Here is a 54,883-nt window from a genome sequence, read left to right on the forward strand (position 1 = left end):
CGCCGTACGGGAGTTGAGGATGCGCCCCGCCGCGTAGACGCCGAGCAGCCTGCGTACCCGGACCTCGCCGGAGACCGTGTCGACGCCGACCTCGGCGAAGTGCGCGCCGAAGGAGTGGCGGGAGTAGTCGCTGTCCGCGTCGGCCTCGCCCGCCGTGTCCGCCGTGGCACCGACGCCCTCCGGAGGCAGCTGCTGCCCTTGCTGTCCCGCCAGGCGCGAGGCCAGTCGCGTACAGGCCTCGTGGACGGCCCAGCCCCAGGAGGCCGTCCCGGAGGAACCGCCCGCCAGCGACGCGGCCGGAAGGTCGCTGTTGCCGATGTCGGTGCGCACGGAGTCCAGGGGGACGCCGAGCGCGTCGGCTGCGACCTGGGCCAGCACGGTGCGGGCGCCCTGGCCGATGTCGGTGGCATTGACGCGGACCACGAAGCTGCCGTCCGGGTAGGCGTGGGCGGCGGCCCGGGACGGCGCGACGACCACCGGGTACGTCGCGGAGGCGACCCCGCTGCCGATCAGTACGGGCCCCTCGGAGCGCGAGCGCGGGCGTGGGTCGCGCTCGGACCAGCCGAAGCGGCGGGCGCCCTCGCGCAGGCACTCGGCGAGGTGGCGGCTGCTGAAGGGCTTGGAGCTGTCGGGCTCCGTGCTGGTGTCGTTGCGCAGCCGCAGCTCGACGGGGTCGATGCCGAGGGTCACGGCGAGTTCGTCCATCGCCGACTCCAGGGCGTACATGCCGGGCGCCTCACCGGGTGCCCGCATCCAGGACGGACTCGGCACGTCGAGCGGGACCACGCGGTGGGTGGTGCGGGCGTGCGGCGAGGGATACATGATGCGCGTGGCGGCGGCGGCCGTCTCGACGAACTCCTTGACGCGCGAGGTGTGCGTGGCCACCTCGTGGATCACGGAGGTCAGCGTGCCGTCCTCCTTGGCCCCGAGGCGCACCCGGTGGAGCGTCGGTGCGCGGTGGCCCACCACGGCCGCCAGCTGGCGGCGCGGCAGGACGAGTTTGACGGGCCTTTCGGTCACGCGGGCGGCCATGGCTGCGAGCACCACGTGTGGCCGGGGCGTGCCCTTGGCGCCGAAGCCGCCGCCGACGTGCTCCGAGACGACCGTGACCTGTTCCCTGGGCAGCTCGAAAAGCCCGGCCAGGACGTTGCGGACCGTGGTGGCGCCCTGGCTGCTGTCGTGCACGGTCAGGTGCCCGTCCTGCCAGTGGGCGGTGGCCGCGTGCGGCTCCATGGGGTGGTTGTGCAGCGGAGGCACCCGGTAGGCGACATCGACACGGGCGGGCGCGGAGGCGTACGCCCCCTCCGCGTTGCCGCGCACGTGCTCGCCCGATGTGCCGTCCCTGTCCTCAGGTACGTAGGCGTCGGGGTGATCGGCTTTCAGCGTGACGTCGTGCGCTTCCTCGGCGTAACCGACCTTGACGGCCGCGGCTGCCTCGCGTGCTGCCTCCAGAGTGTCGGCGACAACGAGCGCGACGTACCAGCCCCGGTGCGGAACACGCGCGTCCTGCAGCACGGCGAGCGTCGCGTCGTCCGGTTCGGCCAGGCGCGGCGCGTTCAGATGGGTGATGACTTCGACGACGCCGGGCACCTCAAGGGCCGCTGTGGCGTCGACGGAGGTGACCGTGCCGCGCGCCACCGTGGCGGGGACCGGCCAGGCGTAGGCGCACCCCTCGGGGGTGTGCTCGGCGGCGTAGCGGGCGGTCCCGGTCACCTTCTGGGGGCCCTCCCTGCGCGCGGCGGGAGATCCGAGGGCACTGGCGGTGTCCGGCATGGGGGTTCTCCCTGGAGGGGGGCTTGAGTTTCAGGAGGCGGGGGACGAGCCGGCGAGGCGCCGCAGTACGTCACACGCGAGATTGCGGGCCAGACGCACCTTGAACGCGTTGTCCCGCAGCGGCTCGGCCGCGGAGAGCTCGGCGTCCACGGCCCGCAGGAACGCCTCGTCGCTCGCCGTGGAGCCCAGCAGGGCCCGTTCGGCTTCCCGGGCGCGCCAGGGCCGGTGGGCCAGGCCGCCGAACGCGATGCGCACCTGGCGTACGACGGAGTCCTCGACGTCCAGGACCACGGCCACCGAGGCAAGCGCGAAGGCGTACGAGGCGCGGTCGCGGGCCTTGCGGTAGGCGGAAGGCAGCCCTGCGGCCGCGGGCGGGAGCAGTACGCCGGTGATGAGCTCCCCGGGGGTGATCTCGGTGTCCAGATCAGGGCGGTCGCCGGGCAGCCGGTGGAACTCGGCCACGGGCAGGGTGCGCCGGCCCCGCACACCGTGCAGCTCCACCTGGGCGTCGAGCGCGGCGAGCGCGACCGCCATGTCGGAGGGGTGCGTGGCGATGCAGAGCCGTGAGTGGCCCAGGATCGCGTGGTCGCGGTGGGCGCCGTCGCGCGCGCCGCACCCGCTGCCGGGCTCACGCTTGTTGCAGGGCTTGGCCAGATCCTGGAAGTAGGGGCAGCGGGTGCGCTGGAGCAGGTTGCCGCCGGTCGTGGCCACATTGCGCAGCTGCCCCGACGCCCCCGCGAGCAGCGCCTGGGCAAGAACGGGGTAGCGGTCGCGCACCAGGGGATGGGCGGCGAGATCGCTGTTGCGCACCGTCGCTCCGGCCCGGACGGACCCGTCGGGCAGCTCCTCCACGGCGTCAAGCGGCAGCCTGCTGACGTCGATCAGCGTGCCGGGGCGTTCCACGCCCAGCTTCATCAGGTCGACGAGATTGGTGCCGCCGCCCAGATAGCGGGATGCCGGTCGGCCCGCGTGGGCCGCGGTCGCCTCTTCGACGCTGTAGGCGCGTACGTACCGGAAGGGCTTCACCGGGTCACGTCCTCGACGGCCTCGACGATGTGGGGGTACGCGCCGCAGCGGCACAGGTTGCCGCTGAGCCGCTCACGGATCTCGTCCCTGGTCAGCTCCACGGGGGCGCCGGTGGCGGCGCCCGGATCCGTCACGTGCGACGCGTTGCCCGCCGCGGCCTCCGCAAGGGCGCCGACGGTCGAACAGATCTGGCCCGGGGTGCAGTAGCCGCACTGGAAGGCGTCGCGCTCCAGGAAGGCCCGCTGCACGGGGTGCAGGTCCTCGCCGTCGGCGGCGTGCAGCCCTTCGACGGTGGTGATGTCGCACCCCTCGTGGGCGACGGCGAGCAGCAGACAGCTGTTCGCGCGGCGCCCGTCGACCAGGACGGTGCAGGCACCGCACTGGCCGTGATCACAGCCCTTCTTGGCGCCGGTGAGACCCAGCTGTTCACGCAGGACGTCGAGGAGCGTCGAACGGTGGTCGACGGTCGGGCGGCACGGTGTGCCGTTCACCGTCAGAGGCACTTCCGAGCGGAACACATCGGTTCCCATGGCGCTCTGCTCCCTCGTCGACGCGTGGTCTGCGGTGTCACCGCGTCACCAGCCTGAGTCAGGACACACGTTCCGGCACGCCGGGCGCGTGCGGGCGGAGCATCGGCTCACCCCCGGGGCGAGGGCGTCACGGCTTGCGGGCGAGGCCGCCGTGTTCGCCGATGGGTACCGGGACGGGGGAGTCGGTGTCCGGGCGCCAGAAGGGGACCGAGACGACGCCGGGCTCCAGGAGCTCCAGGCCGTCGAAGAACGCGGTGATCTGGTCGACGGGGCGCAGGAAGTACGGCACGGCGCCGGTTTCGTTGTAGGCGTCCTGGGCCTGCTCGTAGTCGGCGTCGGTGCCCCGTGAACCGTCGTTGATGGAGAGGTAGCTGCCGGAGGGCAGGCCTTCCATCAGTCGGGTGACGATGGCGCGCGCCCGGTCGTAGTCGGCGACGTGACCAAGGATGTTGCTCAGGATCAGGGCGGTGGGGCGGGTGAGGTCGAGCGTCTCCGCCGCGGCCGCCAGGATGCGGTCGGAGTCGGACAGATCGGCGTCGACGTACGCGGTCGCTCCCTCGGGGGTGGAGGTGAGCAGGGCGCGGGCGTGCGCGAGGACCATCGGGTCGTGGTCGACGTACACGATCCTGGTGCGGGGATCGAGCCGCTGGGCTACCTCGTGGGTGTTGTCCACGGTCGGCAGGCCGGTGCCGATGTCCAGGAACTGCCCGATGCCCGCCCCGGTGACCAGGTGGGTGATGTTGCGGCGCAGGAAGGCGCGGCTGCTGCGGGCGACCGTGACGATGCCGGGGAAGACGGCGCTGTAGGCGTCTCCCGCTTGCTCGTCGACGGGGTAGTTGTCCTTCCCGCCCAACCAGTAGTTCCAGATCCGGGCCGAGTGCGGCACCGATGTGTCGATCTCCTGATGCGCCGCGGAACCGGGCGTCGTCATGGGGTCGGTCATGGTCAGGGCCTGTCTTTCCACCGATGTGTGAACCGTTCAACGCACAACCTACGTCTCAACAGTTCGGACGCTTACACCAGTTCACTGTTCGGCGGGTCGAATCGTCGATGCCCGGCAGCGCCGGGGCCGAGGGTATGGCGGGACGGCGCGCGCTCCGAGAGGATGCCCCCTTCTCGTGAGGTGTCCGACGGCTCCTGTGGAGCGTGTGCGGCCGGGAGAAAGGGAAACGCGATGGGAACACACGCGGCGGCGAGACGGCGCAGACCGATCGTGCTCGCGGCGCTCGGCACCACACTGCTCGCGGCCCTGCTGTCCATCCCGAGCGCCGGGGGAGCGCCGCAGTCGGGCGACGCCTGCGGCAGCGTGGGCACTGAGCTGCCGCGCGGCGACTGCGGGCCGTTCTGGCAGGTCGTCGCCGAGGACTTCAGCGGCGACCGGGTGCCCCTCGGTGCGTTCAGCGACTGCGACCACCACACCGACACGTCCGCCGCGTACTGCGAAGGACTCAAAGGCTCCTACCGCGACAACTGGTGGGCCTACCCGACCGGTTGGCGCGACACGGCCAACGATCGCGGCCGTGACGTCGTGGGCGTCTACCACCCGGAGGACACGGTGAGCGTCGGTCCTGCGGAAAACGGCGACGGCCGGATGCGTATCCGGATGTGGCGGCCCGACGACGGCGGTCCTATCCACGCTGCAGCTGTCGTACCGCGTGCCGTCATGCAGATGAAGTACGGCAAGTACAGCGCCCGCATCAAGGTGACCAAGCCTGCCCCCGGATACAAGTCGGCCTGGCTGCACTACGGCGGCGGCTGCGAGATGGACCACCCCGAGGGCAACTGGGCCGGATCCCTCACCGCCTTCCACCATCCGTGCGGCGGCGGCGGACAGGGCACGTTCCGCGGTGCCGACGAGTGGACCGAATGGCACACGGTGTCGACCGAATGGACACCCGGGCGCGTGCGCTTCTTCGTGGACGGCCGGGAGACGGGAGAGGACACCCGGGGCGTGCCCGACCAGCCGCTGTCCTGGGTGCTGCAGAACGAGAGTGCTCTCGAAGGCCCGGGAGCGGCGCCCGGCAGCAGTGCGCAGTTGGAGATCACCTGGGTCGCCGCGTACGCGTACGACTGGAAGTAGGGCCTGAGGAGACCCGAGCAGTCCCGTGAGGCGTGGGCAGCCGCCTCGCGTGGCCGCTGATGGTGATGTTTCAGCGGAAGCAGTTCGGCAAACCGTGCAAATATGATGCAAATCGGCTACACGGTGATGGCTGAGCAGGCGGGCCCCCGTGCCCTCGTCGACGATCTGGCCGCGACGATGTGAGCCCGTAGATACCTGCCCGCACATCGGGTACCCGTGATCACACGTCAGGTATCCGCGACCCCACTGGAGAACAGCGTGAACGACACACCCGACCCGGCGGCCCTCATCGCGCAGTCCGACTCGCCCGACCTCGTGCAAGTGGTACTCGGCGAGTGCTCGGCGGCCGACGCGGACGCCGTCTTCGGCGTGCTGCGGACCCACTTCGCCTCCGACCGCGGCGAGGACGCGCCGCACCGCACGGAGCAGGTACGGCCCGCCGTCTGGACCGGCGGCTTCCTCGCCACCGGCAACCCGGGTCCCGTCCGGGGCGTACTCCTCGCGGGGCCGGTCACCGCCGATCTGCAAGGCAGCCCGGTGGCGGTGGACCGGCTGCGTGCCACGCTCGATTCGGCGTTCGTCGTCTCGGACACCGGCACCGCCTCCGGTGACCAGGAGGTACAGGTGCAGTTGCGCCTGACGGGCGCGGAGCACGGGGAGCCGCCGCTCCCGGGGCACTGACCCGGGGCACTGAGGGGCGGGCCCCTGTCAGCCCTCGGTGGCCGGCTGTCAGCCCTCGGTGGCCGGGTCGGACGGGCCGTACCAGACCGTCGTGGCGTTGCAGAACTCGCGGATGCCGTGTCCGGCCAGCTCCCGCCCGTAGCCCGAGCGCTTGACGCCGCCGAAGGGCAGGCCGGGGTGGGATGCGGTCATGCCGTTGAAGAAGACGCCGCCCGCCTGGAGGTCCCGTACGCAGCGTTCGATGTCGGCGTCGTCGCGCGTCCACACGTTCGAGCTGAGCCCGAACGGCGAGTCGTTGGCCAGAGTGACGGCCTCGTCCAGGTCCGCCACGCGATACAGCGTGGCCACCGGGCCGAACGCCTCCTCCTTGTGGATGCGCATCTGCGGGGTCACGTCGGCCAGGACGGTGGGGGAGTAGTACCAGCCCCGCTCCTGCTCCTTGGGGCGCTGCCCGCCGCACAGCGCGGTGGCCCCGTGGGCCAGCGCGTCGTCGACGAGCTCCTCCAGATCGCTGCGGCCCTGCTCGGTGGAGAGCGGGCCGACGTCGGTGTCCTCGCTCGCCGGGTCCCCGACGGTCAGCTCCCGCATGCCCGCGACGAAGCGGTCACGGAAGGCGTCATAGACGTCGGCGTGCACGATGAAGCGCTTGGCGGCGATGCAGGACTGGCCGTTGTTCTGCACCCGGGCGGTCACCGCGGTCGCGGCGGCACGCTCGATGTCGGCGCTCGGAAGCACGAGGTAGGGGTCGCTGCCGCCCAGCTCCAGGACGGTCTTCTTGATCTCGTCTCCGGCGGTGGACGCCACCGAGCGGCCTGCGGGTTCGCTGCCGGTGAGGGTCGCCGCGACCACCCGCTCGTCGCGCAGGATGCCCTCGACGGCGCCCGAGCCGATCAGGAGCGTCTGGAAGCAGCCGTCGGGGAACCCGGCGCGGCGGAAGAGGTCCTCCAGGTAGAGGGCGGTCTGGGGCACGTTCGACGCGTGCTTGAGCAGACCTACGTTGCCCGCCATGAGGGCGGGGGCCGCGAACCGTACGACCTGCCAGAGCGGGAAGTTCCACGGCATCACGGCGAGCACGACGCCCAGCGGGCGGTAACGGACGATCGCCCGGGTCGCCCCGGAATCCTCCACGTCGGCCTGCGCGGGGTGTTCGTCCGCGAGCAGCTCCTCGGCACGCCCGGCATACCAGCGCATGGCCTTGACGCACTTGGCCGCTTCGGCCCTGGCCGCCTTGATGGGCTTGCCCATCTCCGTGGTCATGGTCCGGGCGATGGCCGCGTTGTCCTCCTCAAGGAGGTCGGCGGCCCGGTTCATGAGCCGGGCCCGCTCCGCGAAGGCGCTGGTGCGGTACTGCCCGAACGTGGTGTGGGCGACCGCCAGGCGGCGCTCGACCTCCGTGTCGTCGAGCGACTCGAAGGTCTTGAGCGTCTCACCGGTGGCGGGATCGACCGTGGAGATGGGCATGCCGTTCCTCCTTGGAACGCGGAACGCCTAGCGCGACTCGGGAGGCCCCTCATGAGGCTCTTGCCAGGAATCCGCGCGCGGCTGGGGCTCCTGTGGCGGGTCGGGGCGGCGGGCGGCCTGTCGCCGTCCGAAGTAGAAGAGGCCGAGCAGTACGGCGACGATCACCACGCCGATGATCAGCATCAGCGACGAGGTTCCGCTTGCGGCGAGGAGCATGTATTGCCTCCTATAGGGCCAGAAGCCAATGACTCCGGGCGTTGCGGCCCCCGGGATTCACCCTAGAGCGACATGCGCGGGGAAGCATGTGCGGCGACCTGACGAGTGCCCGGAGATGCGGAGCGCACACTTCCGCGGCTGGTCGGATTCCTCAGCTGGCCGGATCCCTCGGACGTAGCCCTTCAGAGGATCTCCAGAGGCTCCTTGCGGACCGGCGCGGGGAACGCGGCGTCCAGAGCCTTGAGGTCATCGGCGGTGAGATCGAGGTCGAGGGCGGCGTGGTTCTCCTCCACGTGCGCCGCGGTGGAGGCCTTGGGAATGGCGATCACGTCGTCGTGACGCAGCACCCAGGCGAGCGCCACCTGAAGAGGGGTGCAGCCGTGCGCCGACGCCACGGACTCCAGGGCCTGATGGCCGAGCAGCCGCCCCTGCTCCAGCGGGGAGTAGGCCATCAAGGGCACCGAGCGTTCGCGGCACCAGGGGAACAGGTCGTACTCGGGGCCGCGGCGGGTGAGGTTGTAGAGCACCTGGTCCGTCTGCGGGAGGGCGCCTCGGGGGAGTTCCGCCAGGTCGTCGACATCGAGGTTGCTCACGCCCCAGGCGCCGACGCTGCCGCTGCTCACCAGACCTTCGAGAGCTTCTACGGTCTCGGCGAGCGGCACACCGCCCCGCCAGTGCAGCAGATACAGGTCGATGCGGTCGGTGCCAAGGCGGCGCAGGCTCGCATGGCAGGCGTCGACGGTGCCGCGGGCGTCGGCGTTCGACGGCAACACCTTGCTCACCAGGAACACGTCGTCGCGGTGCCCGCGGATCGCCTCGCCGACCAGCTCCTCCGATGCGCCGCTCCCGTACATCTCCGCCGTGTCGATCAGCGTCATGCCGAGGTCCAGGCCCCTGCGCAGGGAGGCGAGCTCCTCGGTGCGGCGCGAAGGATCGTCGCCCATGCGCCAGGTGCCCTGGCCCAGGGCGGGCACGCTCACTCCGGAGGGGAACGTCACTGTCTTCGCCGCTGCCATCGCGTATCCCTTCTCGTATGCCGTCAGGCTCTTATGCCGTCACGCCAAGGACATCACACGTGATCACCACCAGTACGCGGGATAGCGCGGTGCGCCGGGCCGCGCGTACGAGGAGGCCCAGCCCACCAGGACGATCACGACGACCGCACCGGCGAGCAGGGGCACGAAGGTGGCGGGCCGGGGGTGGTGCAGGACGATGACGACGGCGGTGGCGCAGGCCGGTGAGTGCGGGGTACGCGCCACGGTCATCACGGCCAGGCCGATGCCCGCGGCGAGCGCCGCCGCCCAGGCTGCGTCGCCCAAGATGCCGAAGGTCGCGTAACCGATGCCGGCGCACAGCAGATGGCCCGCGATCACGCTGCGCGGCTGGGCCAGCGGCAGCCGGGGAACGCTGTGCACGATCGCGGCGGACGCCGCCAGCGGGGGTATCAGGACCGGCTCGTGCACGACGGACCCGACGGCGACCAGCGCGAGGAGCACGGCGGTGACGGCACCGATGGTGTGCAGGGCGGTGCCCGCGGGCGGCGGGGCGGGGGCGCGGCCCACGAGGCGGGGCAGGATGCGGGGACGAGGGGTGGGGGTGAGTGGGCGCGGCTGGGCAGGCGCGGGCGGCGCCTCGGTGATTTCGTCGGTGCTCAAGAGAAGGACGTTCCGGACTTCAGCCGGCGGGGAGACCCGGACGGCGGGGTGACAGGGCAGGAGTCGCCGCGGCCGCCCGTACGGTCGGCAGGGGGCGCGGGCAGCGTCGGCGGCCCGGGGTCGGGGCGTCCGCGTACTCACCCGAGATCCTACGAAGCCCTGTCGCGCGTCCCGCGACCAGGTCCGGCGATCACCGCCCTGACCAGTGTCGATGGAGTCACGTCCCCTGCCTTCCGCCTCGAGCCCGTCCCTCCCCTGCTCCCTGCCTCCCTAGCGCGCGTGCGTCGCCCGGACCGGCTCCGCAGGTTCGGCTTCGGGGTGGGGCTCGTTCGAGTGTGTGGTCGTTCCGACCCCGCGCAGCAGGACGACGGAGAAGAGGCCCGCCGCCGCCATGACGACGGCCGCGCCGATCGCGGCGAACCCCATCCCGTGGGTGAAGGCATCGCGCGCGGCCGTCAGCACGGTGTCCGCCGTGCCGGAGGGCAGCCGCGCGGCAACTGTCGTCGCGCCGCCCAGGGTTTCGCGTACGGCGTCGGCGTGCGGAACCCCTGCCGGGAGGGCGTCGGCCATGTCGCGGCTGTAGACCGCCGCGCCGATGGAGCCGAGGATCGCCATGCCCAGGGCCCCGCCCAGCTCCTGGCCCGACTCGAGGACGGCCGCGGCCGAGCCCGCACGCTCCGGCGGGGCGGCTCCGAGGGCGAGTTCATTGGCGAGCGCCATGGCGGCGACCAGGCCACCCGCGTAGACGGAGGCGGCGGCCAGCGTGACCCAGAGGGCCGAGTCGGTGTGCACCTGGGTCAACCAGACAAAGCCGCCTCGCGGTCCTCGGGTACGCCGAGGGCGTCGCGCTGGCCATCGAGCTGGAGTCGCAGGCGCGGCAGGACACCGGTATGACTCCCGAGGAGTGGATGGCGTCCAACGAGCCGCGCATGGACGCCATCCAGACCGCGGGGGCGTATCCGGTCCTGTCCACGCTCTTCGGCGACGACGACTTCGGTCTGGAGCTCGGCACGCTCTTCGAGTTCGGGCTCGAGCGGTTCCTGGACGGGGTCCAGGCCCTCATCGAGAGGCCCCCGACAGGGTCCTAGGCCTGTCCTGGATCTACCGCACCAGGCAGGGCCGCTTGTTGTCGAACTGCCAGTCGGGGATGAGGTAGCGCATGGCGGTGGCGTCGTCGCGGGCGCCCAGTGCCTTCTTTTGGTAGAGGTCGTGGGCCGCCAGCAGACGGTCCATGTCGAGCTCGATGCCGAGGCCGGGGGCGTCGGGTACGGCGATCTCCCCGTCGACGATGCGAGGCGGGGCGGTGGTGAGGCGCTCCAGACCCTCCTGCCAGATCCAGTGGGTGTCCAGGGCGTTGTAGTCGCCCGGGGCCGCGGCCCCGCAGTGGGTGACCATGGCCAGGGAGATGTCGAAGTGGTTGTTGGAGTGGCATCCCCAGGTGAGCCCCATCGCGTTGCACAGCTGCGCCACGCGCACGGAGCCCTGCATCGTCCAGAAGTGCGGGTCCGCCAGGGGGATGGAGACCGACTGCAGGGCCAGGGCGTGGGTCAGCTGCCGCCAGTCGGTGGCGACCATGTTGGTGGCGGTCGGCAGTCCCGTGGCCCGGCGGAACTCGGCGAGGACCTCGCGGCCCGAGTAGCCGTCCTCGGCACCGCAGGGGTCCTCGGCGTAGGCGAGCGTGCCGTTCAGGGGTGCGCACAGCTCGATCGCCTCGCGCAGCGACCATGCGCCGTTGGGGTCGAGGGTGATCCGGGCCTGGGGGAAGCGGTCCTTCAGGGCGCGTACGGCAGCGACCTCTTCGGCGCCCTCCAGGACCCCGCCCTTGAGCTTGAAGTCCCGGAAGCCGTAGCGGTCGTAGGCGGCTTCGGCCTGCCGGACGATCGCATCGGGGGACAGGGCCTGCTCATGCCGGACGCGGTGCCAGTCGACGGGCGATTCGGGCTCGCGGACGTACTCAAGATCGGTGCGGTCGGGGTCGCCCACGTAGAAGAGGTAGCCGAGTACGCGGACGGAGTCACGCTGCTGTCCGTCACCGAGCAGCGCCGCGACCGGCACCTCCAAGTGCTGGCCCAGGAGGTCGAGCAGCGCGGACTCGACGGCGGTGACGGCGTGGACCGCGGTGCGCAGGTCGAAGGTCTGCGCGCCCCGCCCACCGGCGTCACGGTCGGCGAAACGGTCGCCGATCTCGCGCAGGACGCGCTTGTAGTCACCGACGCGGGCGCCGACGACGAGGGACTCGGCGTCCCGCAGGGTCTGGGTGATCTTCTCGCCGCCCGGCACTTCGCCCAGGCCCGTGCGGCCTTCGGAGTCCTTCAGGACCACGATGTTGCGGGTGAAGTAAGGGCCGTGCGCGCCGGAGAGGTTCAGCTCCATGCAGTCCCGTCCTGCGACCGGGTAGACGCTGAACGCGGTGACGATCGGCTGCCTGTTCATGATGGAAAGTCCTCAGGTAGGGGTACGGGGAGGGCTGAGCTGTGGTCGGGCGGTTCAGAGGCTGAGGACGTCCAAGGTCCACTCCACCGCGAGGACGCCGCCGAGGCCGAGGATCGCGAGGACCGTCGTATAGGTGGTGCGGACCTTGATCGCTTCGATGACCGAGAGGTTGAAGTACTCCTTGAACAGCCAGAATCCTGGATCGTTGACGTGGGAGAAGGCGATCGAACCGCAGGAGACGGCGAGCACGAGCATCTCGGGATGTACGCCGCTGCCCGCCAGGAGCGGCAGCACCACGCCGGAGGCGGTGACGACCGCGACCGTGGCGGAGCCGAGGGCTATGCGCAGGATCACCGCGATGAGCCACGCGAGGATGAGCGGCGAGATGGACCAGCCGTGGGTGGTGTCCTTGATGTGGTCGGAGATGCCCCCTTCGACCAGGACGTTCTTGAACGCGCCGCCCGCTCCGATCACGAGCAGGATCATGGCCATTGCTTGAGCCGCCGACGTGCAGGAAGCGCTGACGTCGGCCAGGCTGCGGCCGATGCGCGGCCCGAACGCCCAGATGGCCAGCAGGAGGGTGAGGAGCAGCGCGATCGGTGCCGAGCCGATGAAGGTGATGAAGTGGAGGAACGGACTCTCGCCGGAGGCTGCCATCTCGGTCACCGAGGCACCGGCGATCAGCACGACGGGGAAGAGCGCCACGGTCAGGGCCCAGCCGAGGCCTGGCATCTCCTCGTCGGTGAACTCGCGCTCGCTGACCAGGCCCTTGGGGATGGAGGGGTTCATCGCCTTGATGAACGGAAGCCGCGGCCACACGAGCGCGATCAGCGCACCGGCGGGTATCGCGATGAACAGGCCGTAGACCAGCGTCAGTCCGACGGAGGCGTGGAACGTCGCGGCCACGGCTGTGGGGCCGGGATGCGGCGGCAGGAAGCTGTGCATCGTGGAGAGCGTGATGGACATCGGAAGCCCGATCCACAGCAGCTTCGCCCCCGTGACGCGTACGAGGGTGAACGCGATGGGCGCGATGATGATGAAGGCGACCTCGTAGAACATGGTCACGCCGATGAGCATGGACGTGACCACCATGGCCACCTGGACCCACCGCGGTCCGAACGCGTCGAGCATCTTGTTGGCGATGCGTTGCGCGGCACCGGAGTCCCCCATGACGCGGCCGACCATCGCGCCGAGCCCGATGACCAGCATCGTGTCGCCGATCTGGCCGCCGATGCCCTCCGAGAGGACGTCCGGGATCGTGGCCACCGGGATCCCCTGCACCAGCGCGACACCGACCGCCACGAACAGGAGGGCGGCGAAGCCGTTCAGTTTCAACCGGGTCATGAGGAACAGCAGGATCAAGACGCTGACCCCGACTACGACGAGCGGCATTTCAGTTCCCCTTTGAACTGCGGACGGGGCGGTGAGGAAGGTGAGGCGGATCAGGCCCTGTGCCGTACGGCCGAGACCAGATCAAGACCGGCGTCGAGGACCTTCTCCAGGTCGGCGAGGTCGTCCGGACTCAGGTCGGTGAGGGGCGCGCGCACCGGGCCGACGGGGAGCCCGCGCAGCCGTGCGGCGGCCTTGACCAGCGAGACGGCGTACCCCGGCGCCCGGTCGCGCAGCTCGACCAGCGGGACGTAGAACTCCCGCAGCAGCCGGTCCATCGCCGTGTCGTTCCCCTCCCGCATCGCGCTGAAGAAGGCGTCGGCGATCTCGGGGGCGAAGGCGTGGACGGCGGACGAGTAGGCCGGGACACCGACGGTGGCGTAGGCGCGGGCCTGGATCTCCGCGGTGGCGGCGCCGTTGAAGAAGAGGAAGCCGTCGGGGGCGGCGAGGGTGAGGCGCTGCAGCTGGTCGAGGTCGCTGTGCCCGTCCTTGAGGCCGATGACGCCGGGTATCCCGGCGATCCTGCGCACGGCCCCTGCGTTGAACGTGACCTGCCCGCGCTGGTAGGCGATGAGGGGCAGCCGGGTGCCTTCGGAGATGCGGCGCAGCTGTTCCACCAGGCCGTCCTGCGACGCCTCGACCAGGTAGTGGGGCATCACCAACAGGGCGTCCGCGCCCTCCTCCTCGGCGATCCGGGCGAACCGCAGCGACTGTGCCCAGCCGTATCCGGTGCCCGCGACCACCGGCAGACGGCCGTCGGCGACCTCGACCGTGACCCGGATGACCGCGCGGTACTCCTCCTCGTCGAGCGAGAAGAACTCGCCGGTTCCGCATGCGGGGAACACGGCGCCGGGCTGGGTGGTCAACTGGGCGGTCAGATAGGAACGGTAGGACTCCAGGTCCAGGCTGCCGTCGCTGCCCATGCTCGTGAGCGGGAAGGAGAGAACGCCGCGCGCCATGCCCTCCCGCAGGCGCCGGGCAACATCCCGGGGCTTTGTATCGGGCTTCGCGCCGGGCCTGTTCGCGCCGGGCTTGTTCGTGCTGTGCTGGTTCATGAAACTCATCTCTATATGCAGATGGCGTCCACGTATGAGAATGGAGGCTAGAGTCATGAACGATCGGGGTCAATGGCCAGGCGCCGCAGATCTACGATGGGCGGATGGCGGAGAGGCGGATGGCGGACAGCGGAACGGACCGCGGGTCCGGCCCGGGTGTTCGCGGGGTGAAGTCGGCGCTGCGCACCGTCGCGCTCCTCGAACTGCTCGCCGAACGCGCCGACCGGCCGGCCCGCCTCGACGAGCTCGCCGAGGAGCTGGATGTGCCGCGCAGCAGCATGTACCAGCTGCTGCGGACCCTGATCGACTGCGGCTGGGTGCGCACCGACACCACCGGATCGCTCTACGGCATCGGTATCCGCACGCTGCTCACCGGCACGAGCTATCTCGACAGCGACGAGCGGGTGCGCGCCATCCGCCCGTATCTGGACGAGGCCTCGGACGCCCTGGGGGAGACGATCCACCTGGCACGGCTCGACGGACCGCACGTCGTGTATCTCGCGACCCGCGAGTCCCACGAGTACCTGCGCACCATCAGCAGGGTCGGCCGCCGCGTCCCTGCGCACGCCGGAGCCCTCGGAAAGGCGCTCCTCGCCGAGCGCCCGGACGGTGAACTCCCGCTCCCCGAGGGTTCGTTGACCGCCTTCACGCAGAGCACGCACACCGATCACGCCGCCTTGCTCGCCGACCTCGGGCGGGTGCGTGAGCGCGGCTACGCCATCGACCGCGAGGAGACGGTGAGCGGCATCGCCGGCTTCGGGTTCGCCCTGCGGTACGACGCGCCGGCCGTCGATGCCATCAGCTGCTCGGTACCCGTGGTCCGGCTCACCGATGTGCATCAGGGGCGCGTCGTGTCCGTCATGCGGGAGATCCAGGGAAAGATCGAGAGCCTTCTGTCGCCCGTCTCGGGCGCTCCCGACTGGCGCTGACGGCGCGGTGCAGTGCAGTGCAGTGCAGTGCGGTGCGGGAACTGTGCAGCGCGACACGGCGCCGCTCCCCCACTTGATAGGTAAGTCGTGACTTGCCTATGGTGGATGTCATGGCGGAGGATGTTTTCAAGGCACTCGCCGATCCCACCCGTCGGCACATCCTCGATGAGCTGGTGGAACGGGACGGTCAGACCCTGTTCGAGATATGCGCCCGGCTGACGAACAAGCACGGCCTGGGACTGTCCCGTCAGGCGATCAGCCAGCACCTGGCCGTACTGGAATCCGCGGGCCTGGTCCATTCGCGTCGTCAGGGCCGCTACAAGTTCCACGACCTGAACACCGAACCCCTTGAGGTCATCGTGACCCGATGGCTCAAGCCCGATGCACCGGAGAGCACCCCATGAGGATCCACCTGACCAGCGTCTTCGTCGATGACCAGGAAAAGGCCGCGCGCTTCTACACCGATGTCCTCGGCTTCGTGAAGAAGCACGACGTCGCGGTCAGCGAGGAAGGGGACCGGTGGCTGACCGTTGTCTCGCCGGAAGACCCCGACGGGACCGAACTGCTCCTCGAGCCCTCCGGCCACCCCGCTGTGCGGCCGTACAAGACGGCGCTGGTCGAGGACGGCATCCCGGCCACAGCCTTCGCCGTGGACGACGTCGCGGCGGAGTTCAAGCGGCTGCGTGAGCTCGGGGTGTTCTTCACCCAGGAGCCGCTGGACATGGGCCCGGTCACCACCGCGGTCCTCGACGACACCTGCGGCAACCTGATCCAGATCGAGCAGCACGGCAAGTAGGGGCCGCGCTGCATCACCCGGAGCCGAAAAAGTCAGTGGCGCGCCCACTCCTCACGGGCGACCATGGCGCGCATGAGCGACGAACCCGAACGGTGGAGCCGGGCAACCACCTACCCCGACATGTGGGCCGACCCGGACGACGACCCCCGCAACAGCGACGGAGTCAGTCCGGACGGCGAGCTGGCCACGCTGGAAGACTTCCTGACGAACTACCGCATGACCCTGCGGATGAAGTGCGACGGCCTGGATGCCGAGCAACTGGCCCGGCGGTCGGTTCCGCCGTCGACGATGTCGCTGCTCGGCCTGCTCCGCCACCTCGCCGAGGTGGAGCGGGACTGGCGCAACTGGATCAGCGACGGAGACCCGCTCCCGAAGCTGTACGGCAAGCGCGACGCGGACTTCGACGGAGCTGTGGGCGAGCAGGTCCAAGTCGACGCCGCATACGCCGATCTGGCGCGCGAGCAGGCGGCGACGGACGCCGCACTGGCCCGGCACCCGGATCTGGGCGAGCGCCTGGGGGAGGACGGATTCGCCGTCCGGGAACTGATGGTGCACAGGATCGAGGAGTACGCCCGGCACTGCGGGCAGGCCGACCTGTTGCGCGAGTGCATCGACGGCAGGGTGGGCCAGTGACGGATACGCCCTTCCCGTAACCCTCCTGGCATGCCGGTTCGCTACCGACGAGTGTGTGCATTGTGCGAAGATCCGGTGACCCGTAGTGGGTGGTGTCGGCAACGGCCACACGGCCAGGCGGACTTACTGGGTGGGGAAGGCGGGAGCTGGCGGTGGCGTCACAGCCGTGGACTTCAGGCATGCGTTCTGCCGCCGAGAGCGACACCGTAGCGGACCGGCAGGTGTCGCAGCCGTCCGTGCTTCTTGTCGAGGACGATCCCGGCGATGCCCTCCTGGTCGAGGAGCTCGTCGCCGACAGCGCATTGAAGATGCGTCTGCAGTGGGTGCGTTCCATGTCCGAGGCGCGTGCGGCGCTGGCCTTCGAGATGCCGGACTGCGTGCTGCTCGACCTGCATCTGCCGGATGCCCGAGGTCTTGAAGCCGTCTCCATGATCCAGTCCCATGCCGAACAGGTCGCCGTCGTCGTGCTCACGGGCCTCGCGGAGGAGGAGACCGGCCTCGCCGCCGTGGCCGCGGGGGCCCAGGACTACCTCGTCAAGGGCCGTGTCGAACCGGAGCTGTTCGGCAGGGCCGTGCGCTACGCGATCCAGCGCAAGCAGGCCGAGCAGGCGGCCGTCGCCCTGCAGGCCAGCCAGATGCAGGCACAGGAGAACGCCAGGCTGGAGCGGGGACTGCTGCCGAGGCCACTGCTGAGGAGCGCGGGCGTCGACGTCGTGGCCCGCTACCGGCCCGGCCGCTCCCGAGCCCTCCTCGGCGGCGACTTCTACGACATCGTGCAGAGCGCGGACGGCACCGTGCACGCGCTCATAGGGGACGTCTCCGGTCACGGGCCCGACGAGGCGGCCCTCGGCGTGGCACTGCGCATCGCCTGGCGCACGCTGGTGCTCAGCGGCGTCACCGGCCCCGAACAGGTGGTTCGGCTCGAGGAGATCATGCTGGCGGAGCGGGTGAAGCCGTACGTCTTCGCCACGCTGACGAGTCTCTCCGTCCCGGCGGGGGCGCAGCACGTGCGGGTGACGCGCGCCGGCCATCCCGGGATGCTGCTGCGCACCGGCGAGGGCGCCGTCGAGTGGGTGGAGGTGGCCGGCGGACCGGCCCTGGGTGTCGCGCCGGGCGTTCTGCTCTGGCCGGTCGAGGAATTTCCGCTTCCCGCGGGCGCGGCACTGGTGCTGTTCACCGACGGTCTCTTCGAAGGCCATGTCGGCAACGGCCGAGAGCGGTTGGGCGAAGTGGGACTGCTCGGCCTCGCAAGGGAGTTGACCGCGCTGGCACCCGAGGCATTCGTCGACACGCTGATCCAGCGGGCCGAGGACCTCGCCGAGGCACAGGGCGGTCTGGCCGACGACGTGGCCGTGGTGCACCTGCACTGGCACAAGAACAGCATCGGGGAGCAACGTCGTGGCTGAGACGACGAGCAGGGCATGGATCGGCCGTCGTCTGACGGTGCGGGGCTGGTTCCAGCTGGTGCTTGCTCTGATGGTGCTCCTGGTGGTGGCCGGCACCGTGGTCGGCGCCCGCCTGCTGGGACAGACCGCGGACGTGACCGACCAGTTGGTCGATCGCCTCCAGCCTGCCCGAACGCAGGCGTACCGTCTGCAGACCGCTTTGGTGAACCAGGAGACCGGCATCCGTGGCTACGCCATCACCGCCGACCGCCAGTTCCTGGATCCCTACGCCCAGGGCCAGCGGGACGAGGCCCGAGCTGCCGCTCAGCTGCGCGACCTCATCGGAGACCGGCCCCGGCTGATGGCGGACCTCGACGCGGTCCAGCGGGAGGCGGCGGACTGGCGGCGCGCGTACGCCGAACCGCTGGTTTCCCAGGTCACGCCCGGTGAGCCACGCGCGGTCGCCGAGACGAACGCGGAGCGCGGCAAGGAGGTCTTCGACCGGATCCGCACGGTGTGGTCCGCCCAGAACGCCGATCTGGCCAGGGCGGTCGAGGACGGCAAGGACGAGTTGGACAGCAGCCGCTCGGTGCGGACCGTGATCCTCGGTGCCATGGTGGCGGTCTTCGTGCTCGCCGGGGTCGCCCTGGCGTTGCTGGTGCGCACACTGGTGGCTCGTCCCCTGGAGGCTCTGCGTGTCTCGTCGCGCCAGGTGGCGCGCGGCGATTTCGACCACGTCATCACGGTCGACGGTCCTGCGGACCTCAGGGCGGTGGCAGCGGACGTAGAGGGTATGCGGCAGCAGATCGTGGAGGAACTGGAAGCCTCACGCCGCCAGCGGGACGAGCTGACCCAGCAGGCGGCCGAACTGGACTCCCAGGCCGTGGAACTCCGGCGCTCCAACGCCGAACTGGAGCAGTTCGCCTACGTCGCCTCCCACGATCTGCAGGAGCCCCTGCGCAAGGTCGCTTCTTTCTGTCAGCTCCTGGAGAAGCGGTACGGAGACGCGCTCGACGACCGGGCCAAGCAGTACATCGACTTCGCGGTCGACGGCGCCAAGCGCATGCAGGTCCTCATCAACGACCTGCTCACCTTCTCCCGCGTCGGGCGCCTCAACGACGCCCGGGTGCCCGTCGACCTCGAACAGTGCCTCACCAAAGCGCTGGCCAACTTGGACGCCTCCGTCCGGGACTCCGGCGCGCTCGTCGAACGCCCCGGGAAGCTGCCCGAGATCATCGGCGACCCGACGCTCCTCACGATGCTGTGGCAGAACCTCGTCGGCAACGCCGTCAAGTTCCACCACCCCGAACGCACCCCGCGGATCCGGATCACCTGCGAGGAGGACGAGAGCGCCGGTGCCTGGAAGCTCTGCGTCACCGACAACGGCATCGGTATTCCGGAGGAGTTCGCGGAGAAGGTCTTCGTGATCTTCCAGCGGCTGCACGGCCGCGACGCCTACGGGGGCACCGGCATCGGCCTTGCACTGTGCAAGAAGATCGTCGAACATCACGGCGGCCACATCTGGATCGACAGCGGCTATGCCGGAGGAACGCGGATCTGCTTCACCCTGCCGTCCGGCACCGAGAGCGGCACCGACGCGAACACTGACGCCGACACAGCGAAGGACACCGCGAAGGACACCGCGAAGGACGCCGCACCCCGCACCGAGGAGAAGGCCCTGACATGACCACCCCTGCTGCCACGCCGATCGATGTGCTCCTCGTGGAGGACGATCCGGGCGACGAGCTGATGACGCGCGAGGCGTTCGAGGACAACAAGATCCGCAACAAGCTGCATGTGGCCCGGGACGGTGAGCAGGCGCTCGACTTCCTCTATCAGCGCGGTGAGTACGTCGGGGTACCGCGTCCCGACCTCATCCTGCTCGATCTCAACCTCCCCAAGTACGACGGGCGCCAGGTCCTGGAAAAGATCAAGACGGACCCGGACCTGAAGGACATCCCGGTGGTGGTGCTCACCACGTCGGCGGCGGAGGAGGACATCCTGCGCAGCTACAAACTGCACGCGAACGCCTACGTCACCAAGCCGGTCGACCTCGACCAGTTCATCGCCGCGGTACGCCAGATCGACGACTTCTTCGTGCAGGTGGTACGCCTGCCACGCCGCCCCGGATGAGGGTCCACGCCACGTCCTCGGAGCCACGTCCTCGGAATCCACGTAGCCACGGCGGGACGGGCGGGACTAGATTCCTCGCTCGTGACTGAGACTCCTTCCTACCTGAGTTCGACGGCGGATGCCTACGATGCCGTCGCCGTCCTCTATGACGAATTGTTCCGCGACGCTCTCGACGCCCGTCCGCTGGATCGTGCGCTGCTCGCCGCGTTCGCCGAGCTCGTGCTGACCAACGGCGCCGGACCCGTGGCCGAGTTGGGATGCGGTCCTGGGCAGGTGACGGCGCACCTGCGGGATCTGGGCCTGAATGTCTCCGGTGTCGACCTGTCGCCGGCGATGATCGATATCGCCCGCGAGAACTACCCGGACCTGAGGTTCGATGTCGGTTCCATGGACGCCCTGGACCTGGCCGACGGCGGGGTGAACGGCATCGTGTCGTGGTATTCGATCATCCACACGCCGCCCCGGGACCTGCCCGCGTACTTCACCGAGTTCCGGCGGGTACTCGCACCCGGCGGTCACCTCCTGTTCGGCTTTTTCGAGTCGGAGGAGGAGCCGGTCACGCCGTTCGACCACAAAGTGGCGACCGCGTACCGGTGGCCGATCGACGCCCTCGCGGGAATGGCCCGTGACGCCGGATTCGCCGAAGTCGGCCGGATGCTGTGTGAGCCGCAAGAGGGCGAGCGGCAGTTCCGTCAGGGCTGTCTGCTGATGCGCGCGGGCCAGTGACCCAGGCGGACGCGTGGCGATCACGCGTGGCAATCACGCTTGGCAATCACGCGTGGCGATGGCGTGGCGATAATGAACTCGCCCGCGCCGTGCGCTGAAACTATTCTCACCGGAGCGGGATCGCGTGGTCCCGTAGGCTGCGGCGCCGTGGCAGAGCGGTCCATTGCGATCGGCGTGGGGGAAGCCCCTCCCACGCCGACTGACGGGAGCGGGGCGGGCCTTGCCCTTCCCTGTCCGCGGGTTCGAATCCCGTCGGCGCCGCAGCCGACCCGAAGTTTCAGCCCGCCGCTGTCCGTCGTCCTTCGTCCGCAGTCCGTCGCCCTACGCCCGCCTCCGCTGACTGGAGCCCGCATGAGCACCCCAGCCCCCGCCGCTCCGGTGTTCGTCGGGCCCGAACAGACCGCGGCCGTCGGGCGAGGGCGGATCAGCGTCCTGTGGTCGCTCGGCGACCGTACGCGGGATCTGGACGCCGACGTCGTCCGGCTGGCCCCGGGCGCGAGCATCGGCGAGCACGCGGAGGACGACTTCGGCGTCCTGCTCACCGTACTGACCGGCACCGGTGAACTCCGCACCCAGGACGCGACCTGGGTGCTGACGCCCGGCGCCCTCGCCTGGCTTCCCGCCGGGATCACCCGCCGCGTGGACGCGGGGGAGGCGGGGCTCGTGTACACGACGGCCCACCGCCGCCACCCGGCCATCGGTACTGGTATTGGTACCGGTACGGGTAGCGCCGGTGGCTTCGACGCGGGAGAGCCGGTGTGTCTGCTCGGCCGGGTCTGCCCCGAGTGCGGCCGTCTCGCCGCCGAACGCGATGCCCTCTACTGCGCCCGCTGCGGAACACCGTTGGCAGGCTGACGGGCCCTCCTCCAACGGTTCTCGGCAACGTAAGACAGGAGCCCCTCACGATGTCCGAAACGAACGCGGGTCACCCCGGTGCGCAGGACGTCCTGTCCGGTGACCACCGCTCCGCGCACCTCCTCGCCGAGAACGTGCACTGCGTGCTCGGGGACCGGACGGTGCTGCGCGACGTCTCGCTGAAGGTGTCCCGGGGCGAGCGGGTGGGCCTGATCGGCGAGAACGGCCGGGGCAAGTCGACGTTGCTGCGCGCCATCGCTGGTGAAGTGCCGCTGCAGCGGGGTCAGGTCGTACGGGCGGTCGCGGGCCAGGTGGGGTTCCTGCCGCAGGAACCCGGCTTCCCGGCCGGCGCGACCATCGAGGACGTGCTCGCGCGGGCGACCGCCGAGTTCGGCGACATGGCCGAACGGATGCGCGCGGCCGAGAAGTTGATGTCATCCGACAAGGGCGACCTGAGCGAGGTGCTCAGTGAGTACGGGCGACTCCAGGACGAGTTCGCCCGACGCGGCGGCTGGGAACTCGACGCCCGCGTCGGCGAGGTCCTTGACGTCTTCGGTCTCGGCGCCCTGGACCGGCTACGGCCCACCGAGACGCTGTCGGGCGGTGAGCGATCCCGCCTGGCGCTCGTCGAACTCGTCCTCGCCGAACCGGCCGGGCTGCTCCTCGACGAGCCGACGAACCACCTCGACGACCGCGCGGTGGACTGGCTCGTCCCGTGGCTGGCCAAGTACCAGGGGCCGTGCCTCATCGCCTCGCACGACCGGGTACTGCTTGACACCGCTGTCACCGCCATCGTCGATCTGGACGGCTCCCGCGGCACCACCGTGCGCTACGGCGGCGGCTACCGCGACTACCTCGATGAACGCGCCGCGGCACAAGCACGCTGGTGGCAGCAGTACCGGGACTGGCGCCAGGAGCTTGCGGAGACCCGTCGACGGCTCGACAAGGCGGGCAGGTCCGGCCGTACCTTCGGCGGGATGCGCGACAGCGACAAGCTGTCCTACAACCTCGCCGGAGGCGCTGCCCAGGCTGCCGCCGCCCGCGCGACCCGCGCGGCTCGACAGCAACTGGGGCGGCTCCTTGACGAGGAAGTGCAATGCCCGCCCCAGCCACTGGCCTTCCACCCGCCGGAGAGCGAGAGTGCCGAGCTGCCCGACGGAGTGCTGCTCCGGGCCGAAGGCCTGGTCGTCGGCGATGTCGTGCGTGGCGCGGACCTGGAGCTCGCTCCCGGCTCGCTGCACGTGATCACCGGACCGAACGGCGCGGGCAAGTCCACGCTCCTCTCCGTCCTGGCGGGCCTTCGGGCCCCCGACGCGGGGACGGTCGTACATGAACCAGGTCTGCGCATCGGGTACTTGCCGCAGGAGAGCGACTTCTCCCAGGAGCGGCGCGGCGTACTGGACACCTTCGCCGCGCACCGCGCCGCTTACGTCGACGACGCCGCGAGGGAACTGACCCGGTTCGGCCTGTTCGGGATCGCGGACTTCGCTGTTCCGGTGAACCGGCTGTCCGTCGGCCAGCTGCGAAGGTTCGAACTCGCGCTGCTGTTCTCACGGCGCCCGAACCTCCTGCTGCTCGACGAGCCAAGCAACCACCTCAGTCTCGCTCTCGTCGAGCAACTGCAGGAAGCCGTCGAGCAGTTCACAGGACCGGTGGTGATGGTCACCCACGACCGGGCCTTGCGCGAACACCATCGCGAGAGCCTGCTGGAGCTGGCCGAAGGACGGCTGGTCCGGCCGGTCTAGTTGTCCACGTCCCCGTACGCCGTGCCGACCTTGAGCCCGTCGACCCAGTTGATGACGCGCTTGTCCTTGACCTCGGAGCCGTAGGAGCCGAACCGGGTGTCGTTGCCCAGGTCGTCCCAGGTGCGACCGGAGAACTCGGCGACCTTGGTGCCGTTGTAGAAGGCCGTCACCCACCCGTCGGAGGCGTCCGACGAGGTGTGGATGCCGAGCACGATGCGCTTGTACGTACTGGTCGTGACGGGTGTCGACCACTTGAGGGTCCACTTCTCGCCGACCTCGATGTGGAACAGCTTGAGCACGCCGCCCTCGACCTTCATCAACACCGGGTAGTTCTGCTGGTGTTGGTCGTTGGTGCCGTACGACTTCCACTGGAAGATCGTGCCCGCGTCCGGGGTGTTGGTGGACGTGTCCCAGCCGATCCAGTACGTCGAGTTGTTCTTGAACGTGTATCGCGAACCGCCGACGCTGATCCCGTGCGCCTCGCAGCGCTGGAGGCCGAGCGGCTTGTTGAACTTGAAGACCTGGCCACGGCCGTCGCCGTTGTCCTGTGCGGAGACGCTGCCCGGCGAGTCGCAGAGGGTCGAGGAGAACACTCCCGTCCCTCCAGAGGCGTCCCCGTCCCAGATGACGGAGGCGTCGGCGGGGGCGGCGGTGAGCAGGACCAGGGAAGAGGCGGCGGCCGTGAGCGCGCCGTTTCGCTTGCGCATGGGGGGGGGCTCCTTGCGAGTGGGGGGAAGGGGCTCGCGTGGCTGTGTGCCATCAGTACGACAGGTGGAGAGTAAACGGTTTCTAGCATGGCTGTGGCTGAACACTCAATAGAGAAGCGCCACTTGAGTGTCGTGACATAGAAACCGGTATCTGTCGCAAGTCGGCATCACTCTGGCGGCACCGGAGCACGCGGGAGCGGAACTCGGCCTGCGCCTCTACTCAATGCTGGTCACGGCCGGGTGGCCGTCATCCGAGTACGAGCGGGAGTCTCGCGGCCAGGCCTCCCCGCTGGTCCAGATCGCTCTGTTCCACATCCGTGGGGGCGCGCCGGCCGGTGCCGATGAGCAGCGCGTCCGTATCGGAGAACGACGCGGGGAACGCGGCGCCGGCGATCTCCTCCAGCATCTCGCGGCTCCGGGCGAGGCACTCCGAGGGCGGTCCGGCCACGTGGGGGAGGTGCGCGATCAGGTCGAGGTGGTGCAGGGTCCATTCCATGACGTACGTCATGAGGTAGTCGCCCGCGGTGAGGACCTCGTCGCGGGTGCTCACCCGGGCGCCGGGGTCGGCGAGTTCGGCGGCGCGGCCCGCGGCGGAGCCGACGTCGTCGAGGTGGAACTTGAGCAGCCAGGGCTCCTCGTACGCGGCGGCGAGGCGGACGGTCAGCGCGTCGAGCGGGTCCTCGCCGGTCGGCGGCGTTGTGGTGACGTCCCAGTAGGTCGACGCGGTGCGGGTCGGCTCCGTGTCGGCGGGGGTCACGAGGGTGATCAGGACGTCCTGGGCGTCGATGACGAGATGGCACGCCAGGTCCCGTACGAGCCAGCCGGTGCAGCCGGAGGGCCGTGCGAAGTCCTCGTCCGGGAGTTCGGCGACGGCCGTGCGCAGTGCAGTCCATGAGCGCGAGAAGAGATCCACGCCGCAAAGGTAGTGCGGTGCCACAAAGCCGGACAAGCGCATAAGAAGGGTCGGCTCACATCGCGGGGCCCGGCAGTTCAGTGCCGGTCCCGCCCAGCCACGGCTTCAGCTCACGCTGCGCGACCCGTAGCACCTCGTCCCGGGACAGCTCGTCGGCCCGCTCGACCACAGCAAGCCCCCACTTCTTCCGGCGGACTGCGTCGAGGGCCACCGCACGCTCACGCAGTAGGTACTGCACGGCCGACGGGACGTCGGTCACAGGCGGGGTCACCTCGTAGCGGGAGAGCTTTCCGACGTACCAGTCGAGCCAGTGCACGCCTTCCCTCTGGGCGGCTCGGGGCAGGGCGGACGCGGCATCCCCGTCGAGGAAGAGCACGACCGGGCCGACCGGTGCGAGCACCTCGGTGAGGTCGGTCGTGAACGCGTCGATCGTCTCTTCGTCGTGTCCCATGGCCAGCAGAGTCGGTACGTACGGCACCAGCGCGTCCGCGACCACCACGTCGTCGCCGCTCGCCACGATCGCGCCGACGAATTCCGCGGTCGCCGCGGTCAGCGTCCCCAGCTCGACCGTGCCGGTCGCCTCGAACTGCTCAGCCACCGCCGCGTACTGCGGCCGGGTCAGGATCTCCTCCTCACGGAAGTGGTCCACCCGCAGTCCCGTATCGGTCAGCCATTGAGCAAGCCCGCCACACAGCGTCGACTTGCCCACCCCTGGAGACGCCCCGCACACCGAGATCAGTACCGTCATGCCCGCCGAGCCTACGCCTGGGGCCTCTGGCCCCACGGGGCCACCTGGCCGGTGCCCGAACGCGGCCGGACAGTAGAGTTCGAGTGCGCCAGCCCCCGAAGACCGAGGTACCGTCCGTGACCCCCGCCCCCGCCGCACACCCCCTCCCGCCTGCAGTGAGCGTGGTGGGCATCGGAGCCGACGGGTGGGCAGGACTGCCCGACGCGGCACGCATGGAACTCACCGGGGCTCAGGTCCTGATCGGCGGTCGGCGCCAACTGGACCTGCTCCCTCCTGAGTGCACAGGACGGCGCGTGCCGTGGCCCTCGCCGCTGAGGCCCGCCGTTCCGGGCCTGCTCGCCGCGCACGCGGGGAGCAAGATCGCAGTCCTGGCCAGCGGTGACCCGATGTTCTACGGAATCGGCCGGGCTCTCACCGAGGTCCTCGGCCCCGACGGGCTGCGCATCCTGCCCCACCCGTCGTCCGTGTCCTACGCCTGCGCCCGCGTCGGCTGGCCGCTGGAGGACACCGAGGTCATCACCCTGGTCGGGCGGCCCGCGGCCCGCCTCGCCGCGGCCCTGCACGACGGCCGACGGCTCCTGGTCCTCAGCGCGGACGCCTCCACACCGGCCGTGGTCGCCGCGCTGCTGCGCGAACACGGCTTCGGACCGAGCGAGGTCCGCGTCCTCGAACAGCTCGGCGGCGAGGGCGAGACGCACGTCGAAGGAATCGCGGACACCTGGGCGCACCCGCCGGGGGACCCGTTGAACGTCATCGCGATCGCATGCCGACGCGCCCCCGACGCCCCGCGCATCGGCGCCGTCCCCGGGCTGCCGGACGAGGCGTACGAGAACGACGGGCAGCTCACCAAGCGCCACGTCCGGGCCGCCACCCTCGGCGTCCTCGCACCGGCCCCCGGCGAGCTGCTGTGGGACATCGGCGGCGGCTCGGGGTCCGTGGCGATCGAATGGATGCGTACGCATCCCTCCTGCCGGGCGATCAGCGTGGAACGCGATCCGGTACGGGCGCAGCGCATCGAACGCAACGCCGCGCACCTCGGGGTGCCCGCCCTGCGCGTGATCACCGGCCGGGCACCCGAAAGCCTGGCCGAACTGCCCACGCCCGACGCCGTGTTCATCGGGGGCGGGCTTACCGCCCCCGGCCTTCTCGATGCCTGCTGGGAGGCGCTGCCCGCCGGTGGCCGTCTGGTCGCCAACACCGTCACGCTGGAGTCCGAGGCACTGCTCGCCGAGCGGTACCGCAGGCACGGCGGTGACCTGGTCCGCCTCGCCGTCGCGCACGCCGTGCCCGTCGGCGGCTTCACCGGCTGGCGCCAGGCGATGCCGGTCACCCAGTGGTCCGTACGCAAACAGTGGTCCGTACGCAAACCGTCGACGACTCCGAGCCCGACCCCCACCGCGGACCGCTCAGCAGAAGCCCCCGCAGAACCCTCAGGAGACAACACATGACCGTGTACTTCATCGGCGCGGGGCCCGGTGCGGCCGACCTGATCACGGTGCGCGGCGCCCGCACGCTCGCCGCCTGCGGGGTGTGCCTGTACGCGGGCAGCCTGGTGCCCCGCGAACTGCTCGCCGAGTGTCCGAAGGACGCCCGCCTGATCGACACCGCACAGCTGGACATCGACCAGATCACCGCGGAACTCGTCACCGCGCACCAGCAGGGCAAGGACGTGGCCCGTCTGCACTCGGGCGACCCCTCCGTCTTCAGCGCCGTCAACGAGCAGATGCGGCGCCTCGACGAGGCGGGTGTGCCCTACGAAGTGGTGCCGGGCGTGCCCGCGTTCGCGGCTGCCGCGGCGGCGCTCAAGCGGGAGCTGACGGTGCCGACCGTCGGCCAGACCGTCATCCTCACCCGGATCGCCAACCGGGCCACCGCGATGCCCGAGGGCGAGGACCTGGCCACCCTTGGCCGCAGCGGGGCACTGATCGTGCTCCACCTGGCCGCCAAGTACGTGGACCGCGTGGTCGATGAACTCCTGCCGCACTACGGGGCCGACTGCCCGACGGCCGTCGTGGCGCTCGCCTCCCGACCGGACGAGCTCATCCTGCGCGGGCCCCTCGACGAGATCGCGGAGCAGGTGAAGGCGGCGGGCGTGATCCGTACCGCCGTCATCATGGTGGGCCGCACTTTGGGCGCGGAGCAGTTCCGTGACAGCCACCTTTACTCGCCCGCCCGCGATCGCCACGCCTGCTAGCGGACCGGCCCGTCACAGGCAGCGTCAGCTTTCAGGCTGCGCCTCTGCCGGTAGGGCGGTCACGGTGAGGGCGCGCAGGTCTTCGAAAGCCTGAAGGAGATGCGCGTCCAAGCTCTGTGAGCCGTCGTCGATCCAGTCCTGGACCGCCTGGTGAAAGGTGACCCACCCGGTCTGAGCGGCAAGGCCGGCCAGCCGGTCGGCGACGCCGCGCTGCCGCAGCGCCTGAGCCATCGCGTCGATGAGCGACGCGGACTTGGCCAGTTCACGTTCACGCAGTGCCGGTGTCCGCGCGATGACCTGCAGCCGTGGCTCGACGAAGGGGCGATTGTCCTCAAGGATCCGTTCGACGGCGCGGAAGGCGCGCAGCAGTATGTCGAGCGGCTGGAGGCCGTCGGGTGCTTCGGCCACCGTCCGCGCCAGCTCGGCGCGCAGGTCGGCCTCGCCGTGGAAGAGAACCTCGCGCTTGTCCGGGAAGTGCCGGAAGAACGTGCGTTCATTGACGCCCGCCCGAGCGGCGATCTCGGCTGTGGTGGTCTGGTCGAATCCGCGTTCCCCGTACAGCTCCAGGGCTGCCTGCTGTAGGCGGCGACGCGCTTCTGCTCCGCTTCGTGGCACGCCCCGAGGGTACCGCACGTGTCAGTGACTGGCGCTTCTTGACGTCAGTGAATGGCGCTACGTAATGTCAGTGACTGGCGCTACGTAGTGCCAGTCACTGACGTTGAACGGGAGAGCCTCATGCATGTCTTCGTCACCGGCGGTTCCGGCCAGACCGGCCCCGCAGTCGTCACCGAGCTCATCGCGGCCGGCCACACCGTCACGGGTCTGGCGCGCTCGGACACCGCCGCCGCCCTGCTGCGGTCCCTGGGCGCGACACCGCACCGTGGCTCCCTGGACGACCTCACCGTCCTGCGCAGCGGCGCCGAAGCCGCCGACGGTGTCCTGCACATGGCCTACGGCGGCGACTTTTCCGACCTCGACGACATGATGCGGCGGGACACGAACGCCATCGAGGCGCTCGGCCGGACGTTGGAGAACTCGGGCAGGCCACTCGTCACGACATCCGGCACCCTGGTCATGCCCGCCGACCGGGAATCCACCGAGAAGGACGAGCCCGACACGGCAGGGATCGCCGCCTTCCGCGTCGCGGGAGAGCGGGCCTGCCTGGACTTCGCGGACCGGGGAGTGTGTGCGAGCGTGGTCCGCCTCGCCCCCACCGTTCACGGTCCGGAGGATCACGGCTTCATCCCCATGCTCATCGCCACCGCGCGCGAACGTGGCGTCTCTGCGTACGTCAAGGACGGCGCCAACCGGTGGCCCGCGGTGCACCGCCTCGACGCGGCGGTCCTCTTCCGCTTGGCAGTGGAGAAGGCGCCTGCCGGCAGCGTGCTGCACGGAGCGGCCGAGAACGTCATCTTCAAGAGCATCGCTGAGACGATCGCCCGGGGCCTCGATCTGCCCACGGTGTCACTGACCCCTGACGAGGCGGCCGAGCCCTACGCCAGCCCGTTCATGGCCACCGCCTACGGCTTCGACGGGCCTGTCTCCAGCGCTTACACCCAGAAGCTGCTTGGCTGGTCGCCCACCCGTCCGGCACTGCTCGAAGAGGTGGAGCACGGCGACTACTTGGTCACGCCAGCCTCCTGACGCGGCCTGACCTGCCAGAACAGTGAGAACGGTATCTGACAGGTATCACTCTCGGTACGCTCGGCAGGGAATAGTCATCTCACTCGGAGGCAGCGATGAGCAGCGAGCCGTGGAGTACAGAGGAGTTCGCCGACTTCGACGAGACCATCGCCACCGCGCGGGAGTCCGGCAACGAGGAACTCGCCGACTACTGGCAGGGCATCCGGGACGGCAAAACGCCGACCGTGGACTGGGAAGACCTGCGCGTCGACCTGTATGCGCAACACGGCATCGACGTGAGTGGCAACGCGGCATAACCCGGGTCATGGTGCTCAAGCGCAGAGGGCAGGGAGCCCGCATCTTCCTCGGCCCCACAGCCGTCGAACAGGCCGACCGCTTCACCCCGGCTGAAGAGATCTCCGTGGACCGTGCCCTGGCAGCCGTCGCCGCCGACCCCACGATCGGCATCCTCCGCACCCGCACCGAGCACGGCGGGATCATGTGGGAGTACCGGGCGCCCGGCACCGGTGTGCGCATCATCTACACGTTGACCATCCGGCGCACCATCGTCACCGTCGCCTACTTCGAAGCCTGAGGTCTCAACTCCGCCGCACAGCAGGGAGTTTCGCGAGCAGGGCCATCTCGGTGGGCGGGTCGATCACCGGCTGGACGAGGAGTTCGTCGACGCCGGCCTGTTCCAGGGTGGTGATGCGGGCGAGCAGGTCGTCGCGGGTGCCGACCAGAGCCAGGGTGTTCATCAGCGAGGGCAGAACCAGGTCCCGGTCCTGTGGTGCGATGCGTCCCAGGTAGTTGGGGTAGAGCTTGGTGTACCGGTCCGGCGCGGTGGCGGTGGTGCCGCGCCGGTCGAGGAGCCGCCGTACCGCCTCGCCTTCCTCGGGGCCGAGTTGCTCGGCGAAGGAGGGTGTGTCGGCGGCGAAGGCCAGCAGCGACAGGACGAGGTGGCCCGTCGCGTCCCGGGCCGCGTCGCCGTGGGGGTCCTCGTCCTCGCGGAGCAGGTGGAGCGAGGTGACCACGTAGGAGTCCGCCCGGGACCCGGGGGCGCGGGGTGTGCCCTGGGCGGCGTGGCGGCGGGTGTCGTGCAGCGCGTGCCAGGCGGTGGGGTCCAGCAGGCCGAAGGAGATGAGGCCGGTGCCGCGGCGGCCGGCGACGGCGGCGGCCTTCGGCCCGAGCAGCGCGGCCACGACGAACTCGATCGGGTCGGCGGTGTTCACGTGCGCCCCGGCGTGCAGGAACCGGATGTCGCGGACCCGGTCACCTTCGCGGTACTCGGTCGAACGTCCGGCGCACAGGTCCTGCAGCGCGACGGTGAAGTTCTCCAGACCGGCCGCCGTGGTCGGCCGCATGCCCAGGGTGCGCCGGGCGGTGTTTCCGGTGCCGACTCCGCAGATGATCCGGCCCGGTGCCAGGGCGTTGAGGCTGGCGAGCCCGCTCGCGGCGGCCGGGGCCGAGCGCAGCGCCGGTGAGGTCACGCCGATGCCGAGCCTGATGCGGCTGGTCGCCTTCGCACACAGACTCAAGGCGACGAAGGGGTCGCCGTGGACCATCGGGGTGTCGTTGACCCAGAAGCTGTGCAGGCCCAACTCCTCGGCCTGCACGGCGAGATCCTCCACACCGGGCCGCGCGGCGACAACGACGCCTGCACGCATCGAAACCTCCAAGGTGTGAGGATCGAATCGAACCCGCTCAGCATGGCAGGTCCCGGCGCGGGGCCGTTGCGGAATCGCATGATCTTGTAGCGTCGCGGGGCGGGGAGGCCGTACCTGACGCAGCGAATCCCCGTAGATGCAGATGACCTTCCCGAGCCGTCTGCCTGCAACGGAGCTTCGATGTGCCGTCGACTCCAGTTCTGAGGCACGCCGTTCACGGCGTGCCTCCGCCCGCGTACAGACATCATGCCGCCATGAGCGACGGGCCCCCACCAGCAAACGCCCCTCTGGCGGGCCTGGGCCTGGGGCTTAGCCGCAGTTGGGGGGCGACGCTCTGTCAGCGCACGCTGCTGCGCCCCACCACCGTGCCCGCCCGGTCGATGCAGATGACGTCCACCGCGACCGGCGCGCCCCGCAGGACCGCCAGTGCCTCGTCACGCGCCGCCACCGCCACCAGATCGCCGAGCGGGACGCCCCGCGCCTGGCACAACTGGAGCGCGGCGAGACCCGTGTTGGCGACTTCCACCTCTGCCGCCAGGGCCTCGTCCGCGCCGCCGCGCCGGGCGAGCGCGGCCAGGAACGGTTTGTCGACCTGGGAGCGGGCCGAGTGCAGGTCGAGGTGTCCGGCGGCGAGCTTCGACAGTTTGGCGAACCCGCCGCACACCGTGAGGCGGTCCACCGGGTGCCGCCGCACGTACTTGAGCACCGCGCCCGCGAAGTCCCCCATGTCGAGCAGGGCGATCTCCGGAAGGCCGTACTCGGCCACCACCGTCTTCTCCGAGGTCGAGCCCGTACAGCCCGCCACGTGCGTATGTCCGGCGGCGCGTGCCACGTCCACGCCCCGGCGGATCGAGTCGATCCACGCGGAGCAGGAGTACGGCACCACGATCCCGGTGGTGCCCAGGATCGACAGGCCGCCCAGGATGCCGAGGCGAGGGTTCCAGGTGGAGCGGGCGATCTCCTCGCCGTGGTCCACGGAGACGGTGATCTCGACGTCTCCCGAACCCCCGTACTCCGCGGCGACCCGTGCGATGTGGTCGCGGATCATCTGGCGCGGCACGGGATTGACCGCGGGCTCGCCGACGTCGAGCGGCAGCCCCGGCAGGGTGACCGTGCCCACGCCGGGCCCTGCCTTGAAGACCACACCCGACCCCGGAGGCAGCCGTCGCGCGGTGGCCCGCACGAGCGCGCCGTGCGTCACGTCGGGGTCGTCGCCCGCGTCCTTGACCACTCCCGCCGTCGCCCGCCCCTCGGCCAGCTCCTCCACAGCGAGGGCGAAGGCCGGTGTCTGCCCCTTGGGCAGGGTGATGGTGACCGGGTCGGGGAAGTCGCCGCTGAGCAGGGCCGTGTAGGCGGCGGTGGCCGCTGCGGTGGCGCAGGCACCGGTCGTCCAGCCGGGCCGCAGACCGGTGTGCTTGAGTTGGGCGCTGCGCCCGCCCTTCGCCTCACCCATGGATGGATCCGATGCACGTACTGGTACTCGGCGGAACGACGGAGGCCCGCCGCCTCGCCGAGAAACTGGTGGAGACGCTTCCCGCCACAGCGAGGGTGACCAGCTCACTGGCCGGACGCGTGGCGAGCCCGAAGCTGCCGCCGGGCGAGGTGCGCGTGGGCGGCTTCGGCGGAGCCGAAGGCCTGGCCGCATGGCTGCGTACGCACCAGGTGAGCGCGCTCATCGACGCCACCCATCCTTTCGCCGAGACGATCAGTTTCAACGCGGCCGCTGCCGCCGCTGCCGCCCATGTTCCCCTGCTCGCGCTGCGTCGGCCCGGCTGGGTGCCGGGCGAGGGCGACGCCTGGCACCCAGCCGACTCCCTGGCGGATGCGGCCGACGCGCTGCCCGCGCTGGGCACGCGGGTCTTCCTCACCACGGGGCGCATGGGTCTCGCCGCCTTCGCCGCTCTGGACCAGCTGTGGTTCCTGATGCGTTCGGTGGACGCCCCGGACGCACCGCACCCCGCGCGGATGGAGGTCCTGCTCGACCGCGGCCCGTTCACCTTGGAGGGGGAGCGCGAGCTGATCCGCCGCCATCGCATCGACGTGGTCGTCACGAAGGACAGCGGTGGCGCCGCCACCGCCCCCAAGCTGGCCGCGGCCCGCGAGGCGCGGATCCCCGTCGTCGTGGTGCGCCGACCGCCGGTGCCGGAGGGCGTGACGGTGGCCGACACCCCGGAGCAGGCCTTGGCCTGGCTGCGAGCAATCGTCGGCAGCCAGACCTAGCGGCACCGGACGCTCAGTCCTCCGGATAGCGGCGCGGCGTCCAGACGATCTGCTGTCCGTCGCCCCGCTGCTCCCAGCGGGTCTGCGACGACCCGACGAGCAGGATCGTGCGCATGTCGACATCGGCCGGATCGAGATCGGCGAGCCGCACGGTGCGTACGCTCTCGGCCGGTCCTCCGACATCGCGGCCAAGGACCACGGGCGTGTCCGGCGAGCGGTGTTCGAGGAGCAGGTCGCGGGCCTTGCCGACCTGCCAGGTCCGGCTGCGGGAGCCCGGGTTGTACAGCGCGAGCACCAGATCGGCCGATGCCGCTGCCCGCAGCCTCTCGGCGATCACCTCCCACGGCTTGAGCCGGTCGGAGAGCGAGATCGTGGCGTAGTCGTGGCCCAGCGGAGCGCCCGCGCGGGCGGCAGCGGCGTTGGCCGCAGTCACCCCCGGAAGCACCCGTACCGGCAGATCCGCGTACTGCTTCTGCGAGGCCACCTCAAGGACAGCCGTCGCCATGGCGAAGATGCCCGGGTCGCCGCCGGAGACCACGGCCACGCGCCGCCCGCGCCGGGCGAGATCCAGGGCGAACTCGGCGCGCTCCGACTCGACCTTGTTGTCCGAACCGTGCCGCACCTGCCCCGGGCGGACCGGCACCCGGTCCAGGTAGGTGGTGTAGCCGACCAGGTCGTCGGCGGCGGCAAGCACGCCACGGGTCTCGGGCGTGAGCCACAGCGGCCCGGCGGGACCGGTACCGACCACCGCCACCTCGCCGGAGTCCGGGGTGCGCTCGGGCCGGGGCGCGTCGATCCTGCTGGGCAGGACGGCGACCGCGAAGTACGGCACCGTGTCGGCGTCGACCGCGGCCAGCTCATCGGTGCGCTCGCCGGTCATCGTGGCGCGCTCGACGTAGTGGGCCTCGGGCAGCCGCCCGGAGTTCTCGAAGGCGCGGCGCACCGCGGGGAACGTACGGCCCAGCTTCATCACCACAGCCGCGTCGGTGGCGGCGAGACGGGCGGTCAGCTCCTCCTCCGGCAGGGTGCCGGGCAGGATGGTGAGGACCTCCTCGCCCTCGGCGAGCGGAGTGCCGAGCCGGGCGGCGGCGGCGCTGACGGAGGTGACTCCGGGGATCACCTCGGTGGGGTAGCGGTCGGCGAGCCGCTTGTGCATGTGCATGTACGAGCCGTAGAAGAGCGGGTCGCCCTCCGCGAGGACGGCGACCGTGCGTCCCGCGTCGAGGTGCACCGCGAGGCGGGCCGCCGCCTCGGTGTAGAAGTCCTCCATCGCACCCCGGTAGCCGCCGGGGTGGTCGGTGGTCTCCGTCGTGACGGGGTAGACCAGCGCTTCCTCGATGTGGTCGGCGCGCAGGTGCTCGGCCGCGATGGACCGCGCGATCGACCGTCCGTGCCGGGCGCTGTGATAGGCGACGACATCGGCTTCGGCGATGACCTCCACCGCGCGCAGGGTCATGAGGGCCGGATCGCCGGGGCCGACCCCGACGCCGTACAGGCGGCCTGTCTTGTGCTCGCTCACGCTCATTCTTCCTCGCTGGCGATCGCGTTGAGTGCGGCGGCCGCGATGGCGCTGCCGCCCCGGCGGCCCCGCACGATCATGTGTTCAAGGCCTGACGGGTGCGCGGCCAGGGCGTCCTTGGACTCCATGGCGCCGACGAAACCGACGGGCACACCGATGACGGCGGCGGGGCGCGGTGCGCCCTCCTCGATCATTTCGAGCAGCCGGAACAGCGCGGTGGGCGCGTTGCCGACGGCTATGACCGCGCCTTCCATCCGGTCGCGCCACAGTTCGAGGGCGGCGGCGCTGCGGGTGGTGCCGAGCTCGGCGGCCAGAGCGGGCACCGACGGGTCGGACAGGGTGCACACCACGTCGTTGTCCGCGGGCAGCCGCTTGCGGGTGACGCCGCTCGCGACCATGGCCACGTCGCACAGGATGGGGGCGCCCGCGCGCAGGGCCTCGCGGGCCCGGGCCACCACGTCCGGGGTGAAAGCGAGGTCGCGTACGAGGTCGACCATGCCGCAGGCGTGGATCATGCGGACCGCGACCTGGCTCACGTCGGCGGGCAGGCCCGACAGATCCGCCTCCGCGCGGATCGTGGCGAAGGACTGGCGGTAGATCGCCGGTCCGTCCTTCTCGTACTGATGCACAGTGCGTTCGCTCTCTTGATAGGGCATGGGGCAGTCAAGTGTTGCAGAGTTGTTCATGTGTTCATGTGTTGTCAGCCGCGGGTAGCGGCCACGGCGGCGGCGAGTGCTGCACCCGGGCTGCCCGTGTTGCCCGGAATGCTCGCAGGAGCGTCCCGTTTCTCGCCGTGTACGCGGGAGATCTGATGTCCGTCGGGGGTGGCGACGACGTCGACCCACTCCCCGTGGGGATGTCCGCACCGGCGCTCGCACCCGGACCAGTACACGGGCAGGGCCCCGACAGGTCCCAACGAGGCTTGCGCCGTGGCGCGTACGTCGTCCAGAGCCTTGGCGCAGCCGGGCCGGCCGATACAGGCACCCACTCCCGTCCAGGGGGAGTCGGGCGCGGTGATGAGGCCGGCGGCCCCCAGATCCGCCAGAAGTCGTGCGGCCTCTGACCGTTCGACTCCCGGCACGACGACTCCGCGCCAGGGGGTCAGCCGCAGTTCGCCGCTGCCGTGCTCGCGGGCGGTGTCCGTCAGCGTCTGCCATGAGGGCGCGCTGACGCTTCCCAGCGGCAGGCCGATGGACAGCGCGGCCTTGTCGGGGGGGCCGGGTACGACGCCGATGGCGGGCCCGACCGCGTCCTGGGGGAGCGGCCCTGTGGTGGGAGTGACGCGGAAACCGGCCTCCCGCAGGCGGTGCAGGACCGCGTCGAGGAGAGGACCGACGCCGCCGGGCAGATCCGTCACCCGCCAGGCACCCGCGTCGGGCGCCTGCTCCAGGAAGGTCTCGGCCGCGACGAGGGCGGCCCGCGGTGCCTGCGCGGCCGCGATCAGGACGGCGTCGCGCGCCGGTCCGATCCGCAGCAGAGCCTCGTCCTCGCCCCGCGCCGTCAGGGTCACATCACCGCCGAGGGCGGCCACGTCGCCGCGACCGTCGTCGAGGGCGAACAAGAACCGGCCGGACAGGGCGGTGGCCCGGTCGCTGGCGCACAGCAGCTCGTCCAGGGCAGACAGCCACGGACGGATGTCCCGCTCACCCAGACCGTCGAGCCCCGAGAGCGGGGAGGCCACCACATTGCGCACCCGCTCGTGGCGTTCGGAGGGCAAAAGCCCCGATTCGCCAAGCAGACAAGCCAGTTCGCTCCCGCGGTCCGCGCGAAGACCGCGCAGCTGCACATTGCCGCGCGATGTGAGATGCAACTCGCCATCTCCAAGGCGCTCGGCCAGATCCCGCAGCACGTCTGCCTGCCCCACGCTCAGGAGGCCGCCCGGAACGCGGACGCGGGCCAGCGCCCCGTCGTCCGCCCGGTGCAGCCGAAGCGTCCCGGGGCAGGAGTCACCGCGGTCGCGGGCAGACTCGTCTCCCGGGAGTGCTGGCGGGGGGACCGATGGGGGCATGGCGGCGAGCATACCGACCTATCGCAGCAGGTCCGCCTGCCCCCCGGTAGTTGCCCGGCCCTTAGTATTCCTAGCGACGGGCCAACCGGCCCGTCGTCGCCACAGACGGCGACAAGGGGAGGAAGCCCGGTGTGAATCCGGCGCGGTCCCGCCACTGTGAGCCCGGTCCTGGTGCCGGGTGAGTCAGGAACTCCCTTCCCCGAGCTCTCGTCCGCTCGAGCAGGGGAGACGCCATCGACACCACCCGGGGCGTGGACACCCCGAGGAAGGCCCGACGCCGCATGATCCTGCTCCTGTCGACGTCCGACACCGACCTGCTCAGCGCCCGCGCCGCAGGCGGACCGATCGCCTACCGCTACGCGAACCCCTCCCGGCTCCCGCTCGAGGACCTTCCGCAGCTCCTGGACGGCGCCGACCTGGTCGTCGTACGTCTGCTCGGCGGTGTGCGCGCCTGGCAGGACGGCCTCGACCAAGTCCTCGCCACCGGACGTCCCGTGGTCGTCCTCACCGGCGAACAGGCCCCCGACGCCCAGCTGATGGCCGCATCGACGGTCCCCATCGGCCTCGCAGCCGAGGCCCACGCCTACCTGGCGCACGGCGGCCCCGACAACCTGGAGCAGCTGGCCCGGTTCCTCTCCGACACCGTCCTGCTGACCGGGCACGGCTTCGAACCGCCCGCCCCCGCACCCTCGTGGGGCCCGCTGGAGCGCACCGCCCGTCAGGTCGAGGGACCGACCGTCGCGGTGCTCTACTACCGCGCCCACCACATGAGCGGCAACACCGCCTTCATCGAGGCCCTGTGCCGCGCCGTCGAGGACGCAGGAGCCCGCCCGCTGCCGCTGTACGTCGCCTCGCTGCGCACCCCCGAACCCGAACTCATCGCGGAACTGGGCGCCGCCGACGCGATCGTGACCACGGTCCTCGCGGCAGGCGGCACACGCCCCGCCGAAGCCTCTGCGGGCGGCGACGACGAGTCCTGGGACGCCGGAGCCCTCAGCGGCCTCGACGTACCCATCCTCCAGGCGCTCTGCCTCACCAGCTCGCGCAGCGACTGGGAGGACAACGACGAGGGCGTATCGCCGCTGGACGCGGCGAGCCAGATCGCGGTCCCCGAGTTCGACGGCCGGCTGATCACGGTGCCGTTCTCCTTCAAGGAGATCGACGAGGACGGACTTCCCGCGTACGTCGCCGACGCCGAGCGCGCGACCCGCGTGGCCGGTATCGCCGTCAGGCACGCACGGCTGCGCCACATCCCGGCCGCCGACAAGCGCATCGCGCTCGTTCTGTCCGCGTACCCGACCAAGCACTCCCGGATCGGCAACGCCGTCGGCCTCGACACCCCCGCGAGCGCCGTCTCCCTGCTGCGCCGACTCCAGGCCGAGGGATACGACTTCGGTACGGACGAGGTGCCGGGCCTTGTCTCCGGCGACGGCGACGAGCTGATCTACGCCCTGATCGAGGCAGGCGGCCACGACCAGGAGTGGCTCACCGACGAGCAGTTGGCCCGCAACCCCGTCCGCATCCCGGCGGCCGACTACCGCCGCTGGTACGCCACTCTCCCCGCCGAGCTCCGCGAGTCCGTGGAGCAGCACTGGGGCCCCGCCCCCGGCGAGATGTTCGTGGACCGGTCGAGCAATCCCGAGGGCGACATCGTCCTGGCCGCCCTGCGCCGCGGCAACCTGCTCATCCTCATCCAGCCGCCGCGCGGCTTCGGCGAGAACCCGATCGCGATCTACCACGACCCCGATCTGCCGCCCTCGCACCACTACTTGGCCGCCTACCGCTGGATCGCCGCCTCCGCCGACGACAACGGCTTCGGCGCCGACGCGATGATCCACCTCGGCAAGCACGGCAACCTCGAATGGCTGCCCGGCAAGAACGCGGGCCTGTCCGCCGCCTGCGGCCCCGACGCGGCGCTCGGCGATCTGCCCCTGATCTACCCGTTCCTGGTCAACGACCCGGGGGAGGGCACGCAGGCCAAGCGGCGCGTCCACGCCACCCTCGTGGACCACCTCGTACCGCCGATGGCCCGCGCCGACAGCTACGGCGACATCGCCCGCCTGGAACAACTCCTCGACGAGCACGCCCAGATCGCCGCGATGGACCCGGCGAAGCTGCCCGCGATCCGCGCCCAGATCTGGACCCTGATCCAGGCGGCGAAGCTCGACCACGACCTGGGGCTCAAGGACCGCCCCGAGGACGAGGGCTTCGACGAGTTCATCATGCATCTCGACGGCTGGCTCTGTGAGATCAAGGACGCCCAGATCCGCGACGGCCTCCATGTCCTTGGCGGCGCCCCGGCCGGTGCCGACCGCGTCAACCTGGTCCTGGCGATCCTGCGCGCCCGCCAGATCTGGGGCGGCACGGCGTCCTTGCCCGGCCTGCGCGAGGCGCTTGGCCTCGACGAGTCGGCGGCCACCCGCACAAGCGCCGACGAGGTCGAGGAGCAGGCACGCGCGCTTGTCCAGGCGATGGAGGACGCGGACTGGGCCCCGGAGGCCGTGGCGGGAGTGGCTGGGGGCCACCCGCAGTCCGTCGCCGACATCCTCGACTTCGCCGCGAGCGAGGTCGTGCCCCGCCTCGCCGCCACGACCGACGAACTTGACCACGCCGTCCACGCGTTGGAGGGCGGCTTCGTCCCCGCGGGGCCCTCGGGCTCCCCGCTGCGCGGCCTGGTCAACGTCCTGCCGACCGGCCGCAACTTCTACTCCGTCGACCCCAAGGCGGTGCCCTCGCGCCTCGCCTGGGAGACCGGCCAGGCCCTGGCCGACTCGCTCCTGGAGCGCTACCGCACCGACAACGGCGACTGGCCGACCTCGGTCGGCCTGTCCCTGTGGGGTACGAGTGCCATGCGCACCGCCGGTGACGACGTCGCCGAAGCCCTCGCCCTCCTCGGCATCCGCCCGGTCTGGGACGACGCGTCGCGCCGCGTCACGGGCCTTGAGGCCATCCCCGCGGACGAGCTCGGCCGCCCGCGCATCGACGTCACCCTGCGCATCAGCGGTTTCTTCCGCGACGCCTTCCCGCACACCATCGGCCTCCTGGACGACGCGGTCCGCCTCGCCGCATCCCTTGAGGAGCCCGACGAGGCGAACTTCGTCCGCGCCCACGCGCAGGCCGACCTGGCGGCCCACGGCGACGAGCGCCGCGCCACCACCCGCATCTTCGGCTCCCGCCCCGGCACCTACGGTGCGGGCCTGCTCCAGCTCATCGACTCCCGCGACTGGCGCACCGACGCCGACCTCGCCGAGGTGTACACGGTGTGGGGCGGCTACGCCTACGGCCGTGAGCTCGACGGGCGTCCGGCGCGGGAGGAGATGGAGACGGCGTACAAGCGCATCGAGGTCGCGGCGAAGAACACCGACACTCGCGAACACGACATCGCCGACTCGGACGACTACTTCCAGTACCACGGCGGCATGGTGGCCACGGTCCGCGCGCTGAAGGGCAGCGCCCCCGAGGCGTACATCGGCGACTCGACCCGCCCCGAGACGGTCCGCACCCGCACCCTGGTCGAGGAGACCTCGCGTGTCTTCCGCGCCCGCGTGGTCAACCCCAAGTGGATCGAGGCGATGCGCCGCCACGGCTACAAGGGAGCCTTCGAGCTCGCCGCCACGGTCGACTACCTCTTCGGGTACGACGCGACGACGGGCGTGGTCGCCGACTGGATGTACGACAAGCTCACCGAGACGTACGTCCTGGACCCGACCAACCGTGAATTCCTTCAGCAGGCCAACCCCTGGGCCCTGCACGGCATCGCCGAGCGCCTCCTCGAAGCGGAGTCGCGCGGCATGTGGGCCAAGCCCGATCCGGCTGTGATCGAGGCCCTGCGCCAGGCGTACCTGGAGACGGAAGGCGATCTGGAGGGCAAGGACTGAGCGTCGTCCTCCGGCCAGTGAACGAGGGGAGGGCCCCATCCCGGCACCGGGATGGGGCCCTCCCCTCGTCGTACTGCTCCGTACTGCTCCGTACTACTCCGGGAGCGTGGCCCGGATGGCGGAGATGTCGAACTGCAGCCGCACCTTCTCGCTCACCATGGCGCCGCCCTGCTCCAGGCGCTGGTTGTAGACCAGGCCCCAGTCGGTGCGGTCGATGGTGGTGGTGCCGTCGAAACCGGCCCTCTCGAAGCCGAAGGGGTCCACGACCGAGCCGAGGTAGTCGAGTTGCAGCTCGACGGGCCTGGTGACGCCCCGGATGGTCAGGTCCCCGGACATGCGGAACGTCTCGCCGCCCTCGTGGACCGTGGAGGTGCTGCGGAACGTCATCTCCGGGTGGCGGCGCGCGTCGAAGAAGTCGGTGCCTATGAGGTGCGTGTCCCGCTGTTCCACACCGCTGTCGACGCTGGCGACCTTGATGACGATCTCGGCCCGCGATTCGGAGGGCCTGGCACCGTCGAAGTACAACGTGCTGTCGTAGTCGGCGAAGGCACCTCGCACCGTCGTGACCATCGCGTGCCGCACCGAGAACCCGATGCGACTGTGCGGACGGTCGATGGTCCACTGCCCGGTCAGCGCACGAAGCGCCGGGTCGAGCGCGGCATCGGATACCGCGGGGAAAGACGAACCGGGGCCCACTGACTGCGTCGGTTCGAGGGTCGCGGTCTGGCGACGGCTGAAGATACCCATGATGCGTCGTCTCCTTGGATTTGATCACTCCGTGTTATCACGCTGTCGGCAGGTGCCGCTCAGCAAGATGTGAGGTCTCGTCCGGGTTCCATGGCACTGACTGCAAAGATGCACAAGATCGGCACGGATGTGGAGGCACGGGTGGATCGCCTGAGATCACTCAGGGTCACAGCGGTGCCGGTCCGCATGCGGGCGGATCTGCCGGGTACCAGGCTGGGCTCGATGACCAGCTGATCGGAATGGAGTCGGTGCATGGCCGGCGAGGGCGGAGGGCAGGGGCTTGAAGCCGCGGCCCAGGGGCGGTTCGAGCGCGCGCGGCGATGGTGGCAGCGGGCGCGGGGGATCCCGGGCTACGAGCGCCACACGCTGCTCCTGGTCCTCAAGAGCACGTTGGCCGCGACCCTGGCCTGGGTCGTCTCCTCCTACGTGCTCGACGCGCCGTCCCCGGCGTTCGCCCCGTTCTCCGCCGTGCTGATCATGCAGGTGACGGTGTACCAGTCCCTGCTGCAGTCCCTGCGCTACCTGGCGGCGGTGACGGCCGGCGTGGCCATGGTCGCGGTCCTGGGGTTCCTGGGCGGTCCCGACCTGCTGACGTTCGTCCTCGTCGCGCTGGTGGGCCTGTCCATCGGGCGCTGGCCGGCGCTCGGCGCGCAGGGGGCGCAGGTCGCCACCGCGGCGTTCTTCGCCTTCTCCACCTACGCCTCCGCCACGTCCGCGACCCAGAAGGCCACCCAGCTCGGGGAGATCGTCCTGCTGGTCCTCATCGGCTGCGCCATCGGGGTCGTCGTCAACGTCACGGTGGCCCCGCCGATGCGCTACCGCAGCGCCGAATACGGGATCCGCTCGCTGTCCACCGCTCTGGGCGAGCTGGTGAGCGACATGTATCCGGTGCTGCGCGAGGGGGAGTTGGACGAGGAGAACTGCCGGCAGTGGCGCTGGAGGGCCGAGCAGACCGGAGGCCTCATCACGCAGGCACGGGACGGCTTCCGTACCGCGGAGGAGAGTCTCTACTTCAACCCGCGCCGACTGCTGCGCCGGTATCGGGGCCGGACCTCCGTCGAGGGGTACGGCGCGGTCCTCGGCGCCCTCGAACGTTCGCTTTACCAAGTGGCGTCGCTGACACGCAGCCTGCACCAGTGGCACGAGGAGGAGGGCGGCCGGCACGACGACCGGGCCTTCCTCCGGGGCTACGCCGACTTCCTGGAGACCCTCGCGAAGATCGCCCAGGTCCTCGGCGAGCTGGACGAGGACTCGCTCACCGAGCAGGCCCGACAGATGTGCGGCCTGGCCGACGAGGCGCAGGGACGCTGTCGTAACGTGGCCGACGGGGCGAGCCGGGCAGGCTTGCCGCTGACCGACCCGGCTCGCCCGTACGGAGTTCTCGTCGTCGAGTCCAGCCGCCTCATGGAGGAGTTCCAGCACGTCTGCGACGTGCTCCAGCGGCACGTCGACCAGAACGCGTGACTCGGTTAGGGCTGATCCAAGCGGGAACCCCTCAGCAAGTGCTCCGCCCCGGTCAGGCAGCGGCGCCCGCCTCCTCCCAGGGGCTTGGACCGGTGCCGTCGAGCCAGGCGTCCAGGTCCTCGCCGTTCACGCACACGATGCCGCTCTGCTGTGCGTACTCGAGGGCGGGAGCGGTGAAGTCACTCGTCGTGACGAGCGCCGCGATGTCGGCCTCGTGGACGGTGAAACAGGTCCCCCCGAAGCGCTGCAGATCCTGAGATCCGACCTTGTTGGCGTCGCCGTAGCGCTTGCACTGGATGACGACGCGGAGCCCGTCGGACGTGATCGCCGTGACGTCCGCGCCCAAGTCGTTTGCTCCTCCCACCACTTCGACCTCCTGGCAGTCGTCACGAACGCACAGGTCGGCTATGGCGCGCTCGAAGCCGTCGGGATCGAGTGCGGCGTACTCGGCCCGCTCGACGGGAGGGGCGAGGGCGACGGTCGCTTCCTCCAGCGCTTCGGCGGCACGGCGCGCGTATCTCGCGGCGGAGACGCGGCGCCACTTGGACCGGCACAGATACGCGCCAGCGATGCCCACCACGACGAGAGAGCCGACCCACAGCGGGCGGCTCTCGACGATGTTCGCCGCGGTGCGGACCAGGAACACCAGAACGCACAGGATGATCGCGAGCAGAGCGAAGAACAGCGAAGTCCCGCGCAGATCGAAGCGCCGTTCACGGTCCATACGCCGAACCGGGCGCGAGGTTACGGTCATTGCACTCCCTACGGAGGTCGAAAGCGAAGATCACTTGCCTCCGTGTGCCCAAGATCAACGCGCTGAAGAGCGGAGTACGTCAGCGCAGCAGACGCAGGAAGACATCGGCCGCGCCATTGGTGTCGCCGGGCACGAGGTTTCCGGCGGGGGAGTCGAACACCACCGCGCCGCCGTCTTCGCTGACGCCGGTCCGCGGCCCTGGTGCGGTGTCCTCGGACGCCGACTCGTTCTCCTCGCTGACGAGGCGCACATCGCCGGTCACCATGTCCCGCAGGAAGACGTCCGTGCTGCTGTCGCCGTCCTCCTCGGGGGCGAGGTTGGAGGCGGCGGAGGTGAAGGCCGCGTAGCGCCCGTCCCGGCTCAGCGAGACGTCGTCGCTCTCCCCGTTGGCCGGAGTGCCGTCCGCGGCGGCGCTGACCAGCCGCATACGCTTCGACTCGCGGTCGTAGAGGAAGACGTTGTGCGAGGCGGTCGGTGCCGGTCCCTCCGGGCTGAGTGCCCTGGAGGTCGAGGTGAACGCCACATAGCGGGCGTCACCGCTGAGGGCGGGGTCCCAGGACGGGGTCTTGCGGTTGTAGCTGTGCGGAATGCTGACGAGTTCCGTGGTGCCCTTCTCCCGGTCGCGCAGGAAGATGTCCGTCGCGAGGGAGTGGTCCTCCACCCCGGCCAGGCCGGAGGTGTTGGAGGTGAAGGCGAGATACCGGCCGCCGGAGTCGCCCGCGAACGCCGGGGCGAACGCGTCGCCTTCGCCCTGCTTGCCCTCGTTGGTGAGCTGAGCGAGCTCCGTGGTCTTCTTCTTGCGGTCGTAGAGGAAGACGTCGTCCCGCTTGTTGGCGTCCCCCGCGACGAGATCCTCGGCGCCCGACGCGTAGGCCACGTAGCGACCGTCGCCGCTGACCACGGGGTCGTACGTCAGGTTGCTGCGCAGCCCGTCGTAGGACGCGCCCGTGGGGCTGATCCGTGTGGTCCTACCGGTGTTCCGATCGTGCAGGAAGACGTCGTCGAGGTCGTTCGGGTCGCCGCTCACGAGATCGTCGGCGGTGGAGGTGAAGACCACATACCGCCCGTCGGGGCTGAGTGAGACCTCCCGTACGACACCGTGGCTCGCTTTTCCGTTGCTCTTGACGCTGACGCGCTCCGTCTTCCCGGTGCGCAGATCGCGTACGAAGGCGTCAGGAGTGCCGTTGGTGTCGTTCTCGACCAGGTTTCTGGACGCCGACACGAACGCGACGTAATGTCCGTCGGTGCTGATGGAGGGGTTCGTGGAAGCGGCGTTGCCCTGAACGCCTCCCGGGCCGACGCTCAGCCGCTCGGTGCTCGGCGCGGCGGTGTCGGCGGACGCGCCCGCGGGTGCCAGGACGGTCACGGCGCAGAGGGCGGCGAGCGCGGCGCTCGCGGCCGTCACGCGCTGATGAACGGTCATCGGTTCCTCCTGTGTCGACTGCGGTCTGCGTGTGCCTTCCGGGCCCGCTCGTGAAGGGGAGGGGAGGGCGTGGCAGAGCGTGTCGATCCCCGTGCGCAGTTCCCGCCGTGCGCAGTCCCCCGTGCGGCCCCCGGGTCATCGGTCTCTGCGGCGATCGGTCGTGACCAGGTGCACCGTAGGCGAGCGAACACCGGGAGACCCCGGGGGTCAATGTGTCGCGTGCCCTGCGCGGTGCGGATGCGTCGGTTGCATCAGTGGGGCAGGTCGCTGCGGCGGACTTTTGTGCCGTACTCGCGCGCGACGGGCAACCATCGGCGCGGGTGCGACATGCCTCAGACCAGCTCGGGCTGGGGTTCCGGCTTCGGCGCCGGTGCGACTTCCGGCTCCCACAGTTTGGTGGTCCGCACATATCCGTGGATCACCGAAATCATCGCCAGGATGAGAAGTGGTCCGAAGATCCACGGGTGTTCGGCCATCTGCAACGGCAGATAGCGATACGACACCAGGAGCAGAGCGAAGACCGTCGTGCCATAGGCGACCAGCTGGATTCCTGCCCGGTCCCAGCCACGGGCCATCGCGCGCAGCGCCGCGTCGATCGTGAACGCGAACACCACGCCGGCGATGAGGTCCACGCCGTAGTGGTAGCCGAATCCCAGCGTCGCGGAGAGCGTGGCGATCAGCCAGAACACGCCCGCGTAGCGCAGAAGTCGTGGGCCCTTGCGGGAGTGGATGAAGATCGTGGTGGCCCACGCCGTATGCAGACTGGGCATGCAGTTGCGCGGGGTGATCTCGTCGAAGGGTATGGCGTGCGGATTCGCGATCGGCGGTGGCGTGTGCGGCCACAGGTTGGCGAGGGCCCACTGCTCGCCACCGGTTCCGAAGGCGCCGGTGCCGTAGGTGAAGATCGGCCCGACCACCGGGAAGATCATGTAGATGGCAGGCCCGAGCAGGCCGATGACCAGAAAGGTGCGCACCAGATGATGGCCCGGGAAGCGGCGCTCGACCGACACGTTGCGCAGTTGGTAGAGCGCGACGATGACCGCGGCCACCGCGAGCTGGATGTAGACGTAGTCCAGGACGTGGGCGCCGATCGAGCCGGTGGACGCGACCACCCGGCCCGCCAGCCATGACGGGTTGCCCAGCGCGTGGTCGGCGGTCGCCACGTACTGGTCGAGCACGGTCGGGCGGGTCTTCGACGTGATGAGCAGCCAGGTGTCACCTGTCTTGCGGCCGGCCACGAGCAGCAGGCTCAGTCCGACGCCCTTCAGGAGCAGGACGCGTTCCTGGCCGGTGCGGCGCGTGAGCGCGATGACCGCACAGCCCAGGATCACCCACAACGCGCCGTTGCCGAACATCATTTTGGCGTCGACAGCCCACCGCACCAGGAAGAAGACGATGTCGATCCCGGCCGCGACACCGAGCGCGATGAATCGCTGTCGCCAGGTGAGCGCCACCATCATCAACGCCATACCGGCGTACAGCAGCGGACCGGATTTGGGCGCGAAGATCACCTCTTGCGCCTGATTGGTGATCGGCCCCGCCACGCCGTAGTGGCGCGCCGCGATCTCCAGAGCGATGAGGAACCCGAAGGCCACCACGCTCACCGCGGTCCACAGCATCGCCCGTGGCTGACGCCACGCGACGAACATTGTTCTGAAGTTTTCCCGCGAAAACATTCGAGATGCTATAGATATCAATGCTTCAGCCGATTTGTTAGATGTCAGTTAAATAGCTCACTTTTCGTGCTAGATAGCATGGTTTCCTGGTGAAAGGCGGCGATCACGGCACTCGTTGTGAGTTCGATCATGTTAGCGGAGTGATGCGGGTGGGTATCGCGGGTTACGTGTAAGTGACACTGCCCCTTACCGGTCGCACTGCCCCTGATGGGTCGGCTCTGCGATGGTGAAGTGATCGCAGAGACCCCACACTGGTCTTCTCGGGGCTGTCACGGAGGTATCGCATGCCCCGCCCCGTCTGGTCCGGTGCGATCTCGTTCGGCCTGGTCACGATCCCGATCAAGGTTCTGCCCGCCACCGAGAACCACTCGATCTCGTTTCACCAGTTCCATCTCGAGGACATGAGCCGGGTCCGCACGCGGAAGATCTGCGAGATCGACGGCAAGCAGCTGACGAGCGCCGAGATCGGCAAGGGCTACGAGGTCAGCAAGGACACGATCGTCGCGGTCACCGACGCCGAGCTCGACGAGCTGCCGCTCCCGACCGCGAAGGCCATCGAGATCGCCGCGTTCGTGCCTTACGAGAGCGTGGACCCGATCCGCATCGGGGAGGGGTACTACCTCCAGGCCGACGGACAGGTCGCCGCCAAGCCGTACACGCTCCTGCGCAAAGCCCTCGAACGGAACAGCAAGGCCGCCGTTGCCAAGTTCGCGTGGCACGGCAGAGAGCGCCTGGGCCTGCTCCGGGTGCAGAGCGGTGTGATCCTGCTGCACGCCATGAAATGGGACGACGAGGTCAGGGATCCGCAGCAGCTGGCGCCCAAGGCGGTCGACGTGAGCGACGAGGAGATCGACAGGGCCGTGCTCCTCATCGACTCCATGACCGCCGACGGCATCGCCGGTCAGGACTGGGCCACCGACCGCTACACCGAAGCCCTCGAGCAGCTCATCAGCACAAAGGCCGGAGGAGAGAAGCCGCCCAAGCCCGACGAGGAGGAAGCACCGGCCGGTGGGCAGGTCCTGGACCTGATGGCGGCGCTCCAGGAGTCCGTGTCCAAGGCGCAGGCCGCCCGCGGAGAGAGCGGGGACAGCGGCGAGAGCGGCGACAGCGGAAAGAACGCGACCGTCCACGAGATGCCGAAGAAGAGGGCCGCCAAGAAGACGACCGCGAAGAAGACCGCCGCCAAGAAGTCCACGGCCAAGAAGACGGCAGCCGGGAGAAAGACGACACCGAAGAAGCGCGGGGCCTAGTCAGTTCTCGGGCCCTCGGTGCAGATGCTGTGAAACTCGTGGACCCCAAGGGGCTGAGGCGCAGCGGCCCGATGGCCTGGGATAACGTCCCTCTGACTTTGGGCAAGTGAGAGGGATGTAGTGCGGGTTCGGGTGCGTGGGTGGGGTGCCGGTCGGTGGGTCACGTTCGGGGCGATCACGGTCGGTACGTTGTTGATGCTGGGCGGGTTGATCGCGGTGGGGGTATCGGTCTCGTTCCTGGCGGATGCCGAGCGGGCCCCGGGGACGGTGGTGTCGCTGGAGTGGCGCAACGACATCCACGGCACATCCCGTAAGCAGCGGGCGAACGACGGGCCCACGGCGTACCCGGTCGTCGAGTTCACCCCGGCGGACGGCACGCCGAGGACGTTCCGGGGCTCGGCGGGCTCCAATCCGCCGTCGTACGACAGGGGGGAGCAGGTCGAGGTGCTGTATCTCGCCGATTCGCCCGAGGACGCGCGTATCAACGGGTTCGCCTCGCTGTGGCTGCTGCCGGTCGTCCTGGGTGGGATCGGCTTCGTGATGGCGGGAATCGGGACGACAGTCGCGGTGGTCAGCCGCAGGCGTTCTTAGGCGTCCCGCCCCCACGGCCGCAGCTTCTCCGGATTGCGAACCGCCCAGATCCGGGTGACGCGGCCGTCGGTGACATCGAACGAGGCCACGGTCATGACGGTCCCGGCGCGCTGGGCCACCAGGCCCGGCATGCCGTTGACCGACCGCTCCAGGAGTTCGAGCCCCGGAGCCCTGTCGGCGATGGCGACCATGTACTGGGCGATGCGTGCGCCGCCCTCGATCGGGCGCAGGGCGCTGCCGGCCATGCCGCCGCCGTCGGCGGTCATGACGGCGTCCGGGTCGAGGAGGTCGACGAGGGCCGCGATGTCCTTGGACTCCCAGGCCTCTTTGACATGCCGCACGGCGTCGGCCTGCCCGGCAGCCGCCACTGCCACCGTCACCGGAGCCCGCGCGACGCGCACCCGACGCCGTGCGGAGGCCGCGAGCTGCTTGCAGGCCGCGGGGGTCCGGCTGAGGACGCCGGCGATCTCGGCGAAGGGGTACCGGAAGACGTCGTGCAGGACGAACGCCACCCGCTCGGCGGGTGTCATCGACTCCAGGACGACGAGGAAGGCCATGGTCACCGATTCGTCCAGGACCATCTGGTCGGCCAGATCGGTGCCATGGCCGTGGTCCCGCTCGGCATGGTCGGGCAGCGGATCGGGCAACCACGCGCCGACATAACGTTCACGCCGGGCCCGCGCCGAGCCGAGCACGTCCAGGCAGATGCGGCCGGTCACCGTCGTGAGCCAGGCGCCGGGGGACAGGATCTCCTCCTGCCGGTTTCGTGGCAGCGCGTACCAGCGCGCGTAGGCCTCCTGTACGGCGTCCTCCGACTCGGCCAGCGAACCGAGCAACCGGTAGGCGACATTGATCAGTTGGCGCCGCTCACCGGCTATCTCATCGATGCGCGTTCCAGCCGTCCCCATGCTCCCGACCGCCCCCTCGCCTTGCCTTGCGGCCTTACCTTTCGCAGGCCTGCCTCGTCGGCGCAGTGAGACCTTATCGATCTACTGCCCGCGGGCGGGAGAACTGCCCCGGGCGGAACTGGAGACCGTGACATGGCGACCCAAGTGGCGACGGCACAGCGACACTTCCCGTTTCTGCAGATCGCGATCACTCTGCAGACCCTGACCATCTTCCTTCAAGCGGTCTCCGCCGGACTGCTGTTGACCGCGTCCTACGGAGAGACGCTGCACAGTGTCGGAGCCCGCGTGATGTACGGGGCGTCGATGCTGTACGTGCTCGTGGCGGTCCTGGCGTGGAAGCCGGGCGGCGGCTCGCCCCGGCCCGTCTGGCACGCGTCCGGCTTCCTCGTCCTCGCCTCGGCCCAGGTCGCGCTCGGTATCGCGCACGTACCGTCGGTCCATCTTCCCCTGGGTGTCCTGATGTTCGGGCTGAGCGTGCTTGCGCTGGCACGACGCTGAGGTCCGGTGCGGCCGAGGTCCGATACAGGGGCGGCCACCACGCGCGCCGCCTCCCATCTCCTGGCCGGATACAGCTACAGTTCCTTGCCCCCACGGCGCCATCAACTCCCCCCACGACTGCATCCCGAACTCCCGTACGCTCGTACGTGGTTCCACCGGAAAGGGAACGCCAGCCGTGTCTCAACACCACCGTCTCAGACCGGCAGCTGTCGCCTCCGCGGCCGCTGTCGTCCTCCTCGCCCTCGGGTCCACCGGCACCGCCCACGCCGCCCCGCCCGCCACGGCTGCCACCAGCTGGGCAGGCAGCGTCAGCGACGACCCGGATCAGCCGGACGATCCCCTGTACCACGCCCCCGAGATGTTCAACGTCGCCTCCGGGCGCGAGACCGTCTCGCTCTCCTGGGGTTCGCTCTCCGCGGCCACCGCCTACGAGGTGTACCGCGCCGAGGCCGAGGGAACCGAGCCGGACGAGGTCGGCCCGTACACGCTGCTCGACACCGTGTCCACGAGTACGTACGTCGACAGCGAGGCCGACCCCGACGTCGAGTACGCCTACAAGGTCCGCGCCCTGGACGGCGCCGGACACGTCTCGCCCTACACCGAGCCCCTCCGCGGCACCCGGGACACCGTCGCGCCCTTCGCGCCGCGGGACCTCACCCGCACCGCCGAGGACGAGCGGGGTGTGACACTGACGTGGCGCACCGGCGACTCGGACGCGGTGAAGTACGTGGTGTACCGCGCCGAGTCTCCCAACGCCCGTCGCGTCAAGGTCGGTTCGACGACGTCGCTGACCCTCCGTGACACGAAGGGTGACCCCGGCCTCATGTACTTCTATGAGGTGCGGGGTGTCGACGCCGTCGGGAACGAGTCCGTGGCGTCGAACTCCGTGAGCGGCACCAGGACCGTCACCTCGAGCACCGCGCCCAAGGCTCCGACCCTCGGCAACGCCCAACTCGTGGGCAACCGGCTCAGCCTGTCGTGGTCGCAGAGCCCGTACGTACCGATCTCCTCCTACACCGTCTACCGCTCCAAGACCTCCCCGGTCGACATAACCGACCCGGCCAACAGCGTGGCCACCACGACACGTACCGAGTACACCGGCACGGTGGGAGAGAGCGAGGGCGAGCGGGACTACTACTACGCCGTCGTCGCCACGTCCCAGCACTCCGTCGCCTCGCCCGCCTCCGCGTCGGTCAAGCCGACGTACTCGGAGCCGCGTCCGCCGAGCGCCACGCAGATCTACCAGGTCACACCGGGCGCGGGCAGCGTGCGGCTCAGCTGGTTCGGTGTCCCGAACGGCAGCAACGAGTCACCCGTGACCGGCTACCGCGTCTACCGCTCGACGAGTCCCCAAGTCACCAAAGAGAACGCCGAGGTGAGCTACGCCACGAGCAGCACGGAGTACGTGGATCGTGGTCTGACGAGTGGAACGAAGTACTACTACGCCGTCGCCGCCTACAACGAGGACGGCCTCGAGGCTGCCCTGTCGCCCGAGGTGTCGGCCACGCCGACTTCCTGACGGACGAGGGGTCGGGAGGCAGACCGCCTCCCGGCCCCGGTCCACCGCAGTGGGGGGAGAGGCCACGGTCGTGGCCGAGCGCGGGGCCGGGGGCTGGTGGTGGCAGAGTGGAGGGGTCTGTTTCATCCCATGGAGGTAGTCCCCGCATGCGCCTGCTGCTCATACGTCACGGCCAGACCCCGTCCAACCTGAAGCACCTCCTGGACACCGGGGCGCCGGGACCGGGTCTGACGCCGCTGGGGCAGGAGCAGGCTGCCGCGCTGCCGGAGGCCCTGGCGGGGGAGAAGATCGACGCCCTGTACGTTTCCACGCTGCAGCGCACTCAGCTGACCGCCGCGCCTCTGGCCGCCGCGGCAGGGCTTGAGGTGCAGATCCGGGACGGGATCCGGGAGCTGATCGCCGGAGACCTGGAGATGCGCGGCGACGACGAGGCCGCCGCCCTCTACCTCGACACCGCCTTCGCCTGGTCCGGAGGCGACATCGAGCGCCGGATGCCCGGTGGCGAGACCGGCGTGGAGGCGCTGGGGCGCTTCGATGCCGTCGTCGCCGATGCGGCCGCGACGGGTGTGGAGACGGTGGCCATGGTCAGCCACGGTGCCGCGATCCGGATGTGGGTGGCCGCCCGGGCTGCCAACGTCGACGTGGCGTACTCGGCCTGCCACCCGCTGGCCAACACGGGCGTGGTCATCCTCGAGGGCTCGCCCGACGAGGGCTGGCGCGCCCTGGTGTGGGAGGGCCGCCCGCTGGGCCCGGAAGGAGACTCGCCCGAGGACAGCGGCCCGGCAGGGGAGGCAACGGTTCCGGCCGCCTGAAACAACCCCTTGGCGTTCAGGTAAGGGCGCGCCAGCCGTTCTCCAGGAGCTCGAAGGCGCGCGTGATGGCCCCGCGGGGGTCGTCGTGGCCGCGAGCGGCGCGGGGGGCTTCGAGGGCGAAGTGAGCCAGAGCGGTGCAGGCGGGATCGTCCGCGGGCAGACCGCTCTCCTCGGCGATGACCCCGGCCAGGGCCGCGGTGTGGCGCAGCCACATGTTCTGGACGTAGTCACGCAGGGCCGGTGTGCCGTTGACCAGGTCGAAGAAGGCCGTAAAGCGGGCGTCGGCATCCGCGGCCGCCATGCGATGGAGCAGGGCGTGCCCGCACAGTGCCGCCGGGATGGACCGGCCTCGGGGCCGCTCGCGTACGGCGGCGAGCAGGCGGGCTTCCTGGGCGGCGTCCTCGTCGAGGACGAGGGCCTCCTTGACCGGGAAGTGCTTGAACAACGTCGTGGTGGACACGTCCGCGGCGTCCGCGATCTCCCGGATACCGACGTCGTCGTATCCACGCTCCAGGAACAGGCGTAGTGCCGCATCCGCGATGGCTTGGCGGGTTGCGGCTTTTTTGCGTTCGCGGCGCCCCATCGGGGCCGGTGGGGCGCCGGTCTCGGTGTCGGTCATACCAGCACTCTACTCCTAGGTTGTTCAGCTTCAAAAGTTGAGTCGTTGCACTTATTGGGTTGGTGTGCTCTTCTGGAGCAGCGGCCGGCCGTGAGGCACCGCTCGGCCCCGCTCTCTTCCTGTTCCTTTCCTCTTCCTCATCTCCGAAAGGGGTGATCAGCCATGTCCACGTCTGCATCCCTCCCCGCCACAGGACCCGCCACCGGCCCCGCGGCCGTGCCGAAGAACGTGCGCTGGGTACTGCTCGGCGTCATGCTCGCGATGCTCCTGGCGATGCTCGACAACATGGTCGTGGGCACCGCGATGCCCACGATCGTCGGAGATCTGGGCGGGCTCGAGCACATGTCCTGGGTCGTGACCGCGTACACGCTCGTCACCGCCGTGACCACCCCGATCTGGGGCAAGTTCGGCGACCTCTACGGCCGTAAGCCCCTGTACCTGGCCTCGATCGCCGTGTTCATCGTCGGCTCCGCGCTGTGCGGCGCCGCACAGTCCATGACCGGTCTCATCGCCTTCCGCGCCTTGCAGGGCATCGGTGCCGGTGGCATCGGCGCGGGCGCCTTCACTCTGATCGCCGCCCTCGTGCCGCCCCGGGAGCGGGGCAAGTATCAGGGCATGACCGCCTCGGTCATGGCCATCGGCACCATCGGCGGCCCGCTCCTCGGCGGGTTCATCACCGGGCACTGGGACTGGCGTTGGGCCTTCTACATCAACTTGCCGCTCGGCCTGCTCGCCCTGGTGTGGCTGTGGCTGATGCTGGACGTGCCCGCCCGGCGTATCAAGGCAAAGATCGACTGGGCCGGGATCGCCCTGCTGACGATCTCCATTGGCGCCGTCGTCCTTGCCGCCACCTGGGCGGGCACCACCTACACGTGGGGCTCCTGGCAGATAGTCGCCCTGGGAGCCGTCGCCGTGATCGGGCTTGCCCTGTTCGTCCGGACGGAGAAGCGGGCCGACGAGCCGCTGTTGCCCCCGTCGGTGTTCACCAACCACCGCAACTATCCGCTCGCGGTGGCCATGATCCTGGCCGCAGGCGTGGTCATGTTCGGTACGGGGCTCTACCTTCCCCTGTTCCAGCAGACCGTCCAGGGCGCTTCGGCAACCAACTCCGGGCTGCTGATGCTGCCCATGATGATCCCGGTGGTGATCGTGTCCACCTTCGCCGGGAAGGTCATGTCCGCCACAGGAAAGTACAAGATCTTCCCCATCCTCGGTACTGCGTTCCTGACCGTGGGCCTGGCACTCCTTGCCACCATGGACACCGGCACCTCACGACTGCTGACCGCGCTCTACATGGTCGTGGTCGGCGTCGGTCTTGGCTTCACCCTGCAGATGGCGAGCACTGTCGCGCAGAACAGCGTCGCCATGCGGGACATGGGCGCCGCGATGAGCTCGGTGAACCTCTTCCGCACCCTGGGCGGCTCGCTCGGCATCGCGGTCTTCGGCTCGCTGTTCACCCGCGCCGTCCAGTCCCACCTGCCGGGCGTCGGCGCCGCGACGGACTCGACCGCCGTGTCGAAGCTGCCCGCCGGTGCCAAGGACGCCTACCTCACCGCTGTCACCGACGGCACCCACCAGCTCTTCCTCATCGGGGCGGTCCTGTGTGCTCTCGCCTTCGTCGCCGCGCTCCGCGTCATCGAAGTC

54 protein-coding genes, 1 tRNA gene and 1 riboswitch (2 of these 56 only partly in view) are annotated in these 54,883 nt (G+C 70.2%); of the genes, 28 read left to right on the plus strand and 27 right to left on the minus strand.

Annotated elements, in window-relative coordinates:
• The 4 genes from ACWFRJ_RS41085 to ACWFRJ_RS41100 all read right to left on the minus strand — a co-directional run.
• Positions 1-1,773, minus strand: the 5' portion of a protein-coding gene (locus tag ACWFRJ_RS41085; protein WP_453543551.1) for a xanthine dehydrogenase family protein molybdopterin-binding subunit. It extends 324 nt beyond the left edge of the window; the window shows 1,773 of its 2,097 coding nt (coding positions 1-1,773); it begins with the start codon at positions 1,771-1,773; its stop codon lies off the left edge, out of view.
• Between the two features lie 30 nt (positions 1,774-1,803).
• Positions 1,804-2,799 (minus strand): FAD binding domain-containing protein, encoded by a 996-nt coding sequence (locus tag ACWFRJ_RS41090; RefSeq protein WP_453543553.1) that lies wholly within the window; start codon positions 2,797-2,799, stop codon positions 1,804-1,806.
• Positions 2,796-3,329, minus strand: coding sequence for a 2Fe-2S iron-sulfur cluster-binding protein (locus tag ACWFRJ_RS41095; protein ID WP_453543555.1), 534 nt, complete (start codon positions 3,327-3,329; stop codon positions 2,796-2,798). Before ACWFRJ_RS41095 ends, ACWFRJ_RS41090 begins: the two co-directional genes overlap by 4 nt.
• A 127-nt stretch (positions 3,330-3,456) precedes the next feature.
• Positions 3,457-4,272, minus strand: coding sequence for an SAM-dependent methyltransferase (locus ACWFRJ_RS41100; protein ID WP_453543557.1), 816 nt, complete (start codon positions 4,270-4,272; stop codon positions 3,457-3,459).
• Positions 4,273-4,503: 231 nt separating this feature from the next.
• Here ACWFRJ_RS41100 and ACWFRJ_RS41105 point away from each other — a divergent pair, with 231 nt between their 5' ends.
• Together ACWFRJ_RS41105 and ACWFRJ_RS41110 are read left to right on the plus strand one after the other, a co-directional pair.
• On the plus strand, positions 4,504-5,409 hold the full coding sequence (locus ACWFRJ_RS41105; RefSeq protein WP_453543559.1) for a glycoside hydrolase family 16 protein: 906 nt from the start codon (positions 4,504-4,506) through the stop codon (positions 5,407-5,409).
• A gap of 258 nt (positions 5,410-5,667) precedes the next feature.
• Positions 5,668-6,090, plus strand: coding sequence for a hypothetical protein (locus ACWFRJ_RS41110; protein WP_453543561.1), 423 nt, complete (start codon positions 5,668-5,670; stop codon positions 6,088-6,090).
• 48 nt (positions 6,091-6,138) lie between these two features.
• Here the strand turns inward: ACWFRJ_RS41110 and ACWFRJ_RS41115 are convergent, their stop codons facing one another.
• The 5 genes from ACWFRJ_RS41115 to ACWFRJ_RS41135 form a co-directional block, all read right to left on the minus strand.
• Positions 6,139-7,551 (minus strand): NADP-dependent succinic semialdehyde dehydrogenase, encoded by a 1,413-nt coding sequence (locus tag ACWFRJ_RS41115; RefSeq protein ID WP_453543563.1) that lies wholly within the window; start codon positions 7,549-7,551, stop codon positions 6,139-6,141.
• Between the two features lie 27 nt (positions 7,552-7,578).
• The gene (locus ACWFRJ_RS41120) at positions 7,579-7,767 is read right to left on the minus strand and encodes a DUF6479 family protein (protein WP_453543565.1); all 189 of its coding nucleotides are present in this window, start codon (positions 7,765-7,767) and stop codon (positions 7,579-7,581) included.
• A 182-nt stretch (positions 7,768-7,949) separates the two neighbouring features.
• Positions 7,950-8,783 (minus strand): aldo/keto reductase, encoded by an 834-nt coding sequence (locus tag ACWFRJ_RS41125; RefSeq protein ID WP_453543567.1) that lies wholly within the window; start codon positions 8,781-8,783, stop codon positions 7,950-7,952.
• A gap of 63 nt (positions 8,784-8,846) precedes the next feature.
• Positions 8,847-9,422, minus strand: a complete 576-nt coding sequence (locus ACWFRJ_RS41130; RefSeq protein WP_453543569.1) for an HPP family protein — start codon at positions 9,420-9,422, stop codon at positions 8,847-8,849.
• Positions 9,423-9,692: 270 nt separating this feature from the next.
• Positions 9,693-10,223, minus strand: a complete 531-nt coding sequence (locus ACWFRJ_RS41135) for a multidrug transporter (RefSeq protein WP_453543571.1) — start codon at positions 10,221-10,223, stop codon at positions 9,693-9,695.
• Positions 10,224-10,312: 89 nt separating this feature from the next.
• Between ACWFRJ_RS41135 and ACWFRJ_RS41140 the strand changes: the two genes are divergently transcribed.
• A complete protein-coding gene (locus ACWFRJ_RS41140; RefSeq protein WP_453543573.1) occupies positions 10,313-10,510 on the plus strand; it encodes a hypothetical protein in 198 nt (65 codons plus the stop codon).
• A 13-nt stretch (positions 10,511-10,523) separates the two neighbouring features.
• On the opposite strand, the gene ACWFRJ_RS41145 is transcribed toward ACWFRJ_RS41140, so the two are convergent.
• The 3 genes from ACWFRJ_RS41145 to ACWFRJ_RS41155 are packed head-to-tail and all read right to left on the minus strand — an operon-like array spanning position 10,524 to position 14,299.
• Positions 10,524-11,855: an enolase C-terminal domain-like protein gene (locus ACWFRJ_RS41145; RefSeq protein ID WP_453543575.1), complete on the minus strand. Its 1,332-nt coding sequence runs from the start codon at positions 11,853-11,855 to the stop codon at positions 10,524-10,526.
• 54 nt (positions 11,856-11,909) lie between these two features.
• Positions 11,910-13,247, minus strand: a complete 1,338-nt coding sequence (locus ACWFRJ_RS41150; protein ID WP_453543577.1) for a gluconate:H+ symporter — start codon at positions 13,245-13,247, stop codon at positions 11,910-11,912.
• 50 nt (positions 13,248-13,297) lie between these two features.
• On the minus strand, positions 13,298-14,299 hold the full coding sequence (locus ACWFRJ_RS41155) for a 5-dehydro-4-deoxyglucarate dehydratase (protein ID WP_453543579.1): 1,002 nt from the start codon (positions 14,297-14,299) through the stop codon (positions 13,298-13,300).
• Positions 14,300-14,403: 104 nt separating this feature from the next.
• Here ACWFRJ_RS41155 and ACWFRJ_RS41160 point away from each other — a divergent pair, with 104 nt between their 5' ends.
• The 11 genes from ACWFRJ_RS41160 (at position 14,404) to ACWFRJ_RS41210 (ending at position 23,501) form a co-directional block, all read left to right on the plus strand.
• Positions 14,404-15,228, plus strand: a complete 825-nt coding sequence (locus tag ACWFRJ_RS41160) for an IclR family transcriptional regulator (protein ID WP_453543581.1) — start codon at positions 14,404-14,406, stop codon at positions 15,226-15,228.
• A gap of 110 nt (positions 15,229-15,338) precedes the next feature.
• Positions 15,339-15,632 (plus strand): ArsR/SmtB family transcription factor, encoded by a 294-nt coding sequence (locus ACWFRJ_RS41165; RefSeq protein WP_453543583.1) that lies wholly within the window; start codon positions 15,339-15,341, stop codon positions 15,630-15,632.
• Positions 15,629-16,024: a VOC family protein gene (locus ACWFRJ_RS41170; protein ID WP_453543585.1), complete on the plus strand. Its 396-nt coding sequence runs from the start codon at positions 15,629-15,631 to the stop codon at positions 16,022-16,024. The genes ACWFRJ_RS41165 and ACWFRJ_RS41170 overlap by 4 nt, the downstream gene beginning before the upstream one ends.
• A gap of 63 nt (positions 16,025-16,087) precedes the next feature.
• On the plus strand, positions 16,088-16,657 hold the full coding sequence (locus tag ACWFRJ_RS41175) for a DinB family protein (protein WP_453543587.1): 570 nt from the start codon (positions 16,088-16,090) through the stop codon (positions 16,655-16,657).
• 179 nt (positions 16,658-16,836) lie between these two features.
• Positions 16,837-18,063, plus strand: a complete 1,227-nt coding sequence (locus ACWFRJ_RS41180; protein WP_453543589.1) for a PP2C family protein-serine/threonine phosphatase — start codon at positions 16,837-16,839, stop codon at positions 18,061-18,063.
• Between the two features lie 70 nt (positions 18,064-18,133).
• Positions 18,134-19,729, plus strand: a complete 1,596-nt coding sequence (locus ACWFRJ_RS41185; RefSeq protein WP_453543704.1) for a sensor histidine kinase — start codon at positions 18,134-18,136, stop codon at positions 19,727-19,729.
• Complete coding sequence (locus ACWFRJ_RS41190) at positions 19,726-20,175, plus strand: response regulator (protein ID WP_453543591.1); 450 nt, start codon at positions 19,726-19,728, stop codon at positions 20,173-20,175. Before ACWFRJ_RS41185 ends, ACWFRJ_RS41190 begins: the two co-directional genes overlap by 4 nt.
• 81 nt (positions 20,176-20,256) lie before the next feature.
• Positions 20,257-20,901 carry a class I SAM-dependent DNA methyltransferase gene (locus ACWFRJ_RS41195; RefSeq protein WP_453543593.1) on the plus strand — a complete coding sequence of 215 codons (645 nt, stop codon included), beginning with the start codon at positions 20,257-20,259 and terminating at the stop codon, positions 20,899-20,901.
• Positions 20,902-21,042: 141 nt separating this feature from the next.
• Positions 21,043-21,162: transfer RNA gene (locus tag ACWFRJ_RS41200), tRNA-OTHER, on the plus strand.
• Positions 21,163-21,252: 90 nt separating this feature from the next.
• The gene (locus ACWFRJ_RS41205; protein WP_453543595.1) at positions 21,253-21,756 is read left to right on the plus strand and encodes a cupin domain-containing protein; all 504 of its coding nucleotides are present in this window, start codon (positions 21,253-21,255) and stop codon (positions 21,754-21,756) included.
• 50 nt (positions 21,757-21,806) lie between these two features.
• Complete coding sequence (locus tag ACWFRJ_RS41210; RefSeq protein ID WP_453543597.1) at positions 21,807-23,501, plus strand: ABC-F family ATP-binding cassette domain-containing protein; 1,695 nt, start codon at positions 21,807-21,809, stop codon at positions 23,499-23,501.
• Here ACWFRJ_RS41210 and ACWFRJ_RS41215 read toward each other — a convergent pair.
• The 3 genes from ACWFRJ_RS41215 to ACWFRJ_RS41225 form a co-directional block, all read right to left on the minus strand.
• Positions 23,498-24,208: a heparin lyase I family protein gene (locus ACWFRJ_RS41215; RefSeq protein WP_453543599.1), complete on the minus strand. Its 711-nt coding sequence runs from the start codon at positions 24,206-24,208 to the stop codon at positions 23,498-23,500. The genes ACWFRJ_RS41210 and ACWFRJ_RS41215 overlap by 4 nt on opposite strands.
• Positions 24,209-24,455: 247 nt before the next feature.
• Entirely contained in the window at positions 24,456-25,121 is a 666-nt protein-coding gene (locus ACWFRJ_RS41220; RefSeq protein ID WP_453543601.1) for a maleylpyruvate isomerase N-terminal domain-containing protein, read from the minus strand.
• A 55-nt stretch (positions 25,122-25,176) separates the two neighbouring features.
• On the minus strand, positions 25,177-25,869 hold the full coding sequence (locus tag ACWFRJ_RS41225; RefSeq protein ID WP_453543603.1) for a hypothetical protein: 693 nt from the start codon (positions 25,867-25,869) through the stop codon (positions 25,177-25,179).
• Between the two features lie 155 nt (positions 25,870-26,024).
• Between ACWFRJ_RS41225 and cbiE the strand changes: the two genes are divergently transcribed.
• Both cbiE and cobM read left to right on the plus strand, forming a co-directional pair.
• Positions 26,025-27,317: a precorrin-6y C5,15-methyltransferase (decarboxylating) subunit CbiE gene (cbiE, locus tag ACWFRJ_RS41230; RefSeq protein ID WP_453543706.1), complete on the plus strand. Its 1,293-nt coding sequence runs from the start codon at positions 26,025-26,027 to the stop codon at positions 27,315-27,317.
• On the plus strand, positions 27,314-28,063 hold the full coding sequence (gene cobM, locus ACWFRJ_RS41235; protein ID WP_453543605.1) for a precorrin-4 C(11)-methyltransferase: 750 nt from the start codon (positions 27,314-27,316) through the stop codon (positions 28,061-28,063). Before cbiE ends, cobM begins: the two co-directional genes overlap by 4 nt.
• 24 nt (positions 28,064-28,087) lie before the next feature.
• Here cobM and ACWFRJ_RS41240 read toward each other — a convergent pair whose 3' ends face one another.
• Positions 28,088-28,678: a TetR family transcriptional regulator gene (locus tag ACWFRJ_RS41240; RefSeq protein ID WP_453543607.1), complete on the minus strand. Its 591-nt coding sequence runs from the start codon at positions 28,676-28,678 to the stop codon at positions 28,088-28,090.
• 120 nt (positions 28,679-28,798) lie between these two features.
• On the opposite strand from ACWFRJ_RS41240, the gene ACWFRJ_RS41245 reads away from it, so the two are divergent.
• The 3 genes from ACWFRJ_RS41245 to ACWFRJ_RS41255 all read left to right on the plus strand — a co-directional run bounded on the left by ACWFRJ_RS41245 (position 28,799) and on the right by ACWFRJ_RS41255 (position 30,281).
• Positions 28,799-29,707 (plus strand): SDR family oxidoreductase, encoded by a 909-nt coding sequence (locus tag ACWFRJ_RS41245; protein ID WP_453543609.1) that lies wholly within the window; start codon positions 28,799-28,801, stop codon positions 29,705-29,707.
• A 95-nt stretch (positions 29,708-29,802) separates the two neighbouring features.
• Positions 29,803-30,003, plus strand: coding sequence for a hypothetical protein (locus ACWFRJ_RS41250; RefSeq protein ID WP_453543611.1), 201 nt, complete (start codon positions 29,803-29,805; stop codon positions 30,001-30,003).
• A gap of 8 nt (positions 30,004-30,011) precedes the next feature.
• A complete protein-coding gene (locus ACWFRJ_RS41255; RefSeq protein ID WP_453543613.1) occupies positions 30,012-30,281 on the plus strand; it encodes a hypothetical protein in 270 nt (89 codons plus the stop codon).
• Positions 30,282-30,285: 4 nt separating this feature from the next.
• Here the strand turns inward: ACWFRJ_RS41255 and ACWFRJ_RS41260 are convergent, their stop codons facing one another.
• Both ACWFRJ_RS41260 and ACWFRJ_RS41265 read right to left on the minus strand, forming a co-directional pair.
• Positions 30,286-31,353, minus strand: coding sequence for an LLM class flavin-dependent oxidoreductase (locus ACWFRJ_RS41260; RefSeq protein ID WP_453543615.1), 1,068 nt, complete (start codon positions 31,351-31,353; stop codon positions 30,286-30,288).
• 337 nt (positions 31,354-31,690) lie between these two features.
• Positions 31,691-32,806, minus strand: a complete 1,116-nt coding sequence (locus tag ACWFRJ_RS41265; RefSeq protein WP_453543617.1) for a cobalt-precorrin-5B (C(1))-methyltransferase — start codon at positions 32,804-32,806, stop codon at positions 31,691-31,693.
• Between the two features lie 11 nt (positions 32,807-32,817).
• On the opposite strand from ACWFRJ_RS41265, the gene ACWFRJ_RS41270 reads away from it, so the two are divergent.
• Positions 32,818-33,573: a cobalt-precorrin-6A reductase gene (locus ACWFRJ_RS41270; RefSeq protein WP_453543619.1), complete on the plus strand. Its 756-nt coding sequence runs from the start codon at positions 32,818-32,820 to the stop codon at positions 33,571-33,573.
• Positions 33,574-33,586: 13 nt separating this feature from the next.
• Here ACWFRJ_RS41270 and ACWFRJ_RS41275 read toward each other — a convergent pair whose 3' ends face one another.
• The 3 genes from ACWFRJ_RS41275 to cobG all read right to left on the minus strand — a co-directional run bounded on the left by ACWFRJ_RS41275 (position 33,587) and on the right by cobG (position 37,112).
• Positions 33,587-35,098 (minus strand): precorrin-2 C(20)-methyltransferase, encoded by a 1,512-nt coding sequence (locus ACWFRJ_RS41275; protein WP_453543621.1) that lies wholly within the window; start codon positions 35,096-35,098, stop codon positions 33,587-33,589.
• Positions 35,095-35,721, minus strand: coding sequence for a precorrin-8X methylmutase (locus tag ACWFRJ_RS41280; RefSeq protein ID WP_453543708.1), 627 nt, complete (start codon positions 35,719-35,721; stop codon positions 35,095-35,097). Before ACWFRJ_RS41280 ends, ACWFRJ_RS41275 begins: the two co-directional genes overlap by 4 nt.
• A gap of 71 nt (positions 35,722-35,792) precedes the next feature.
• Positions 35,793-37,112, minus strand: a complete 1,320-nt coding sequence (gene cobG, locus ACWFRJ_RS41285; RefSeq protein WP_453543623.1) for a precorrin-3B synthase — start codon at positions 37,110-37,112, stop codon at positions 35,793-35,795.
• Positions 37,113-37,180: 68 nt separating this feature from the next.
• Positions 37,181-37,312: riboswitch (cobalamin riboswitch) on the plus strand.
• A gap of 69 nt (positions 37,313-37,381) precedes the next feature.
• On the opposite strand from cobG, the gene cobN reads away from it, so the two are divergent.
• Positions 37,382-40,978, plus strand: a complete 3,597-nt coding sequence (cobN, locus tag ACWFRJ_RS41290) for a cobaltochelatase subunit CobN (protein WP_453543710.1) — start codon at positions 37,382-37,384, stop codon at positions 40,976-40,978.
• A 93-nt stretch (positions 40,979-41,071) separates the two neighbouring features.
• On the opposite strand, the gene ACWFRJ_RS41295 is transcribed toward cobN, so the two are convergent.
• Positions 41,072-41,725 carry a YceI family protein gene (locus tag ACWFRJ_RS41295; protein ID WP_453543625.1) on the minus strand — a complete coding sequence of 218 codons (654 nt, stop codon included), beginning with the start codon at positions 41,723-41,725 and terminating at the stop codon, positions 41,072-41,074.
• Between the two features lie 252 nt (positions 41,726-41,977).
• On the opposite strand from ACWFRJ_RS41295, the gene ACWFRJ_RS41300 reads away from it, so the two are divergent.
• Complete coding sequence (locus ACWFRJ_RS41300; RefSeq protein WP_453543627.1) at positions 41,978-43,189, plus strand: FUSC family protein; 1,212 nt, start codon at positions 41,978-41,980, stop codon at positions 43,187-43,189.
• 52 nt (positions 43,190-43,241) lie between these two features.
• Here the strand turns inward: ACWFRJ_RS41300 and ACWFRJ_RS41305 are convergent, their stop codons facing one another.
• The 3 genes from ACWFRJ_RS41305 to ACWFRJ_RS41315 form a co-directional block, all read right to left on the minus strand.
• Entirely contained in the window at positions 43,242-43,943 is a 702-nt protein-coding gene (locus ACWFRJ_RS41305) for a restriction endonuclease (protein ID WP_453543629.1), read from the minus strand.
• 79 nt (positions 43,944-44,022) lie between these two features.
• Entirely contained in the window at positions 44,023-45,366 is a 1,344-nt protein-coding gene (locus tag ACWFRJ_RS41310; RefSeq protein ID WP_453543631.1) for a hypothetical protein, read from the minus strand.
• A 332-nt stretch (positions 45,367-45,698) separates the two neighbouring features.
• Positions 45,699-47,015, minus strand: a complete 1,317-nt coding sequence (locus tag ACWFRJ_RS41315) for a phosphatase PAP2 family protein (protein ID WP_453543633.1) — start codon at positions 47,013-47,015, stop codon at positions 45,699-45,701.
• A gap of 311 nt (positions 47,016-47,326) precedes the next feature.
• Between ACWFRJ_RS41315 and ku the strand changes: the two genes are divergently transcribed.
• Both ku and ACWFRJ_RS41325 read left to right on the plus strand, forming a co-directional pair.
• The gene (ku, locus tag ACWFRJ_RS41320; protein WP_453543635.1) at positions 47,327-48,292 is read left to right on the plus strand and encodes a non-homologous end joining protein Ku; all 966 of its coding nucleotides are present in this window, start codon (positions 47,327-47,329) and stop codon (positions 48,290-48,292) included.
• A gap of 195 nt (positions 48,293-48,487) precedes the next feature.
• Positions 48,488-48,883 carry a DUF3592 domain-containing protein gene (locus ACWFRJ_RS41325; RefSeq protein ID WP_453543711.1) on the plus strand — a complete coding sequence of 132 codons (396 nt, stop codon included), beginning with the start codon at positions 48,488-48,490 and terminating at the stop codon, positions 48,881-48,883.
• Here ACWFRJ_RS41325 and sigJ read toward each other — a convergent pair.
• Positions 48,880-49,791 (minus strand): RNA polymerase sigma factor SigJ, encoded by a 912-nt coding sequence (gene sigJ, locus ACWFRJ_RS41330; protein ID WP_453543637.1) that lies wholly within the window; start codon positions 49,789-49,791, stop codon positions 48,880-48,882. The two genes, ACWFRJ_RS41325 and sigJ, sit on opposite strands and share 4 nt — an antisense overlap.
• Before the next feature lie 132 nt (positions 49,792-49,923).
• On the opposite strand from sigJ, the gene ACWFRJ_RS41335 reads away from it, so the two are divergent.
• From ACWFRJ_RS41335 to ACWFRJ_RS41345, 3 genes are all read left to right on the plus strand, one after another.
• Positions 49,924-50,289 carry a hypothetical protein gene (locus ACWFRJ_RS41335; protein WP_453543639.1) on the plus strand — a complete coding sequence of 122 codons (366 nt, stop codon included), beginning with the start codon at positions 49,924-49,926 and terminating at the stop codon, positions 50,287-50,289.
• Between the two features lie 175 nt (positions 50,290-50,464).
• Positions 50,465-51,808, plus strand: a complete 1,344-nt coding sequence (locus tag ACWFRJ_RS41340) for a fibronectin type III domain-containing protein (RefSeq protein WP_453543641.1) — start codon at positions 50,465-50,467, stop codon at positions 51,806-51,808.
• Between the two features lie 146 nt (positions 51,809-51,954).
• The gene (locus ACWFRJ_RS41345) at positions 51,955-52,620 is read left to right on the plus strand and encodes a histidine phosphatase family protein (RefSeq protein WP_453543643.1); all 666 of its coding nucleotides are present in this window, start codon (positions 51,955-51,957) and stop codon (positions 52,618-52,620) included.
• A 16-nt stretch (positions 52,621-52,636) separates the two neighbouring features.
• Here ACWFRJ_RS41345 and ACWFRJ_RS41350 read toward each other — a convergent pair whose 3' ends face one another.
• A complete protein-coding gene (locus tag ACWFRJ_RS41350) occupies positions 52,637-53,239 on the minus strand; it encodes a TetR/AcrR family transcriptional regulator (RefSeq protein WP_453543645.1) in 603 nt (200 codons plus the stop codon).
• Positions 53,240-53,401: 162 nt separating this feature from the next.
• Here ACWFRJ_RS41350 and ACWFRJ_RS41355 point away from each other — a divergent pair, with 162 nt between their 5' ends.
• A protein-coding gene (locus tag ACWFRJ_RS41355; RefSeq protein WP_453543647.1) for an MDR family MFS transporter crosses the window boundary here: on the plus strand, positions 53,402-54,883 show its 5' portion. The gene runs 72 nt beyond the window's last position; 1,482 of the gene's 1,554 nt are visible here — the first part of the coding sequence; it begins with the start codon at positions 53,402-53,404; its stop codon lies beyond the right edge, outside the window.

It is taken from the genome of Streptomyces sp. NPDC055239 (assembly GCF_053606205.1).

What these genes read in the sequence shown, in the direction of transcription:
- cobM (WP_453543605.1), top strand. Translation starts at nt 27,314, where the DNA reads ATGACCGTGTACTTCATCGGCGCGGGGCCCGGTGCGGCCGACCTGATC.
- ACWFRJ_RS41255 (WP_453543613.1), top strand. Translation starts at nt 30,012, where the DNA reads ATGGTGCTCAAGCGCAGAGGGCAGGGAGCCCGCATCTTCCTCGGCCCC.
- ACWFRJ_RS41215 (WP_453543599.1), bottom strand. Translation starts at nt 24,208, where the DNA reads ATGCGCAAGCGAAACGGCGCGCTCACGGCCGCCGCCTCTTCCCTGGTC.
- ACWFRJ_RS41295 (WP_453543625.1), bottom strand. Translation starts at nt 41,725, where the DNA reads ATGGGTATCTTCAGCCGTCGCCAGACCGCGACCCTCGAACCGACGCAG.
- sigJ (WP_453543637.1), bottom strand. Translation starts at nt 49,791, where the DNA reads ATGGGGACGGCTGGAACGCGCATCGATGAGATAGCCGGTGAGCGGCGC.
- ACWFRJ_RS41160 (WP_453543581.1), top strand. Translation starts at nt 14,404, where the DNA reads ATGGCGGAGAGGCGGATGGCGGACAGCGGAACGGACCGCGGGTCCGGC.
- ACWFRJ_RS41335 (WP_453543639.1), top strand. Translation starts at nt 49,924, where the DNA reads ATGGCGACCCAAGTGGCGACGGCACAGCGACACTTCCCGTTTCTGCAG.
- ACWFRJ_RS41170 (WP_453543585.1), top strand. Translation starts at nt 15,629, where the DNA reads ATGAGGATCCACCTGACCAGCGTCTTCGTCGATGACCAGGAAAAGGCC.
- cobN (WP_453543710.1), top strand. Translation starts at nt 37,382, where the DNA reads ATGATCCTGCTCCTGTCGACGTCCGACACCGACCTGCTCAGCGCCCGC.
- ACWFRJ_RS41265 (WP_453543617.1), bottom strand. Translation starts at nt 32,806, where the DNA reads ATGGGTGAGGCGAAGGGCGGGCGCAGCGCCCAACTCAAGCACACCGGT.
- ACWFRJ_RS41345 (WP_453543643.1), top strand. Translation starts at nt 51,955, where the DNA reads ATGCGCCTGCTGCTCATACGTCACGGCCAGACCCCGTCCAACCTGAAG.
- ACWFRJ_RS41100 (WP_453543557.1), bottom strand. Translation starts at nt 4,272, where the DNA reads ATGACCGACCCCATGACGACGCCCGGTTCCGCGGCGCATCAGGAGATC.
- ACWFRJ_RS41325 (WP_453543711.1), top strand. Translation starts at nt 48,488, where the DNA reads ATGCTGGGCGGGTTGATCGCGGTGGGGGTATCGGTCTCGTTCCTGGCG.
- ACWFRJ_RS41310 (WP_453543631.1), bottom strand. Translation starts at nt 45,366, where the DNA reads ATGACCGTTCATCAGCGCGTGACGGCCGCGAGCGCCGCGCTCGCCGCC.
- ACWFRJ_RS41140 (WP_453543573.1), top strand. Translation starts at nt 10,313, where the DNA reads ATGACTCCCGAGGAGTGGATGGCGTCCAACGAGCCGCGCATGGACGCC.
- ACWFRJ_RS41150 (WP_453543577.1), bottom strand. Translation starts at nt 13,247, where the DNA reads ATGCCGCTCGTCGTAGTCGGGGTCAGCGTCTTGATCCTGCTGTTCCTC.
- ACWFRJ_RS41315 (WP_453543633.1), bottom strand. Translation starts at nt 47,015, where the DNA reads ATGTTCGTCGCGTGGCGTCAGCCACGGGCGATGCTGTGGACCGCGGTG.
- ACWFRJ_RS41115 (WP_453543563.1), bottom strand. Translation starts at nt 7,551, where the DNA reads ATGCCCATCTCCACGGTCGATCCCGCCACCGGTGAGACGCTCAAGACC.
- ACWFRJ_RS41145 (WP_453543575.1), bottom strand. Translation starts at nt 11,855, where the DNA reads ATGAACAGGCAGCCGATCGTCACCGCGTTCAGCGTCTACCCGGTCGCA.
- ACWFRJ_RS41305 (WP_453543629.1), bottom strand. Translation starts at nt 43,943, where the DNA reads ATGACCGTAACCTCGCGCCCGGTTCGGCGTATGGACCGTGAACGGCGC.
- ACWFRJ_RS41275 (WP_453543621.1), bottom strand. Translation starts at nt 35,098, where the DNA reads ATGAGCGTGAGCGAGCACAAGACAGGCCGCCTGTACGGCGTCGGGGTC.
- ACWFRJ_RS41105 (WP_453543559.1), top strand. Translation starts at nt 4,504, where the DNA reads ATGGGAACACACGCGGCGGCGAGACGGCGCAGACCGATCGTGCTCGCG.
- ACWFRJ_RS41350 (WP_453543645.1), bottom strand. Translation starts at nt 53,239, where the DNA reads ATGACCGACACCGAGACCGGCGCCCCACCGGCCCCGATGGGGCGCCGC.
- ACWFRJ_RS41125 (WP_453543567.1), bottom strand. Translation starts at nt 8,783, where the DNA reads ATGGCAGCGGCGAAGACAGTGACGTTCCCCTCCGGAGTGAGCGTGCCC.
- ACWFRJ_RS41185 (WP_453543704.1), top strand. Translation starts at nt 18,134, where the DNA reads ATGGTGCTCCTGGTGGTGGCCGGCACCGTGGTCGGCGCCCGCCTGCTG.
- ACWFRJ_RS41175 (WP_453543587.1), top strand. Translation starts at nt 16,088, where the DNA reads ATGGCGCGCATGAGCGACGAACCCGAACGGTGGAGCCGGGCAACCACC.
- ACWFRJ_RS41095 (WP_453543555.1), bottom strand. Translation starts at nt 3,329, where the DNA reads ATGGGAACCGATGTGTTCCGCTCGGAAGTGCCTCTGACGGTGAACGGC.
- ACWFRJ_RS41180 (WP_453543589.1), top strand. Translation starts at nt 16,837, where the DNA reads ATGCGTTCTGCCGCCGAGAGCGACACCGTAGCGGACCGGCAGGTGTCG.
- ACWFRJ_RS41155 (WP_453543579.1), bottom strand. Translation starts at nt 14,299, where the DNA reads ATGAACCAGCACAGCACGAACAAGCCCGGCGCGAACAGGCCCGGCGCG.
- ACWFRJ_RS41225 (WP_453543603.1), bottom strand. Translation starts at nt 25,869, where the DNA reads ATGACGGTACTGATCTCGGTGTGCGGGGCGTCTCCAGGGGTGGGCAAG.
- ACWFRJ_RS41250 (WP_453543611.1), top strand. Translation starts at nt 29,803, where the DNA reads ATGAGCAGCGAGCCGTGGAGTACAGAGGAGTTCGCCGACTTCGACGAG.
- ACWFRJ_RS41245 (WP_453543609.1), top strand. Translation starts at nt 28,799, where the DNA reads ATGCATGTCTTCGTCACCGGCGGTTCCGGCCAGACCGGCCCCGCAGTC.
- ACWFRJ_RS41270 (WP_453543619.1), top strand. Translation starts at nt 32,818, where the DNA reads ATGCACGTACTGGTACTCGGCGGAACGACGGAGGCCCGCCGCCTCGCC.
- ACWFRJ_RS41210 (WP_453543597.1), top strand. Translation starts at nt 21,807, where the DNA reads ATGTCCGAAACGAACGCGGGTCACCCCGGTGCGCAGGACGTCCTGTCC.
- ku (WP_453543635.1), top strand. Translation starts at nt 47,327, where the DNA reads ATGCCCCGCCCCGTCTGGTCCGGTGCGATCTCGTTCGGCCTGGTCACG.
- ACWFRJ_RS41205 (WP_453543595.1), top strand. Translation starts at nt 21,253, where the DNA reads ATGAGCACCCCAGCCCCCGCCGCTCCGGTGTTCGTCGGGCCCGAACAG.
- cobG (WP_453543623.1), bottom strand. Translation starts at nt 37,112, where the DNA reads ATGCTCGCCGCCATGCCCCCATCGGTCCCCCCGCCAGCACTCCCGGGA.
- ACWFRJ_RS41300 (WP_453543627.1), top strand. Translation starts at nt 41,978, where the DNA reads ATGGCCGGCGAGGGCGGAGGGCAGGGGCTTGAAGCCGCGGCCCAGGGG.
- ACWFRJ_RS41190 (WP_453543591.1), top strand. Translation starts at nt 19,726, where the DNA reads ATGACCACCCCTGCTGCCACGCCGATCGATGTGCTCCTCGTGGAGGAC.
- ACWFRJ_RS41120 (WP_453543565.1), bottom strand. Translation starts at nt 7,767, where the DNA reads ATGCTCCTCGCCGCAAGCGGAACCTCGTCGCTGATGCTGATCATCGGC.
- ACWFRJ_RS41260 (WP_453543615.1), bottom strand. Translation starts at nt 31,353, where the DNA reads ATGCGTGCAGGCGTCGTTGTCGCCGCGCGGCCCGGTGTGGAGGATCTC.
- ACWFRJ_RS41165 (WP_453543583.1), top strand. Translation starts at nt 15,339, where the DNA reads ATGGCGGAGGATGTTTTCAAGGCACTCGCCGATCCCACCCGTCGGCAC.